Raw genomic sequence first — 42,293 nt, 5'->3', positions numbered from 1 at the left:
TTTCGAGGGCGTGCCCGCATGGGAAGAGCGGCATTGGGTCGGCAAGACGCTCACCTGTGGCGGCGCGGAGCTTGAGGTGTTCGCCGAAACCGCGCGATGCGAGGCGACGAGCGTCGACCCGGCGACGGCGCAGCGCGGTATTTCGATCCCGGCGGCGCTGCAAAGCACATGGGGCCACAAGAACCTCGGGCTTTACGCGAAGGTTACGCGCGGCGGCACGGTCTGCATTGGCGACACCCTCACGCTCGTTTGAAGTACACCGCGTTCGCCATGCGCGCCGCCCTTGCACCGGGCAAAGAAAGCGCGACATACGTTTTTCGCTAGATAAGACAGCGTGTGCGGGTTTATGAACTCGCCGTAGTTATTCTAAAACAAGAAGGCGCACGACAATGCCGGACTATCGCTCCCGTACCTCGACCCATGGCCGCAACATGGCGGGCGCTCGCGGTCTCTGGCGGGCAACCGGCATGAAGGACGGCGATTTCGGCAAGCCGATCATCGCCATCGCCAACTCGTTCACACAGTTCGTGCCCGGCCACGTGCATCTGAAAGACCTCGGCCAGCTTGTCGCGCGCGAGATCGAGAAGGCGGGCGGCGTCGCCAAGGAATTCGATACCATCGCCATCGACGACGGCATCGCGATGGGCCATAGCGGCATGCTCTATTCGCTGCCCTCGCGCGAGATCATCGCCGACTCGGTGGAGTATATGGTCAACGCTCACACCGCCGATGCGCTCGTCTGCATCTCGAATTGCGACAAGATCACGCCCGGCATGCTGATGGCGAGCCTACGCCTCAACATCCCGACGATCTTCGTTTCCGGCGGCCCGATGGAAGCCGGCAAGGTCACGGTCGGCGGCAAGACGCACGCGGTGGACCTCATCGACGCCATGATCAAGGGCGCGGACCCGAGCGTGTCGGACGAAGTCGCCGAAGCCTACGAGCGCGACTCGTGCCCGACCTGCGGCTCGTGCTCGGGCATGTTCACGGCCAATTCCATGAATTGCCTGACCGAAGCGCTCGGCCTTTCGCTGCCCGGCAACGGCACGATGCTCGCCACCCATGCGGACCGCAAGGAACTGTTCCTCGAAGCGGGGCGGCGCATCGTGGACATCACCAAGCGCTATTATGAAGGCGACGACGCGAGCGTGCTCCCGCGTTCCATCGCCAATTTCGAGGCGTTCGAGAACGCGATGACGCTCGACATCGCCATGGGCGGCTCGACCAACACCGTGCTGCATCTGCTCGCCGCCGCGCAGGAAGCCGAAGTGCCCTTCACCATGACCGACATCGACCGGCTGTCGCGCCGCGTGCCGTGCCTCTCCAAGGTCGCGCCGAACATCGCCGATGTGCATGTGGAAGACGTGCACCGCGCGGGCGGCATCATGGGCATCCTCGGTGAACTCGACCGCGGCGGGCTTGTCAATCGCGGCTGCGGCACGGTGCACGCGCCGACGATTGCGGACGCGCTCGACAAGTGGGACATCGCGCGCACCAACGATCCCGCCGTTCAGGAGTTCTTCAAAGCGGCGCCTGGTGGCGTGCGCACGACTGAAGCCTTCAGCCAGGCCGCACGTTGGGACGAACTTGACGCCGACCGCGCGAATGGCGTCGTCCATTCAGTGGAGAACGCGTTCTCGAAAGACGGCGGCCTCGCCGTGCTGTTCGGCAACATCGCGCTCGACGGCTGCATCGTGAAAACGGCGGGCGTCGACGCATCGAACCTCACCTTTACCGGCCCGGCGGTGATTTGCGAGAGCCAGGAAGAGGCGGTCGAGAAGATCCTCGGCGGCGCGGTGAAGGAAGGCGACGTGGTGCTCATCCGCTACGAAGGGCCGAAGGGCGGCCCCGGCATGCAGGAAATGCTCTACCCGACGAGCTATCTCAAGAGCATGGGCCTCGGCAAGAAATGCGCGCTCATCACGGACGGGCGTTTTTCGGGCGGCACGTCCGGCCTCTCCATCGGCCATGCGTCGCCCGAAGCGGCGGAAGGCGGCGCGATTGGCCTTGTCGAGCAGGGCGACATCATCGTCATCGACATTCCGAACCGCGTGATTCGCGTCGATCTGTCCGACGAGGTTCTGGCGAAGCGCCGCGCGGCGATGGAAGCGAAGGGCGCGGTGGCATGGAAGCCCGTCAGCCGCGTTCGCCATGTGAGCCAGGCGCTTCGGGCGTATGCGGCGCTGACGACGAGCGCGGCGCGCGGTGCGGTACGCGATGTATCGCAGGTTGAGCGCAGGCGCTGACGCGGGCGCGCTCAGCGCCTTTCCGTCTGGGGAACCAGTGTGAAGCCGTAGCAAAAGGTGCTCGGGGCCAACGTTCAACCGAAGGTCTTGCTGCTCAATCGGCTTCGGCCGGTGTGACGGTCATTCCACGCTGCCCCGTTTCCCGCTTAACCGGCGGAAGGCATACGCTTGGACGGTTCCGAAAACACGCCGGGCGCGGCGAGCCGAATAGAAAAAGCCCCTGCGCGCTACGCCGGGGCTTTTTGATTTCGGGTTCTACCTGACCGCAGCGAGCGCTAAGGCTGCGGGCCAAAAGCTTCACCGCAAAACTCGCCGACACCCCGAAATGTGCCGCTGCCTCCCGCCGGGAGTTGCCCTCCGAAACGAACCGGACCACACGCTCCCGCAAATCACACGAATAGCTCTTCCCCATGATCCACCTCCGATCATGGTGAAGAGCTATTCTGACGCTCTAAGTGAGCATCGCGCGTGGGTCGAAAGCCTATTCGTCTGTTTTCGGATCGATGGTTGCCGCCACGGCAGGTGCCGCGTTGGACAGCGCAGCGGTTCCGCTCCGGCCCGTGTAAGTCTTCACCGGGGCCGCTTCGCCGATCGGACGGCGGCGGCGGCGGCGCGGCAAGGGATCGCCTTCGGGCGCGCCGTTGTAAGCCTCGCCATTCGCAACGCCGTTTACCGGTTGCGGCGCACCTTCGTCTCCGCCGCTCGACTGCGGAGGAAGCACAACCGGCTGCTGCAGGAACTGCGGAAAAGCGTTCTGCGGTATATAAGGCTGCGGCTGCTGATGCTGATTGTAAGCGGGAACGCGCTCCGGACGTTCTGCCCGTTCGACGCGTTCAGGGCGCTCCATTCGCTCGGGACGTGGCGCGCGCTCCGGTCTCTCAACGCGTTCGGGACGCTCGTTGCGCTCCGGGCGCTCGGCGCGTTCGTTACGCTCTAGCGGCTGAAAGCGCTGCTGCTGAGGAGCGAAATCTTCCCCATCGTCATCGTCATCGGAGTCGAAATCACGGGAGTAAGCATCCTGCGCGCCGAATCGTCCGGGGCCGCCATTGACAGGCTGCTCGCCGCCAGGGTTCTGAGCCTGCGCAGCAAGGATGATGCGGTTGTAATGCTCTGCATGCTGAAGATAGTTCTCGGCCGCGACGGAATCGCCTGAGGCCATCGCATCACGAGCAAGAGACGTGTACTTCTCGGCGATATGCATCGCCGTGCCACGGATCTTGACGTCGGGACCACTCGATTCGTAGTTCCGGCTTATGGAATTCTGTGGCTTGCGGCCGCCGCGATTACGGCCTCTGCGGCTTTGCTGTCCTTGCCTCATGGGTCCTGTCTTGTCGAAGGTCACAAAAGCTCACCTCATGCAGACACGGCACGTTGGGTGCCGGTCAATGCCTGCAACAGTAAAAATTCTCAGTCCAGCCTGCCTGTCAGTTCAAAGCAACGCTAACTTGAGAAGCAGATGTTTATAGGCTCCGCACAGTAAGAAACGTGACCCACTGATCCCGCCGATGCTCAAATTCAGCACCCGGTCTTAGCATCAGTTTTTTGGTAGCCTACGTTCCTATGCCTCGTCGTCTTGCAACCGCTGCGGGGTTTGACGAAGCCGCCTCTGCATTGACCCTATCCCGATCCAACCGGATTTCCAACCTTTTTTTTGCCGGGTCCCGCGTCACCGCCCGACTGTCTCACTCCTGCAACGGCCCGCTCAATGCCCGCCAGATCCAGGAATATTTCCGTTTGGAATCCGGCATCAAGCTCCGTCAGCATGTCTCGAACCAATCGGGCCTGAAGATGTCCCGTCTCGAAAATCAGAAGCCCTGGCACACGCAAAAGGCGCGAAGCTTGCGGCACTATATCCCGGTACGCCTTAAGCCCGTCTTTTCCCCCGTCCAGCGCAAGCCTTGGGTCGAAATCCCGCACCTCGGCGCACAACCCCGCTATGTCGGCGGTTTCAATGTAAGGAGGATTACACGCAATGATGTCGAAAGTTGCATCGGCGAGCGCTGCGCCCCAGTCTCCACACAAGAAAAACGCTCGAGACGCGAGGCCAAGCCGCGCGAAATTCGCTCTTGCCGTTCGCAGCGCGCCTTCGCTTCGGTCGACGCCAACGCCCGTCGCGTTCGGCAACTCGGACAGCAGCGCGGCAAGGATGCACCCCGTTCCGGTTCCCAGGTCGAGGATGCGAAGCGGCGCATTCGCGAGATCATGCTTTCGGCACCACGCCAACGCCACATCGACGAGAACCTCCGTGTCCGGACGAGGATCGAGGGTGTGCGGCGACAGTCCAAACGGCATGCCCCAGAACTCGCGCGCCCCCACGATGCGCGAAACCGGCTCGCCCGCAAAGCGCCGCTGCGCCACCTCGATGGCGCGGTCCAGCACTTCCGGCGGAAGCGCAGCATCGCGCTTGGTGACAGCCTCTTCCGGCGAAAAACCGGCTGCATACGCCGAGAGAAGCCGCGCATCGAGCGCCGCCGACTCGATGCCAGCCTGCCGGAATCGCTCGGCGAGATAGCGCACCAATTCCGCGAATGTCGTCATTCGTGCTCCGTGGCGCCTACTGCTTCAGGCATGGACCGAGGTTTCCGCCGCAAGCTGACCAGCCTGACGCTCCGTGATCAGCGCATCGATGATCGTATCGAGCCCTTCGCCTTCCATGATCTGCGGCAGGTTGTACAGCGTCACATTGACGCGATGATCGGTCACGCGCCCTTGCGGGAAATTGTAGGTGCGGATGCGTTGCGAGCGGTCGCCGGAGCCGATCTGATCCTTGCGTTCCGCCGCGCGGGCCTCGTCGATGCGCGTGCGCTCCATGTCAAACAGTCGCGCGCGGAGCACCTGCATGGCGCGTGCGCGGTTCTGATGCTGCGACTTCTCGCTCGACGTCACGATGATGCCGGTCGGGATATGGGTGATGCGAACCGCCGAGTCGGTCGTGTTCACGTGCTGCCCGCCCGCACCGCTCGCCCGCATGGTGTCGATGCGGATGTCCTGTTCGCGGATCTCGACGTCGACTTCCTCGGCTTCCGGCAGCACGGCCACCGTCGCCGCCGAGGTATGGATGCGGCCCTGGTTCTCCGTTTCCGGCACGCGCTGTACGCGATGCACGCCCGACTCGAACTTCATCCGCGCGAACACGCCCTTGCCGCTGATGCTCGCCACGATTTCCCTGAAGCCGCCCGCATCCGCGTCGCTGACCGAAAGCACGTTCACTTTCCAGCCCTTGAGGTCCGCATAGCGCTGGTACATGCGGAAAAGGTCCGCCGCGAACAGCGCAGCTTCCTCGCCGCCAGTGCCCGCGCGAACTTCGAGGATGGCGCTTTTTTCGTCCGCCGCGTCCTTCGGCAGCAGCATGATCTGAAGCTCGTGCTCCAGCTGCTCGACGCGCGGCTCGGCCGCCTCCAGTTCCTCGCGCGCAAGCTCGACCATGTCCGGCTCGGCCGCCGGGTCTTCGATCATCTGGCGGAGGCTGTCGCGCTCTTCCTCAGCAGCTTCGAGCGTCTTGATTGCCGCGACCAGCGGATCGAGGTCCGAAAATTCCTTCGAGAGTTTCTTGAACGTCTCCTGATCGCAGCCTTCCGAAAGCTGCGCCTGGATCGTTTCCCAGCGGCCAACGAGCCGCTTCAGTTTGTCTTTCGGTATGGATACCATGGATCGATCCCTGTTCATCGCGTCCGGAACCACGACCGGCGCGACGAAATTTATTTTTGGCCTGATCGGCTGGTGCTCACTGCACTGGGTGCGCAAGCAACCCATCCACTAGATATCAATGTTTTCCTTCCGCGCAAACTCGGTCAACTCGCGCCGGATGGTCGAGCAGTTTCCGTCGACGAGGCCGTTCAGCATTTCTCCGAGCTTTTTCGTGTCGAGGGACAGCACCATCGCCTTGATAGGGCCAACCGATGCCGGCGCCATGGAAATCGAGCGGAAGCCCAGCCCGAGCAGCGCCATTGCATCGACGGGCCGCCCGGCCATCTCGCCGCACAGCGCGAAGTCGGTCTTGTGCGCAATGGCCTTTGCCGCGATTTCGCGCAGCACCTTGAGCGCGGACGAGTGCAGCGGATCGAACCTGCGGGCCACGCGGTCGTTTTCGCGGTCCGCCGCGAACAGGAATTGGAGCAGATCATTGCTGCCGACCGAAATGAAATCCACCAGCGGAAGGATCTGGTCGAGCTGGTAAAGGATGGCCGGAATTTCGACCATCACGCCGACGCGCATCTCCGATGGCAGTTCGTGGCTGTGCTTCTTTGCGTGCTCGACTTCCTTGTCGATGAGCGCCTTTGCGCCGAGAAGCTCGGAAACGTCGGCGATGAAGGGCAGCATGAGCGAAAGCTCGCGCCCCGCCGCCGCGCGCATCAGCGCACGGGCCTGCGTGCGGAACAGCGCGGGCCTGTCGAGTGACATGCGGATCGCGCGCCAGCCCAGCGCCGGGTTTTCTTCCTTCACGCGCCGCAGATACGGCAACACCTTGTCGCCGCCCACGTCGAGCGACCGGAAGATGACGCGGCGCCCGCCCGCCATATCGAGGATGCGGTTATAGGTTTTGCGTTGCTCTTCCATCTTCGGGAAGCGCGACGCGACCATGAATTGAAGCTCGGTCCGGTACAGGCCGATGCCATCCGCGCCGCTCTGGTAGAGATGCGGCAGATCGACCGTGAGCCCGGCATTCATGTTGAGCAGAACGCGCTCGCCGTCTTTCGTGATCGCCTGCACGTGGCGGAGCTTTGAGAAGCGGGCCTGCCGCCGCGCGCGAAAACGCGCCTTGTCGGCATAGGCGCGGATGAGTTCGAGCGACGGGCGAACGTGGAATTGCCCGGTTGCAGCGTCGAGAATCGCCGGGTCGCCATGGTCGGCGATCGACAGCACGTCCGGCACCTGCACGAGTACCGCGAGATTGAATGACCGCGCCACGATGGAAACGTGCGATGTCGCGCCGCCCTCCTCGATAACGAGGCCGCGCAGCTTGCGCGGGTCGTAGCTCAGAAGCTCGGCCGCGCCCATGTTCCGGGCGACGAGAATGGCGTCGTTCGGCAGGCGCTCGACATGCGTCTCCTGGCCTTGCAGCGTGCGCAGAAGCCGGGTCGACAAATCGTCGATGTCATGGCTACGCTCGCGCCAGAAGTCGTCGCCGACCTTCATGAGCTGCGTGCGCATGTTTTGCTGAACGCGTTCGACCGCCGCCTCGGCCGTGAGACCGGCCATCACCGCGTCGCGCATGCGCCGGGCCCAGCCCTTGTCGTTCGCCAGCATCTGCACGGCTTCGAGAACGGCCTGATGCTCGCTGTCCTGCGGCGAGTCCTCGTGTTCGAGATGACGCTTGATGTCGTCCTTGAGGCGTTCGAGCGCGTCTTCGAGGCGCTTCAACTCCGCCGGGATGTTGTCCGCGAAGAATTTCAGCACTACGGGGCGTGGCTCGTGCAGCGCGATGTGTCCGAGCGCCAGTCCGTCAGCGAGCGGCGTGCCCTTGATCGTGACCGATGTTTCGCGCCGCCCCGGCGAGTGGGATACCGCGCCCGCGAAAGCGCCCGATCCGATGAGTTCCGCTAGCACCATGGCCGTCGTTTCAAGCGCCTCCACCTCTTCCGTCGTATAGCGTCGCTCGATCTTGTTCTGCACGGTGAGCACGCCAATTGTGCGTCGCTCGCGCACGATCGGCACGCCGAGGAAGGAGTGGTAGTTCTCTTCGCCTGTCTCAGGCTTGTAGGAGAACGAAGGATGCTTCTGAGCATCAGGCAAATTGATGGGTTGTCCCCAGTCGGCGATGAGACCGACGAGACCCTCGCCCTTCTTCATGCGGAGCGCGTGGACAGCCTCTTTCTTCAGGCCTTCGGTGGCGAAAAGTTCGAGCGATTCATCCGGCAGGCGGACATAGATCGAGCTCACCTCGGCAATCATGTTCGAGGCTATGACTTTTACAATGCTGTCCAGCTTGGCTTGCGGCTCTGACGCACTCGCCATGATTGCCCGCAAGCTTCGGATCAGCACCCATGGGGGACGTTGAGTCCAGGGCATCTGCCTGGTTCCAATAACCTGTTAGGTTGCGAGGGTTAGGCGCCCCGGCCACGCGAGCGCCCAGCTTGTCGTTTCAGGTTCGGTCGAGGCCGAACAAGCTATGCAGCGTGTTCACCGCCTCTTCAGTATGCGCCGCGCCGATGAGCACGCTGATCTTGATCTCGGACGTCGATATCGCCTGGATGTTAATGCCCTTGCCGGCGAGGGCCTGAAACATCTCGGCGGCCACACCGGCATGGCTGCGCATGCCGACGCCGATGACCGACACCTTCACCATATCCGTGTCGCCGCGAAGGTCGCGATAGCGGATGGTGTCCTGATTATCGCGCAGCACCTGAAGCGCGCGCGGAAGCTCCGCTGCGGCCACGGTAAAGGTGAGGTCAGTCTTGCGACCATCCTCGGAAATGTTCTGCACGATCATGTCCACGTTAATGTTCGCTTCCGACAGCGGCACGAAAATGCTCGCGGCGACGCCCGGCTTATCCTCGATGCTCAGCACCGTGACCTTTGCCTCGTCTTTCGCGTATGCAATGCCGCTGACAACGTGATGTTCCAACATTTCCGTTTCGTCGCAAACGAGCGTCCCGCACATTTCGGATATTCCGGAGCGAGCGGGTTCGCATGTTTCAGGGTTATCGAAGCTAGAACGAACTTGTACACGCACGCCTTGAGCCATTGCAAGCTCGACAGAGCGCGTCTGAAGTACTTTCGCCCCCAAAGACGCCATTTCCAGCATCTCTTCATACGAAATGCGCGGAAGTCTTCGGGCCTCCGGCACAAGCCGAGGGTCCGTTGTATACACGCCATCGACGTCGGTGTAGATGTCGCACCGCTCGGCCTTGAGGGCGGCAGCCAGTGCGACGGCGCTCGTGTCGGAACCGCCGCGTCCGAGTGTGGTTATACGTCCTGAAGGGGCGATGCCCTGGAAACCTGCCACGACGGCAACTTCGCCGCCTTCGACGCTCGCGAGCAGGTCGGCGGTTTCGACGCGATCGATGCGGGCGACGCTATGCGAGCCGTCCGTGACGAGCGGGATTTGCCACCCCTGCCAGGATCGCGCCTTGACCCCGATGGACTGGAGAATGATCGCCATCAGGCCAGCAGTGACCTGTTCACCCGACGACACAACGGCGTCATACTCGCGCAGGTCGTAAAGCTCGTGCGCTTCCTTGCACCACCCGACGAGCTGGTTCGTGTGGCCTGCCATGGCGGAAACCACGACGGCGACGCGATTGCCGGCCTCGACCTCACGCTTGACGTGGAGCGCGGAATTTCTGATGCGGGCGATGTCTGCGACGGAAGTTCCGCCAAATTTCATGACGAGCAGCATGGGACTGGCTATATGGTGCGAGAGTGAAAATAGCGGCGCGAGCGTACGTAGATTTCGCGCAGCAGGAGATCAGGAACGCCATTGATGGGGATTGAGGCAGAAACACGGCAAAGTCCGTCTCTGGACGCGACAGAGTTGCGGCATTTCGAGAGTCTCGCGAAAGAGTGGTGGGACGAGCGAGGCAAATTCAGCGGTTTGCATGCCTTCAATCCTGCGCGGCTCGCATTTATTGTGGCGGAAGTCAAGCGCTGGCGAAAAGGCCAGTTCAACGAATTCCGCCCGCTTCAGGGTCTTGATGTTGTCGATATCGGCTGCGGCGGCGGCATCCTTTCGGAACCGCTGGCGAGGCTGGGCGGTACTGTAACAGGAATCGATCCGGTAGAGGAGTCCATCGGCGTCGCCCGCGCGCATGCGGCGAAGCTAGGCGTTCCCGTCACCTATCGCAACGTCACCGCCGAGGATCTGGCGCGCGAGGGGCTGACGTTCGATGTCGTGGTCGCCTCGGAGGTGATCGAGCACGTCGCCGACCCGCAGTCCTTCCTGAAGACGTGCCGCAGCCTCGCGAAGCCCGGCGGGCTGATCGTGCTGTCCACGCTGAACCGCACGTCAAAATCCTACGGGCTCGCGGTGTTCGCCGCCGAACGCATCCTCGGCCTCGTTCCGCCCGGCACGCACGACTGGAAGAAGTTCATCAAGCCGGACGAACTTGCGGGCGCGCTGTCGGATGCGGGCTTCGCCGCCACGCGCCGCGCGGGCATGATCTACAAGCCGCTCTCCGGCTCGTGGACGCTGTCCGACACGGATCTATCGATGAACTACCTCATGTCCGGCGAGGCCGTGTGACGCTTCCCTGCCGCATCCGCGCGCCCGGTCCCGGCGACGAGGTCGGCTGGCGCAGGCTGTGGCAGGGCTATCTCGCGTTCTATGGCGTTGCGGCTCCGCGCGAAGTGACCGATGAGCTTTGGCGGCGCATTCTGGAGCCGCGCGAGCCGGTGCATGCGCTCGTCGCGGAAACGCGACTCGGCTTCTTCAGCGCGGGTCAACTTGTCGGCTTCGCGAATTACGTGCTGCATGCGCACACGCTCGGACCGCAGCCCATTTGCTATATGGAGGACTTGTTCGTTGCGGACGACGCGCGCGGAGAAGGCGTCGGCCGCGCCCTCATCGAAGCGCTGATCCACAAAGGGCGCGTCGAGGGGTGGCCGCGCGTCTCCTGGCACACGCACGAGGCGAACGAGCCGGCGCGCGCGCTCTACGACAAGATTGTGCCGCGCGACCCGTTCATCCGCTACAAGGTGAAGCTCAAGTAAATCCGCGCACAGAGACCATCGCTATTCGGACCACAAAGCAGAAACCGATTTCTGCTAAAGCTATATCCAATTGACCGATGGAGACGAGCTTGATCCGGGTCCGGTTCTTCAGGGTAGTACTGGCGCTTCCGGCGGTGCTATTTCTCGGCGCTCTCCTGATGTCATACGCGTCGGTGATCGACGTTCTTACGCTCTTCTTCCTGCTGTGGATGGCGGCACTCATCCACGTTGTCTTCCTCTTCGCCTTCCGCTGCCCGCGCTGCGGCGCCTCGGCCTATGCGATGCATGCCGAGCACGGCATTAGGGCGGCGTTGCCCGTGCCGAACCGCGTCTGCGTGAATTGCGGATACGATTTCATTAAGGGTGAGATCGCCGCCGCCGACGCGCCGGTTGCCGAACCCGCACTGACGCTGGCGAAAAGCTCGTCCGAGGCCGATTGGCGGGAACTCAAGATACCGGCTGAGCCTTCAGCGGAAGCGCGCACCAATTTGGCTCATGGCCGTTCACGCCGAGAAGCCGCATGAGGTCGACCATCGCGATCGTCGTCGTCATGGTATTGACGAGCGGATGAGCGCTGACCGTTTTCGACACGCGCATGCGTTCATCGAAAATCGGCCTGACGCGCCGCTCCGTATCGTTCACCAGCGCGAAAGGCGTGACGCTGCCGGGCAGCACCTTCAGCGCTGCACCCATCGTCTCAGGTGACGCAAAGGAGAAGCGCCCGTCCGCGCCGAGCTGCTTCGCGAGCGCTTTAAGATCGAGCGGAGGCGTAAGCAGGTGCATCGTGACGAGGTAAAGCTGCTTTGCCTTGTCCTCGACCACGATATTCTTGACCGGGAATTCCCAGAGCGACACGTCGCGGCTCGCAAGCCCTTGCGCCGTGTGCACTTCCTCGTGCTCCACCGTCTCGTAAGCAATGCCGAGCGATGCGAGAAGCCCGAAGAAGGCGCGCCAGTCGTTCATGGTGATGCGTGTCAGCCCACCGCCTTAAGCGTCGCGCCCTTCGGCATCTGCACCACGCTCACCTCGAAATCGCGCGCGTGATCCAGAGCCGGGATGCGGGCGCGCACGCGGTCCACTTCCTCCGGATCGATGTCGGCGACGATAACGCCCGGATCGGTGTCGCCCTCGGCGATGATTTCACCCCATGGCGAGATGATGAGGCTGTGGCCGAAGGTCGTGCGGCCGTTTGCGTGGCGGCCGCCCTGCGCGGCGGCGAACACGAAGCAGCCGTTTTCGATGGCCCGCGCGCGAAGCAGCGTATGCCAGTGTTTTTCGCCTGTGACCTTCGTGAAGGCTGACGGCGCGGTGAGGAACTTCGCGCCCGCCATGGCCAGCGCCTTGAACTGCTCGGGGAAGCGGATGTCGTAGCAAGTGGCGACGCCGAGCAATCCCCACGGAAGCTGCGCGACGTAGGCCTGCGTGCCGGGAATGAACGTGGCGGATTCGCGGTAGGATTCGCCGCTCGGCAGATCGACGTCGAACATGTGGATCTTGTCGTAGCGCAGCACGATGTCGCCGTTCGGCGTGAACAGGAACGCGCGGTTCGCCGCCTTGTTCTCGTCGATCTTCACCGCGATGGAGCCGATATGCAGCCACACGCGCAGCGTCTTGGCGAGGTGGGCGAAATGCGCCACGCCTTCCGTTTCGGCTTCGGGAACGATCTTTTCGAGAAGGTGAGGCGCGTCCACCTCCATCAGGAGCGTGTTTTCCGGCGTCTGGATGTAATGCGCGCCCTTGCGAGCCGCATCGCGTATCAGCGCTTCCGCCTCCAGAAGATTATCTCGAACGTCTTTCCCCGCCCGCATCTGGACGAGGCCCACTCGAAACGGATCTCTTTCGGCCATGCTCTTGCCTGCTCCTTAAAAAGTTTGTCTCATTTTGCTCAGCTTTGCAGCAGAGGATCAAGTTCGCCTTTCGCATCCAAGGCATGAAGGTCGTCACATCCGCCAATATGTCGCGATCCGATGAAGATCTGGGGAACGGAAGTGCGTCCGCCCACGAGCTCCGACATTTCGGCCCGCTTCGCCCGATCCGACACATCGATTTCGTCGAAGGCCACGCCCTTGCGTCCCAGAAGGGCTTTCGCACGGCGGCAATAGGGGCAGGACGGCGTGGTGTAGATGGTCACTGGCTGCATTTTGTATTTCCTGGCTTTTAGAACCGCAAGCAGATGGTGTGCGAAGCGCCGCTGGTCCAGAGCCGGGAGCGTCAGCTAAAGCACATCGCCGCCTTCGTCAAGGAAAGTGGCGGCACCGTGCCAGACAAGCGCGACGGCGAGTATATCCACAGCGCGCGCGCCCGCCGCGAGTAGCGCCGCCGCGCAGGCGTTCGCGGTTGCTCCGGTGGTGATGACGTCATCGACGAGCAACACGCGCTTTCCGGCTACGGCGCGCCGGCCGCTGGCGCCGACACTGAACGCTTCCGCGACGTTCGTCCGGCGCGCGTCGTGCTGAAGGCCGACCTGCGCCTTCGTTCGCTTCGTCCGTTTCAGCGCCATGACCGAAGCCGGAACCCCCGATGCGCGGGAAAGCCCCTTCGCCAGCAGCGCCGACTGATTGAAGCGGCGTTGCAGAAGCCGGAACCGGTGCAGCGGCACGGGCGCGATCAAATCCGCGTCGGCCAGCAGATCGCGCCCTGCTTCGCGCGTCAGCCGGAGAAACAGGGGCAGCGGCTCGTGACGATCCTCGAATTTGAACCGCACGATAAGTTTACGGATCACGCCGCCGTAAACGCAGGCCGCTCGCGCGCGGTCGAACACGGGCGGATCGGTGAAAGCCTGCGCCGAGAGATGCGGGCCGCTGCCGTCATAGCCGGGGAGCGGAATGCCGAGCCTGTCGCAATACGGCGCTGTGATCGGAACGAGGCCGCCCCAGCATTTCGCGCAAAGGAGGTTGTGCCGCGTCACCGGCGTGGCGCATGATACACAGACGGCGGGGAGGATGAGGTCCGCCGAGTAGCGCAGGCTTTCGGCGGCGAAGCGGGCAACGGGCTGGAACATCTGCAACGCGAGGAAGAATGAATTTGTCTAAAATTGACAGTAATCCGGGACGAACGCGTTGACCAGCCCCGGAATTTTCGACCGGACTCAAATGCGCCGCGCGCTTGCCCGCGCGAGCAGGACGCTGCCGGCGACGGACTTTCTGATCCGGCACGCAGCGGAGGAAATCGCGGATCGCCTCGGCGGCATTCGGCGGGATTTCGCGCGCGTTGCGGATGTCGGCGCGCATCACGGCGTCATGGCCCGCACGCTGTCCGCGCGGTTCCCCGGCCTCGCGCCCGTTTCGCTTGCGCCCGCGCTGCCGCTCGCCGAAGCCTGCCCGAAGCCCGCCGTCGTTGCGGATGTTGAGGCGCTGCCGCTGAAGGAGGGCGCGTTCGACCTCATCACCTCGGCGCTGTCGCTTCACCTCGCGAACGATTTGCCCGGCGCGCTCATCCAGATCCGCCGCGCGCTTCGCCCGGACGGCTTGTTCCTCGCGGCGCTGCTGGGCGGCGACACGCTGATCGAACTGCGTCAGGCGTTCATGCAGGCGGAAACCGAGACAGCGGGCGGCGTGTCGCCCCGCGTGTTCCCGACCGCCGATCTGCGCGACATGGGCGGGCTTCTCCAGCGCGCGGGCTTCGCGCTGCCGGTTGCCGATGCGGAGCAACTGACGGTGACCTATGCGGATGCGCTTGCGCTCATGCGCGACCTGAAGGCGATGGGCGCGGCGAACCCGCTCGCGGCCCGGTCCCGGCGGTTCTTGCGGCGCGATACGCTGCTTCGCGCGGCGGCGATCTACGCCGAGCGCTTCTCCGGCGACAACGGCCGCGTGCGCGCGACGTTCGAGATCATCTATCTCTGCGGGTGGTCGCCACATGAAAGCCAGCAACAGCCGGCAAAGCCCGGCTCCGCGACGGCACGCCTCGCCGACGCGCTCAAGGCGAAGGATTAGCTGGCAGCATCATCAAAATGGCTGCACCATTTTTAAGATGGCTTCAGCCAGCCGTGTATAGACCTTGTCGGCCTCCTCAATGTTGACCTTTATTCCGTATTCTTTGCCATTTTGCGTGCGCTTCCATCGCGCACCCGACCATTCGCCATCTTTGGCAGTCAACTCAAATATGGGCTTTGAAAGCTTTTGGGATACCGGGATTAGGCCACTGAAATTTTGCACTCCTGCGAGATGGTATGGCTCATCGTAAGAGACGGCATCGCGGAATGTTTGCTCATCAATGAGCATGTCAATGCTTCCCAATGTGGGAACAAGCTTCGACCCGACGATATCTTTTATTTTTTCTAGCCATGCGACATATGCCTTTGACATGCTTTTTTGTTCGGACTCTTCCGCCCCGTCGACAGTATATATGCGATAATTTTGAGATATGTATCCAAGCATTTTAGGGTTATTAATTGGCAAGGACTCTGGTTCGGCATCCTTAAACGTTTTTATTTCATTAACCCATCTTGGGAATACATTGGAGAGGGAATCTATCGCTTGATAGCAATAAAAGTCTGGCGATATTGGGATAATAAAATTGTCAGAACTCATAAGTATACAGTGATTTGTGGCTGATACACTTGGACTCATATCAACTAAAACAATATCGATTTTGTTCTCGATGGCGACTTTCCTGATTAGCTTATTGAAAGCGCTTACAAATTGCCTTAGCACGGGGATGGTTGCACTACTTGTAAGGGCGGTGGCAATCTGAGTGTCTATTTCCGAAAACCTGATATTACCGGCTAGAATAAATAGATTAGGGTTCTGAGTAGAAGCGACTGGTGTCTTTCCGGTCGTCCCTGGAGACGTGGATATGTCTTGCATTGCGAAAGTGGGAGCAAGACTACTAAAAATGTCACTATTTTGTTTACTATCATAAAATGCAAAAAGCGAATTATAGTCATCTAGGCCTAGGGTGAGACCAGTTAGATTGCATTGTGGATCAGCATCGACGACAAGAACCCTTTTGCCAAGACGGCCTAACTTCCAACCGAGATGAAAGGTTGTAGTGGTTTTGCTAACGCCCCCCTTATGGTTAAAGAGCGAAATCACCTTAGCCATTCTATCTGCTCCGCTTTGGTCGGACGCGTGACCCGCACTGTAGTAGCCGTCCGACGATGTTTGATATTCAGTTATTTCAGACAAAGGAGTTTTCTATTTTTTCGAAGCTGTATAGCCCGTTAGCCGCGGTGTCACGGTCGACTTCGTATCCGCCGCCGTCTTGACCGGCTCTGCCGCGACCGACTTCGGCAATTCGATGCCGAACCAGTTCCCCTTCGGCAGCAGCCGCTCCTTCAGGAACGCGAACACCGTCGGCGGGGCCATGATGTCCTCGAACTCCTGCGACGGAGGCGCGCTCGCCACGACGGCGCCGAAAGCGACGCCCATCAACGCCGACGCGCGCCACGATTTGCGATCCACGACCTTCAGCGCCGTTCCGAAGGATTTCTTGAGCTGCGCGCCCTCGATATCGACGGAATAGATTTCGTCGAGCGCGAGATGAATGACGAAGCCGATCAGCACGAAAAGGCCGGTCAGCCAGGCGAGCGCGGCCGGTTCGCCGAAAATGCGGGCGAAGATGACGGCGGTCAGCACCATGAAGAAGCCGCCCGCGAGCAGAGAATGGAAGATGCCGCGATGGCGCGTGCGCGTGTGGAAGATCCAGTGCACGACGTAGCGCACGAAGGCATAAACGGCGAGCCAGACGATCCAGAGTTCGGCGATCGAGTATCGTTTTTCGAGCGAAAACAGCGCGATGAACGCCGCGATCACGCCGAGCGCCGAGAACAGGATGCGCGAGGGGATCGCCTTTTCGAGGTCGATGTCGGGGAGGATGCCGCCGATGGTGCCCGCGAGCGTCAGCGTGAGCAGGTAGCTGTTCGGCGCGGCGTTGCCCGCGAGCGCGCCCGTGGCGCAAAGCCCGGTGCCGACCGCCGCCACGGCGAGATGCGTGTTGAAGTTCGCCATTTGTGCCCTCCGTTTGCAGAAGATTAACTGATTCGGAGTGCGCGGGCGTGGTGCGACGGCGTTTGTCCCGTCAGATCGGCGTGAAGACGCTTTGCGCCCTGAAAAGGCGACGCTTGCGCTCAGTCGCAAAGAAGGGTAAAGAAACTTGTCTGATCTTTTTTTGAATAGGTTTTTTGATGCGCCATTTTCTGACGACCCTCATTGCCCTCTCGGTCTCATCTGCTGCCTTCGCCGGAGATACCCACGTGCGAGGTTACACTCGCGATGACGGTACCTACGTCGAGCCGCACTACCAGACGAGGCCGAACAATAATCTCAATGATAATTTCAGCACCAAAGGGAATGTTAACCCGTACACCGGGCGCGAAGGTTGGATCGACCCGAACCGTAACTCCTACGGTTCGGGCTCGTCCAACGACCATCGCTCCGGTTATTCGAACGGCTGGGGCCGCTAAAGCCCAAGCTCCTCGCGCAGGATTTCGAGTTCGAGCCAGCGGTTTTCCGCCTCGGTCAACTCGGCCTGCGCCTTCGCGAGCGCGGCGGTCGCTTGATCGAACGCCTTGCGATCTTTCGCATAGAGGTTTGGGTCGGTGAGCTTCGCCTGAAGCGTGCCGATCTGCTTTTCGAGCGCCGTCATCTTCGCGGGCAGCGTTTCGAGCGCATGCTTCTCGTTGAAGCTGAGCTTGCGCTTCGGCTTTGGCTGATCGCCGCCAGCTGCCGCCGCCTTGAGCTTCGGCTCCTGCGTGGACTTCGTCTTCGTCGGCTCGGAGCCGAAACCGCGCCCGCCGCGCTGCGCGAGCGTGTCGGAATAGCCGCCCGCATATTCGATCCACTGGCCGTTACCGTCCGGGCAGATCATCGATGTCGCGACGCGGTCGAGGAAGTCGCGGTCATGGCTGACGAGGATGATGGTGCCGCCGTAATCGTTCAGCAGTTCTTCGAGCACGTCGAGCGTTTCGAGGTCTAGGTCGTTGGTCGGCTCGTCGAGCACCAGCAGGTTCGACGGCTTCGCGAAGGCGCGGGCGAGCATGAGCCGCGCGCGTTCGCCACCGGAAAGCACCTTCAGCGGCGAGCGCACTTGTTCCGGCAGGAAAAGGAAGTCCTGCATGTAGGACGCGACGTGGCGCGCCGCGCCGTTCACGACGACGAGGTCGCCATGCCCGCCCGTCAGCGCATCGGCGACGGTCATGTCGGGCTTGAGGCTGTCGCGGTTCTGCTCCAGCGCGGCGATTTCGAGATTGGTGCCGAGGCGCACATTGCCTTCGTCGGGTTCAAGCGCGCCAATGAGCATCTTGAGCAGCGTCGTCTTGCCCGCGCCGTTCGGCCCCGCGAGGCCGATGCGCGCGCCGCGCATGACGCGCGTTGAGAACTTCTCGACCACGGGCTTGCCGCCGCCATAGGACTTAGAAATGCCCTCGGCCTCGATCACCAGCTTGCCGGATTGCGCGCCCTCGGCCGCTTCCAGCCTCGCGGCGCCGGGCGCGCGTCGTGCCGTGCGCAGCTCGTCGCGCAGGCTATGCAGCGCACCGAGGCGACGGACGTTGCGCTTGCGCCGCGCGGTGACACCGTAGCGCAGCCAATCGGCCTCACGCTCGATCTTGCGCGCGAGCTTGTGCCGGTCGAGTTCCTCCTGCGCCAGAAACTCGTCGCGCCAGTCCTCGAACTTGCCGAAGCCGAATTCGAGCGTTCGCGTCGTGCCGCGATCCACCCACACGGTCGAGCGCGACAGGTTGGTGAGGAAGCGCCGGTCGTGGCTGATGATGACGAGCGCCGATTTCATCGCGGCGAGGCGCTTTTCGAGCCACTCGATCACCTGAATGTCGAGGTGGTTTGTCGGCTCGTCCAGCAGCAGAACGTCCGGGTTCGCGGCGAGGATGCGGACGAGCGCCGCGCGGCGCGCTTCGCCGCCCGAAAGCGTGGTGGGCGCTTCCTCGCCGGTGAGGTCGAGCTCTCCGAGGAGCAGCCGCGCCTGATAATGATCGTCCGTCGGGCCGAGGCCGCTTTCCACATACGACAGCACCGTGGCGTGGTCGCCGAAATCGGGCTCCTGCGGCAGATAGCGCATGATCGCGCCGGGCTGTGCGAAGCGGCTGCCGCTGTCCGGCTCGATCAACCCCGCCGCGATTTTCATGAGCGTGGATTTGCCGGTGCCGTTGCGCCCCACGATCGCGATGCGGTCGCCTTCGGACACGACAAGGCTCGCGCCGTCGAAAAGCGACGTGCCGCCGAAGGTCAGCGCGATATTCTGTAGCGTGAGAAGCGGTGCGGCCATGTGCGGGGCGTTGGTTCCATCTGGTTGGGATGCCCGCAGATTTGGACAGGAACGCCGCGCGATGCAATCTTTTCCGGTGGCGAGCGGTTGGAAGCTTCAGATTTCGCTCGCTTGGCTTGGGCGCATGCCGAAACCTGGCTGAAACGGAACGGCCGGACCAATGGCCCGACCGCTGAACAATCAAAAGGGGCGACGCTTAAAGCCCCACTTCCTTCACACCTTCCGGTTCGCCGACAACCGTCACAATGAGGTTCTTCGGTTCGAGCAACCGCTTGGCGACGCGCTTCACATCGGCGACGGTCACAGCTTCGATCTCGCCGTTGCGGCGTTCGATGTAGTCGGCGCCAAGGCCATCAAGCTGGATGGCGAGAAGCTGCGCCGCGATCTTCCCGCTGGTGTCGAAGCGCAGCGCGTAGGAGCCTATGAGATAGTCTTTCGCCTGCTGAAGCTCGGTCTCGGTCAGGCCTTCCTTCGACACGCGCTCAAGCTCTGCGCGGATCAGGTCGAGGGACTGCGCCACGCTCTTGTTTTCCGTCGCGACGCCGCCGGCAAAGATGCCCGCATGGTCCAGCGGATATAGATAGGTGTAGACGCCATAGGCGAGGCCGCGCTTCTCGCGCACTTCCTGCATCAGCTTCGACGAGAAGCCGCCGCCGCCGACAACGTAGTTCAGGATGAACGCCGGGATGAAGTCGGGATCCTTGCGCTTCAGGCCCTGGAAGCCGAACTGCACGACGGACTGCGGGTTGGGCATCGCGACAACGCGCTGTTTGGAGACATTCGCGAGCGTCACCTCCGGCACCTGCTTGAGATCGCCCTTCTCGGGCAAGTCGCCAAACACGGTGTCGAGCAGATCGCCGAGCTGCTTGGCGTCGATATCGCCGACCACGGCAACCTTGAGGTTATCGCGGGCGAAGATGCGCTTGCGGTAGGCTTTCAGATCGTCGGGCGTAATGGACTCTATGCTTTCCACCGTGCCGTTCGATGAGCGGCCGTAGGGATGGGCGCCGAACGCGAGCTTGTACCATTCGATGGAGCTGACCTTGTCCGGGTCTTTCTCCTCAAGCCGCAAATTCGCGAGAAGCTGCTCGCGGATGCGGTTCGCGTCGTCCGCGTCGAAATGCGGATCGTTAAGCGATGCGCGCAGAAGTTTGATCGCGTCCTCGCGATTTTGCGTCAGCGTCTGGAACGAGCCGGAAAAGTTGTCGTAGTTCGCACTGAACGACATCTTGGCGGCCAGTTCTTCGAGGCGCTTCTGGAATCCCGAGGAATCGAGATCGCCAGCGCCTTCATCGAGCATGCCCGAAACGAAGGTCGCCACGCCGGACTTGCCGTCGGGGTCCTGCGTGGAGCCGCCCTTGAAGGCAAACTGGAGGCTGAGTATCGGGCGGCTGTGATCTTCCACGAGCCACGCCTCGATACCCTTTTTGCTGACGACTTTCTGAATCTGCATGGCGCTCGCTGGCAGGACGGCTCCGAAAAGGAGCGAAACAAACAAAGCTGAGGCAGCAAGCGACTTCATAAGTCGGCTGCCGGAAATCTTGAATATCATGTGGGTCTTCCGCTCCTCAATGCAACGTGCCGCCAGCGGAAGCCGGACGGGGATCGACCTTCGCCACCTGCGAAGGTTCGGGGATGAGATAGCCTGTCACGGAGCGCTTCCGCTTCAGGTACTTCGCCGCGACGGCCTGAACGTCCTCGCGCTTGACCGCCTTCAGCCGTTCGGACCGGGCCTCGACATCGTCGACCGTGCGGCCCGTGGCAAGGCTCCAGCCATAGGTATGCGCAAGGCTCTGCTGGCTGTCGGAGGAATAGACAAGGTTCGCGATTTCGCTCGTCTTGGCGCGCTCAAGCTCTTCGTCCGTGACGCCGTTTCGTATCACTTCATCGATCACTTCATCGATTGAGGCCTCGATGTCTTCCAGCTTGTTGTCTCCCGCAGCCACCGCGTAGAAGCCGAAGCGGCCATTGTCGAGGGCAAGCCCGCTGTACCATGCGCTTGCGGCGGATGCCTTTTTCTCCTCGCGCACGAGCTTGTTGTAGATGCGGCTCGTGTTGCTCGCGCCGACGATGCGCCCGAGCAATTGCATCGCCTCGGCTTCGCCGTTGGTGGCGGTGTTGAAGCTCGGCGCGGTGTAGTAGCGCTCAAGCGTCGCCTTGCCGACGCGGCCGTCGCGCAGAAGGACGCGCTTCTCGGCGACCGGCTCCGGCTCGGATGGGCGTTTGCGCGGAGCGCCGACAGCCGAGTTCGCGGGGATCTTGCCGTAGGTTTCCTTCGCGAGCCTGACAACTTCTTCCGGCTCCACATCGCCGGTTACGACGAGAACCGCGTTATTTGGCGCATACCACTTCTTGTAGTGGGCGATGGCGTCCTCGCGGGTGAGGCCCTTCATCTCAGTTTCCCAGCCGATGATCGGCGTGTGGTAAGGGTGCGCCGTGTAGAGCGAAGCCATCATCTGCTCCTGCAGGAGCGAAGACGGGTCGTTGTCAACTCGGCTGCGGCGCTCTTCAAGGATGACCTTGCGCTCGGTGAGAACATCGTTCTCCGCGAGCTTGAGGTTTGCCATGCGGTCGGCTTCCATCTCCATCACCTTCGGAAGTTTGTCCTTGGCGACGCGCTGGAAATAGGCCGTGATGTCCTGCGCGGTGAATGCGTTGTCCTGTCCGCCGAGGCGCGCAACGATTTTCGAGTACTCGCCCGCCGGAATCTTGTCCGTACCCTTGAACATCAGATGTTCGAGGAAGTGCGCGATGCCCGACTTGCCGAGCGGTTCGTCAGCCGCGCCGACCTTGTACCACACCATGTGCGTGACGACCGGCGCACGGCGATCCGGGACGACCACGATTTCGAGGCCGTTATCCAGCGTGCCGTGATAGGCAAGACGCGCGGGAGACGAGGTTTGCGCGGCGGCGAGGGTATCGAGGGGGGACAGCGCTAAAGCCATGAGCAGGGCACCAAGGAGTTTGATTTTGGTCAGTTTGCCCGATCTAGATGGCGTTGAACAGGGGTGGGTTCCATATGATGAAGCTTGAAACATCGGCAATCCGGCATCCTTCTGCAAAGAGTCGCTGAAGATATAGCTCTTTCCCTCCATGGCGCCAGTAGTGGTGCGGCGATTTCATGACATTGCGAGATAAAAGTCGTCCTCCGGCTCGGAAATAGGACGATCGGTAGGATATTACATTTTTGTCATGTGCCGAGGTTGTGTAGAGGAAGCGCCCAAGACATCGACCGATCGGGCAAGAATCTGCGGTCCAATCGCCCAATACATCCCGCTCATTCACATCGCCCTCGCAATCGTGACCGCCTCTGGCGGTGTCATCGCAATAGCAGTCGGGGCTTTCGCGTGCATCTCTCCGAACTCGGTGAACAGGAGGTTTTTGTTTTACAATTCATATGCCGGGTACGAACGCATGCATTGACCCTGCCCTCGATGCATTGAGAGAAACGCACCGTTTTCGGTAGGCAAAAACCCACACGAACAAGCTTATCCTCGGCCGCTTGCACGGGAGCTTCCACAAGCAGGAGCGAAGCCAAAGATATGACCGCTAGATTGATCATGACAATCAGTCCTCTGATTACGGTGTAAATATTATCGAAGGTATCAGGTAACTTTCATCGGTCTATTTTACTGCGCCATTTGGGCGAGGTAACATTCAATTAATCCGCGCTCGCCTAGCCTGCCTCCAAACGTTCCAACAACGAAGAGGCAATGTCATGAAGTCTTTAGCGCTTGCGGTCGCCGCTGTGTTCCTTCTAACCACAGCTGCTTCTTTCAATGCCGATGCGGCGAGCCGTAATCAGGGCCAGTACAGTCAGTCAGGCAAGAGCCACCTGAACAAGTCGAAAAACAAGGCTAGCCAGATGGGCAAGTCGAGCGACCGCCGCGCCAAGGCCCGCACAACCGGCCAGCGCAGCGGTCAATATGGCAGCCGCGGCTGATCCACCCCAGGCAACAGAGCTTCGGCGGCCATCCCAGCCGAAGCTCCCCTTCACCTCAACCAAGCGGGGAAGTTCATGAAAATCATCGTCTTTGCAGCCATTCCTCTTTTCACCATCCTCGCCGCGTCAGGGTCGGCAACGGCTCAAACGGGTCAGGGCATTGACAACGCTCACGCCCAGCGGCAGCTATCGCGCGCGATGCAGAACCGGGCGAATCCCGTTCGCGACCGCTCGCAGGCGGCGAAGCGTGCGACCCAGAAGCGCCAGCAAGCCCGTCTCAAAGCCCGCTCACAGCAGATGAGACGGGAACCGGCCAGCGGCACCCGGTACTAGGCGCGCCTACTCTTGGACCCTGAAGCGTCAGCGCACCATCGCGCGCTGGCGCTAGATCCCCTTCCTAACCAGCGGCGCCCCGCCCAACTTCGTCGCCCTCGCCACGACGTCGAAAATGAAACTCAGCGCGTCCTCGATGTCCCGGTCGAAATCCCTCGGATACATTTCCGCAAGCGTGCGCGCCAAAGCCCATTTCATTGCCGCGAAGTGCTCGGGCTGAACACCCGCACAGGCGTGGCGCAAGCCGAGATATTCGATCTCGGGAAGCGAGGCGCGCCCGGCTTCTGCGTCAACAGGCCAGAGCTGGCTTGAGCGCGTCAAGGCGATGGTGCTGCGTAACATCAAGGTGAATTGCATCTGCTGCGCCGCGAAGTCGCCTTTGAATAGCGACGCCGCTTCGGGGACCGCTTCAAAAAACCGCTCATACATGAGAGACACGATTTCCGGCAGGTCGCTTTCGATATTCGAGAAAAATTCTCGCAAGGCGGCTAACTGGTTAGGCACTATCAACGAAAACACCCCACACTCGACACAGCATCTTACATCCGGCGTAAGAATAGGGAAAACACCGCGAACACGCAATTTGCCCATGAGGGAGAAATGAACGGCGCGCGAAAGCAAAGCCTCAGCCTTGGCTCAATCTCGCGCTGGCTTCGCGCCTGCCGATGAGGGGCAGTAAGTCCTTCAGCTCCGGCCCGCGTTCCAGCCCCGTCAGCGCCAACCGCAAGGGATGAAACAGCGCGCGCCCCTTAGCGCCCGTCGCCTGCTTCACAGCCTCGGTCCAGATTTTCCAGGTGCCCTGGTCCCACGGCTCCGGCGGCAGAAGCGCGAGCGCCTTCTCGACGAGCGCCGCGTCCTCGATCACCGGCGTGATGGGCCCTTTCGCCACGCGCCACCACAGATCGACATCGGCGAACACTTCGAGATTGGCGCGCACCGCAAGCCAGAACGCCTCGCCGCCATCGATGCCGCGAGCCGCCAGCCGCTCCGCCACCGCTTCATACGGCGTCGCGTGCAGAAGCTTCGTGTTGAGGCCCGCGAGTTCGGCGGGATCGAAGCGGGCGGGCGCGCGCGAGATCTTCGCGAGATCGAACAGCGATGCCAGCGCCGCAAGGCTCTCCTGCGGGTGCAACGCCTCCGAAGTGCCGATGAGCGCCGCATGCGTCATCACCGCGAGCGGCTCGAAACCGTCGTCGCGGAGCCCGGCGATGGACAGCGAGCCGATGCGCTTCGACAGCGCCTCACCCTGCGCGCCGATGAGCAGATTGTTATGCGCGAAACGCGGGACGGCAGCGCCCAGCGCCTCGAAAAGCTGAATTTGAACGGCGGTGTTGGTGACGTGGTCCTCGCCGCGAATGATGTGCGTGACGCCGGTGTCGGCATCGTCGGCGACGCTCGTGAAGGTGTAGAGCGGCGTGCCGTCCTCACGGATGAGCACGGGATCGGAGATGGTGCCCGCGTCGATTTCCTGCGGCCCGCGAATGAGGTCGTCCCACGCGGTCGGCCGCTGGTCGAGCTTGAAGCGCCAATGCGGCTTGCGTCCGGCGGCCTCCAGTTCGGCGCGCTCGGCGTCGGTCAGGTTCAGCGCCGCGCGGTCGTAGACCGGAGGCTTGCCGCGCGCCATTTGCAGCTTGCGCCTCCGCTCAAGCTCCGCCGCCGTTTCATAAGCCGGATAGAGCCGCCCCGCCTGCTTCAGCTTTTCCGCCGTTTCGGCATAGAAGGCGAAGCGCTCCGACTGGCGAAATTCCTCGTCCCACGTCAGCCCGAGCCAGTGCAGATCCTCGCGGATGCCGTCGACGTATTCTTCCTTAGAGCGCTCAAGGTCCGTGTCGTCGAAGCGGAGCACGAAGACGCCGCCCTCGCGCCGCGCGAACAGCCAGTTGAACACGGCGGAGCGGATGTTGCCGATGTGAAGCCGGCCCGTGGGGCTCGGCGCGAAGCGGACTTTGACCTGTGTCACGGAAGTTGCTCGCGGAAGCGATTGACGATCGGATAACGGCGGTCGCGCCCGAAATTACGCTCGGTGATCTTCACGCCGGGGGCCGCCTGCCGCCGCTTATACTCCGAAAGATAGAGCAGGCGCTCCACCTTTTTCACGGTTTCAGGTGCATGGCCGCGCGCGACGACGGCGGATAACGGCTCTTCGCGGTCCACGAGGCATTCGAGGATGTCGTCGAGCGCGTCATAAGGCGGCAGCGAATCCTGATCCGTCTGGTTCTCGCGAAGCTCGGCGGTCGGCGCTTTGGTGATGATGTTTTCCGGGATGACGACGCCGCCCGGCCCGAGGCAGCCCTTCGGCACGCGCTCGTTGCGGAACCGCGACAGCGCGAAGACCTGCGTCTTGTAAAGATCCTTGATCGGGTTGAAGCCGCCGTTCATGTCGCCATAAAGCGTTGCGTAGCCCGCCGACACCTCGGACTTGTTGCCCGTGGTCACGACCATGCCGCCGAACTTGTTCGACACGGCCATTAGCGTCGTGCCGCGAATGCGCGATTGCAGGTTTTCCTCCGCGAGGCCGGGCGCGGCACCCTTGAACAGTGGCGCGAGCATGCCGCCGAACACCTCGACCGCCGTGTGGATCGGCACGATGTCGTAGCGCACGTCGAGCGCTTCCGCGCAAGCTGCCGCGTCGTCGAGCGAGGCGCCAGACGTGTAGCGGTAGGGTAGCATGATGCAATGCACGCGTGCCGCACCCAGTGCATCGGTCGCCATTGCGGCGCAAATCGCGCTGTCGATGCCGCCGGAAAGGCCCAGCACCACGCCGGGGAAGCGGTTTTTCTCGACATAGTCGCGCAGTCCGATCACGCAGGCGAGATAGGCCGCCTCGCGACCTTCCTCGACGCGCGCGCTCGGACCCTCGACACACGCCCAGCCGCCCGCGTCGCGCCGCCATTCGGTGAGCGCGAGCGCCGTCTCCCACGCCGGAAGCTGCGCCGCGAGCGCGCCGTCGCGGTTGAGCGCGAAGGATGCGCCGTCGAACACAAGTTCGTCCTGTCCGCCGAACTGATTGATATAGAGCAACGGCAGACCGGCTTCGGCCACCCGCGCGCGAGCCACGTCGAGCCGCTGCGCGCGCTTCTTCAGCGTGAAGGGCGATCCGTTCGGCGAAATCAGAAGCTCCGCGCCGCGCGCCGCAAGCGATCCCACGATGGCGGGCGTCCAGATATCCTCGCAGATCGGCAGCCCGAGGCGAAGCCCGGCGAAATCCACTGGTTCGGGCAACGGCCCCGGCGCGAACACGCGCTTCTCGTCGAACACGCTGTAGTTCGGCAGGTCCACCTTGTAGCGCAGCGCCTCGATGCGCCCGCCCGCGAGCAGCGCGACCGCGTTATAAGCCTTGCCATCTTCGCCCCACGGCGTGCCGATGAGCAGCGCCGGGCCGCCGTCCGCCGTCGTGGCCGCAAGCGCGCGCGTCGCCTCCATGCAAGCTGCCACGAAGGCGGGCTTCAGGATGAGGTCTTCCGGCGGATAGCCCGCGATGAAAAGCTCCGAAAAAACCACCAGATCGGCCGCCACAGCGCGCGCATCATCCCGCGCCGCGCGGGCCAGTGCGACATTTCCGGCGAGGTCGCCCACAACGGGGTTGAGCTGAGCACAGGCGATGCGGAAGGATGCAGTCATGGCGCGAAGGTCTCCGATTCCCGCCGACGAAGAGAACGGCGAGACGTGTGCAGGGTGCACCACAAATTACGTCACGTTGCACGATTTTACGTCGGATTACGTCAGACGTGCACACTAATTCAAGACCCGAATGCCGTCACGGGGTCTCGATCCGGCAGATCGCCGTCGGCAAGGGCGAGGAGGCGCTTCAGCACGCGACCACAGGATTTCGCCAGTGGTGGCCGTCGAGCGGTTGCCTAAACAGGCGCGATTTGTTATTTGATTTAAGGATGCGCCCGCCCTTCGCGGAGCGGAGCACCATGCCGGCTTAGCACAGTGGTAGTGCAGCGGTTTTGTAAACCGAAGGTCGGGGGTTCAAATCCCTCAGCCGGCACCATAACCTAAGATTGCAAAAATTGGCTTCAGCGGGTTCGCTGAACTCGCGCAAGGCGAATAGTCCCGCTTGGCATCAGGTCTGTCCAGACCGAGGCTGCGAGCCTTTATCAAGTTTCAAGATACTTCGACGGGCTCTTGGCGCCTTGTCAGAGACGCGTTCCGCAAGGCCGGAAAAGCGGCGCTGATCGCAACCGTAGCAGCGATGCAGGCGGCTCCGCCCGCCACGAGGGCGAGATTTACCGACGAAGCCCCGGCGACCATACCCGTTTGCAGTCCGCCAAACGCCGGCCCGGCATTGGACTGGAAAAGCCACAAGGCGAACACCCTGCCCCGAAACGGATCCGGTACGCTGCACTGGAGCAATGCTACTCTCAGGATTTGGGCGATGGAGCTGAAAAAGCCGAGGAGCCCAAAGAGAAACGATGTCGATTCAATAGTTTGCCCGGATGAAACGCACGCCGCGCAAAGCCCCCAACAAATCGTAGCCCAGAAGAGCATCCGCCCCGGCTGCGCGACATGCCTCGTCCATCCCGATGTCAGCGCGGCGATCAGGCCCCCGATCGCGGGCGCCGTGTAAAGCAGGCTCGCGCCTGCTGCTCCGGCGGCGAAGGTATCGATTGCGATCTTTGGAATGAGCACCTGCGGAGCAACAAAAAGCGTTGTAGCCAGCTCGGTCGCCAGCAGCGCAACGACGAGGGGATTCGATTTGAGGTAAGCGACGGCTCCGGCCAGACCGGGAGAGGAACGGTCGCCTTCATGGCCGCGCTCTGGCGGCAGGGATGGCAGGCACGAGAGAAGCACCGGCGTTATCGCCGCGCCGACCACGACGAAGGCGTAACAGAACGCGAATCCAGGCCCCGCTATGAAGAGTGCTGCGATGGGAGGGCCGATAATCGCGCCCGTCTGAAGTCCGATAGCGGTGAGCGCCCCGGCGGCGGCCAGGTGCTCGCGCGGGAGAAGCGAGGGAGCCGCCGCCATGAGGGCCGGAGAGCTGAAGCCGCCTGCGATGCCACCCAGGCTGACCGCCAGATAGATGACCCACAGGTGCGGATGCTCAAGGCACGCGTTCCCAAGCAATATGAGCATCGTGATGAGAAATGCGCTTCTGCTCCAAACCATCTGGGGCTTGCGGTCGTAGCGGTCGGCCATCGGCGCACCGACAAGTAGCCCGAGCGCGGTTCCGCCTGCGGCCGCGAACGCGACTGCGCCGACGTGAAACGACGATTGAGTGAGCGCGAAAACCTGAAGGCTCACGGCGACGGCGAGCACGCCATAGACGAGCAGCGAAGCCGTCCGCGCAATAAACAGCAGACGGAACGGCGCGCTCTGGCGAAGGGGAGCGATGTCCACCAGCAGGCGCGAGAGGCGTACCCGCAAGAGCGCCATGGATCGGCCTATCCTATTTGATCGAAAAACGCACAGGCGCGGTGATGGTCAGCGGCGCGCCGGGCGGCGGGGCGGGCAGCGGCGAAGCGCGCCTCACCAGATCGAGCGCTTCCGCGTCGAGATCCCGATGGCCTGAAGGTTTCCGCAACGAAGCCGAAAGTACTTTTCCGGAACGATCGAGACTGAAAGTCACCACGGCGGTGCCGGTTTCGCCTCTGGAGCGCGCATCGGCCGGGTAGCGCTTGTTGCGGCCGAGATGCGTCATCAACCGGCTTTCCCAAGTGGCGATGGCGACGGCCGAGGATTGGCCCGCCCCTGACTGTCGCGCAGCGCTCCGGTCGGACTTCTGAACCTCCGCCGCAGACTCGATGGCGGCGACCGACGCAGGCGCGGGCTTATTCGGCTTTTTCACCGGTTCGGGCTTGGGCGTTTCAATTGGAAGCGGAACCTCTACGGTTTCCATCTGCGGTAAAGGCGGTTTGATTTCGTCCGGCTGCTCGTCGGGCTTTTCCTCGACGGGTTTTTCAGCCTCATCCGGCAGGGGATCGGGCGTTTCCGAGGGCTTCTCTACCGGCTCGATGGAGTTGCTCTGAACCTCCTGCGCGGCAAACATCGCGTTGCCGATTTCGGTCATGTCCGTGCGAGCGGCTTGGTCAACATCGATCGACAGGTCGATCATGAGCGCGGGGGGCGCGCCCGCGTTTGCCTGAATTTCGGGGGTCTGCGCGAAACCGACGCCCACGAGAGCCGCGACGCCGGCAACCGTCGCGCTGGCGGAACCCCACAGCGCGATTGTCGCCGCGCCATTGCCTCTTCGGTCAAGCAATCTGTCCGCGAGCCGGATCAACGCCTCGTCGATGCCGCGAGGGGGAGGCGCGGTCATGGGGCGGTCTGGGCGGCGGAAGGCGACGGCGCACCTGCGGTTTCGAGCCCCACAAGCGCGACCTTCAGATAGCCCGCATCGCGCAGCACATTCATAACCGCCATGAACTCGCCATAGGGCACGCCCTTGTCCGCGCGGAGATAAATGCGTGTCTCGCGGTTGCCGGACGCGGCCGCGTCGATAGCGCCCGCCAGCGCATCGCGAGAAATCGCCTCATTGCCGAGCGCGAGCGAGTAATCGCCCTTTAGCGTGAGATAAAGCGGTTTCTCAGGCTTTTGCGCGGGCTTCGCCGTGGATGCGGGCAAGTCCACGTTTATGTCCACCGTCGCGAGCGGCGCGGCCACCATGAAGATGATGAGCAGCACCAGCATCACGTCGATCATCGGCGTGACGTTGATTTCGCTCGCCTCCGGCAGATCGTCGCCGCCGCCATGGTTATCCAATAATCCCCCGGCCATGGCTTTATTCCGCAGCCTGCCCGAAGCGCACCACGCGGCTCGACGGAACCTTGCGATAGTCGAGATCGCGGCTGACGAGGCACAGCACGCCCGCAGCCACGTCGCCGAGCAACGCGCGGTAGGCCTGAATCCGCCGAACGAAAGCGTTGTAGACGATGACGGCGGGGATCGCCGCGACAAGCCCGATGGCCGTAGCAAGTAGCGCTTCGGCGATGCCCGGTGCGACGACGGCTAGGTTTGTCGTCTGTGCCTTCGAGATGCCGACGAAGCTGTTCATGATGCCCCATACCGTGCCGAACAGGCCGACGAAGGGCGCGATAGAGCCGATTGTCGCGAGCACGCCTGTTCCTTGCGAGATGCGCCGCCCTGCCGCCGCCTCGATGCGTGAAAGCATCAGTTGCACCCGCTGTTTCAGCCCCTCGCCGCCCGCGTGATCGACGGCCGCATCTGAAAGGGCGGCTTCGCGCGCCGCTGCGGCGAGCATTTCCCGCGCCGGGCCGCCGTTGCCATCGGTGGCTGAAAGCGCTTCGCCCATAGTCCGAGCCTCGCGAACGGCGTCGAGCGTGCGTCGCGCGCTCCCTCGCGCGCCGGCAAGTTCGATCGTCTTTGCGAGAAGGATCGTCCACGTCGCCAGCGAAGCGAGTGCGAGACCGATCATGACCGCCTTCACGAGGCTGTCCGCCGCCATGAACATGCCCCAGGGGGAAAGGTCGCGCGGGAGATCGGTGCGAGCCGTTTTCGCGGGCGCGGGCAGTTCGCCGGGTGCCGGCGCGCTTTCCTGCTGTGAGGCCGCCGCTTCCGGGGCCGACACAGGCAGCGGCGAGCCGTGCCCTTCACTCGGATGGGCGGAACCGTTAGCGAGTGGCGCAACCGGCGATGACGATAAGTCCTGCGCCAGCGCGGTCGCGCCGGGATCGAAGGCGAGCGCCGCGAGCAGGAGGAAGGTAGCGGCAAGCCGGATGAATTTCGCGAGCCAAACGCAATCAGTCATGTGAATGCCGGTCTTTCGATGGTTACGATACAAACGCTTCGGCGCTTCTGCCCCGAACCTTGGTTCAAAAATCGTGACGGCCACCGATGTTCGCCATTTACGACAAAATAAAGGAACAAGGGCGCGCGCGGTCTCTCCTCTGGCTGGATACGCAGCAATGCGTTACGTCCGAACAAATACAATATCGCCATTATAGCGGGCAAGCAGTCGGCTTCTTAATGAATTTCGTTCACTAGAATTTGGTATTGAAACACAATATTGATGCCCATCATGCGAGATCTATAATTATTCTAATTATATACAGCTGTATTGAAACGTCTGGCGCTCTGGTTTTTGGGCGCGCCACGCGATGCGCTGCGCCAGGGCGACGGCCTTTTTGAGATCGAGCGCTCCATCAAACAGCGCCGAGCCGAAAGGCACGACGCTGTTAGCAGGTAGGGAGCAGACGACACGCCTCACCGTCAGACCCGGCCGAAATTTCCTACCTCTGCATCAGAAGTCGATCTTCGTGCTGACCAGGAATGTGCGACCGGTTTCATAGAGGGGTCGTACCACGCCGGTGCCGTATTCCAGACCGTAGGTGCCGCGGGCGGCATAAGTCGCGTCGAAGATATTTTTCACCTCGCCGCGCAGCGTCAATGACGAGAGCGACGGTGGGCGGTACTCGACAAAGGCGTTGGCGACTTCGTAGCCTTCGATCTTGCCGATTCCAGTGGCAGGATCTTCGAGTTCGTCGTAGTCGAAGACAATCTCGACATCGGCCCCGACCGTCAGATTCCACTGCGTGAAGGTGTGTGCCACCTCGAACGCCAGCACGTCGCCGAGCGGGGCGGTGAGATACTGGCCGAGATAGGTGTCAGCCGGCTGCCCATCGATTTCCGCGTCCGTGCGCGCGAAACGCACCCGCGCGAAGCCGTCGCCCCAGTTATAGGTGCCGCCGATGTGGAAGCCCCGCGTTTGCACGTCGAAAGCACGCAGTGCCATGTTGGCAGCCCATAGAGGCACACGCGCATTGTCGATTTCGGTCTGAAACACGCCAGCTTCGAACCGGAAAGCCTCATAAGGAACTACAAAGCCCGCAGTGTAGTTGTCTGACGTGACCGACTTCGGGCCAGCGCCATAATCCCAGGCAGCGTTCTGGACATAGTTCTCGGCAAGCGGCACCCCGGCCCAGACGTGCGAGTAGCCGGCTTTGGCAATAAGGAAGCTGGTCAACTCGTATTCGCCCGAGACATTGCCGCTGAGGCCCTGGTCGCTGGAACTGAAGCCGTTGACGCCCTCAAAATCCTGATGGTCGCCACGCACGCCGAAAGACAGCTTTGTGCGCTCGAAAGGCGTCAGCCTTGCCTGGGCATAGGCGCCGATATTATCGGCCTTTTCCGATGTCGAAGGCGTATTGCCGATATACTTCGCGCGGTCGCGATAGAAATCGACGCCCGTCACGATGTTGCCGATGGATAAAGCGAACTTGTTCTCCAGCTTTCCGTTGAGGCTGTCGGTGATGCCTTCGCTGGTGTAATCATAGGTGGAGGTTCTGACCAGATACTGATCGATCGCCACTTTCGATCGGTTGTACGCTAGCACGAATTTTGGATCCCACCAGCCCTCTGGGGACACGTCGGTATAAGTGAAGACTGTATTCTGCCGATCAAGCGTGTAGGGTCTTACGACTGGCCACCTCGACTCGTCGGCAACCATTCGTTCGACATTTGCCCGGAATGGGCGCATGGCGTCGTCGCGCAACTGCTCGTGGCTGATCTCGAAGCGGTGGCCGTCAGTGCTCTGATAGGCAAACTTGCCGAGCCCGCTCACAAAGTCCGTCTCTGTGCCGAGCACTTCCTGACCGTTGCCGGCAGTGAACTCACTTCCTTTGGCGAAGTTGAAGGAGCCGAGCGCCTCGAAACCATTCTGACGACCGTAGACAGCGAGATTGTTGGTCGAAGTATTGCCGTTGAAGTTGTAAGTTGTCTTCAGGAACCCGCCGAGGCCATCCTTGGCAAGGAGATCGGCCACGTCCTTGGTCTCGTAAGCGATCGCGCCGCCGAGCGCGCCGGGGCCCGCATCGGCGGGAGCGACACCCGCATCGACGCGCACAGCCTTCAGGAGGTTCGGATCGATAATCGTCGTCGCATTGTGATGGAAGACCTTGTTGTTCTGGCGCGAGCCGTCGATCGAAACTGCGAGATTGGTCTCCTCGACGCCCTGCACGTAGACCTTCTGGGACATTGGCAGCGAGGAGCCGACGGTAATGCGCGGCTCTCCGCGGAACACGCTTCTGATGTCGTTCGCGTTGCGACGTTCGAGATCCGCGCTCGTAACGTTGACCTCACTGACGCCGCCTCGCCCGATCCCTTCTCCTGCGCCCCTGACGTCTATCGTATCGAGAGCGATACCTTCGCCGGGCGCGACACCGCCGTCGCCTCCGCCCGCGTCACCGCCCTGCGCTTCGATCGCGACCGTGCGCGTCCCCGTAAAGCGATAGTTGAGCCCCGAACCGGCGAGGATCGCTCTGAGCGCCGTCTCGGCTGAATACTGGCCGCTTACTGCCTGCGAGGTTCCGCCGATCGCCCCCGCACCCGGACGCACCACCTGGATTCCGGTCGCCGCCGTAAAATCGGCAAGCGCGGAAAGGCGCCGCTTGGCCGGAATATTGAAGTCGTAGGTCGTATTCGCCTGCGCCCACGCCTCTGGCATATCGGCAACGACAAGCGACAACGCGCACATCGATACACCGCAGCTCAGCGCTGCGGCTCGAACGTATTTCTGCATAGTTTAATGCCCCACACCCACACTCGGGGCACGCGTCCGGCGGCCCCACCCATATGTTCAACGGGCAGGAGGGGCAAACCCCGCAAAAAAAATGAAATCCTCAGCGATAGATCAGCGTGGCGAAACCTGGCACGGATAATATCCTGAGTTTTAGTGCGCTTTGCAGGGCCTCTAGCACGGCGCCTGGGTCATCGGCGCGGAAAGTGCCGGAGAGCGTGAGGTGCTTTAGCGCCGGATCGGCGAACACCACGCGGCCCGGTGCCATTTTGCTCAGTTCTTCGACGACGTGCGAGAGTGGGACTCGGTCAAGGATGATCAATCCCCGACGCCAGGCCAACGCCTGATCGGGATCGACTGCGACAGGCGAGCCTAGACTGCCGTCCTGAAGCGCGACGCTCTGCCATGCCGTCAGCCGGACCGGCCCGCCGCGCGTAACTTCGACATCGGACACTGCGACTTCGCCGCGTTCGACGGTGACGACACCGGCCTCGCGATCGATCCCGAAGGCGGTGCCGAGCACCCGCGAATCGACGCGCCCGGCATGGACGGCGAAAGGACGCGTTTTGTCCGGTACCACATCGAACCAGACCCGGCCGCGTAGCAGGGTGATCTCGCGGAGTTCCTCGCCCATAAGGCTGTTTAGCGCCGTATCACCGTCAAGAAAGGCCGTCGTGCCGTCGGCGAGTCGCACTTCACGCCGTTCGCCGGGACGCGTCGCGACATCGGCGAAAGCACGGTCGAGCATGCCGACATCGCGCCAAACCGCAACGCCACATGCCAGCGCCACGGTGACGATGCCGGCAGCGGCGAACCGGAAGCCTCCGGTCAGCCATCCGCGCGGTTGCAGCGCGGGACGGTCGGTGACACGATGCCAGCCGTTTGCAGCAAGCTGCGCTGCGGGGCGGTCGAGCGCACCCCACAGTTCGGAGACCTCGCGCATCGCATCATGATGGGCAGGATCGGCCATAAGCCAAACCCGGTAGGTGCGTCGCGTCTCTTCAGAGGCGAGTGGGTTATTGAGGCGCACGAACCATTCGGTTGCCTCGCGCGAAGCCTGCTCGCGGTCCTCGCTGTGGTCGGATGCGGATTCCATCTCATTCTCGCAAAGCGTCCACTTTAAGCACGCGCCACTTTATATATATCCGAATAGTGTTCGGGCAGTCGATGCCAGGTGGAAGGGTTGGCGCGTTCTGCGGCACGCACTCTCATTCTTGTAGACAAAATCGAGCCGAAGAAAGCATAGCCAACGAGAGCCGGGAGCGCTCGCACTAAGTTCTCAAAAAACGCCTGCTTCGCCTCAAATTTTCTCGCGCCGTCGTTTCCAATTGCGACAGAATTCGAGGGCGGAGATCATTTCCTTCTCGACGGTGGAGACCGAAATGCCCAAGGTGCGGGCAATCTGTGGATAAGTCATCCCGTCGATCTTGCTAAGAAGCAAGATGCGCTGGGTACGACGAGGCAGTGTCTTGAGCGCGCGCATCAGCGCGTCGAACTCCATCCGGCTCGCAACTGCGTCCTCCGGACAAACCTCACCGGCCTGCACCTGCTCGCTCGACACGCTCTCGGCATAGGACGCGCGTACCTTTTCAGCCCGCATGGCATCGAGCGCAAGATTGCGTGCCGTCGTGACCACCAGACCGACATCACGTTCCCGTACATCGCGATTCATGAGCTTGAGAAAGGTGTCGTGAACAACATCCTCCGCCGTGTGTGCATTGCCCGTGATACGCCGGACCAGCCGCTGTAGCCGGCCTTGCTCAGCCCCGAAGATGTTGACCAGTTCCGTAGCAGACGGCATGGCCCCTTCATCGTTCCCCATCAGCCGCTCCGGATACACAGCATCCACAAGAATAGTATGACACGCCTTTATTTATAGTAGTTCTAAATCGGCGTTTTCATGCCCGATCGATTAACAGCACTCTTTCCAATATCTGTCAACGCCACCTTGGCCATTGTTTATTCGAATAATTCTGCGCATGCTTTCGCTCGACCCGTTTGCAACACCGACAACCTAGAAGAAGGCTGTGAAGCCTTGATAGCACCGGTCTTTTGAGTAAGAAGTGTAGACGGTCATCGGCACAACCGGAGTGAAAACACAATGCGGCTGGAGCAGATATCATGTATTCTATAATTATTATAAGTCTATTGTAATTTTTACTTTGGCACGTCTGGCGCTTTGGTTTTGTGCATGTTAAAGCGATCCGCCCCTTGGCAGATCGTATAGAAAAGGACGCGAGACGTGCTGGTCAGAACTCTTCGTCATGCCGCGCTGGTGCTGGCATTCGCATTGCTGGTTTCGATCTCGTCGGCGGGTGCGCGGGCCGAATTCGTCATTGAGCACGCGCAAGGCCGCACCGTGCTGCCGAAGAAGCCCGAGAAGGTGCTCGTTCTCGACATCAACACGCTCGATATCGCTGAAGCGCTCGGGGCGCAGCCCGCCGGTGTGCTGGGGTCGAACCTTCCGCCATGGCTCAAGAAATATGCCGATCCGCGATACGCCCGAATGGGCACTTTGTTTGAGCCGGATCTCGAAGCCATCAACGCCGCAGGTGCAGACCTCGCGATTGTCGGCGTGCGCTCACGCGGCAAGCTGAAAGACGTGGCCGCGCTCGTGCCCGCCGTCGATCTCTCATTCGATCAGGATAAAATCGTGGAGAGCGTGAAGGCCAACATCACGAAGGTCGGCACGATTTTCGGCAAGGAGGCGGAAGCGGCTCGCCTCGTGGCCGACCTTGACGCGAGGGTGGCGAAGCTCAGGGACAGCGCATCCGGTGCGGGAACGGCGCTTATCCTCGTTGTGAATGGCGGCAAGGTCGGTGCGTACGGGCCCACGTCGCGCATCGGCTGGCTGCACCGCGAACTCGGCTTCAAGACGGTCGAAAGCAAGATCGACGACCGCTTCCATGGCGGCGACGTGGTGTCGTTCGAGTACATCCTCGAAAAAAACCCCGACTGGATCTTCGTTATCGATCGCGACGCGGCTGTCGGGGCCGCCAAAACGGGCGGTGCGGCAGCGGCCGTGCTCGACAATGAACTCGTCCGCCAGACGAGTGCCGCGAAGCTCGGCCGGATCGTGTACCTTGACCCTGCTGCCGCCTATATCGCGCCGGGAGGATATACCGCGCTGACGATCCTGACCGGGCAGATCCAGGCCACGCTGGACCGGAAATAACGCGGCATGCGCACCCTCCTTTTTGCTGTCCTCGTGATGCTGGTGCTCGCCTGCGTGAGCCTCCTCGTCGGGGTGACGCATATGCCCGTATGGGCCATGCTTGCGGGGTCTGATGACGGACATGCCGCGCGCATTCTAGCGATCAGTCGAATTCCGCGCACGTTGGCGCTCGTGCTGGCAGGCGCGTCCATGGCCATCGCGGGCCTCATCATGCAGATGATGATCCGCAACCGTTTCGCCGAGCCGACGACATCCGGCACGGTGGAAGCGGCGAGCCTCGGCTTGCTGATCGTCACGATCATGGCGCCCGAACTACCGGTGATGGGGAAAATGCTGGTCGCGGCGGCTTTCGCGCTCGCGGGGACGTTGCTGTTCGTGAGGCTCTTGCGTCTCGTACCGCTGCGCGATCCGCTGATGGTGCCGCTTCTCGGCATCATGCTGGGGGGCGTGATCCACGCGGTCGCGACCTTCATCGCCTACCGCTTCGATCTGCTGCAATCCCTGCTGGCCTGGACCATGGGCGATTTCTCGGGCGTGTTGCGCGGGCGATATGAATTGCTGTGGGTCGGTGGGCTGCTTGCCGCCGTCGCATGGATCGCCGCCGACCGGTTCACCGTGGCGGGGCTCGGGCGCGACTTCACCACCAATCTCGGCCTCAACTACAAGCGCGTTCTCGCGCTCGGCCTCGTGATCGTCTCGATGGTCACTTCGGCGGTCGTTGTAACGGTTGGCATGATCCCGTTCCTCGGTCTCATCGTGCCGAACGTCGTAAGCCTCACCGTCGGCGACAACATGCGCCGTGCGGTGCCGTGGGTGGCCGTGCTGGGCGCGATCTTCGTCCTCTCGTGCGACATCCTCGGGCGCATCATCCGGGAGCCTTATGAAATCCCGCTTGGGACCGTCGTCGGTGTCGTCGGCAGTGCGATGTTCCTTTGGCTCGTCTTGCGAAAGCGCGCGCATGCTGCCTGACCGGAACGCGCGGCCGCGCGCCGTCCTTTTGCTACTCGCCGCGCTGGCGGTTGGTGCCTGCTTCGCGTTCATGACGCTGGGCGCAAAAGGCAACTGGGACTTCGTGCTGAAGTTTCGCGGCCTGAAGCTCGCGGGGCTGGTGCTCGTCGCATGGGCGATCGCGCTTTCGACCATCCTGTTCCAGACCGTTACCAACAACCGGATCCTCACGCCCGCCCTCATGGGCTTCGACGCGCTCTACATCCTGATTCAGACGACGCTTGTGGTGCTGCTCGGCACGGCGGTCGTCGCCATGCTCGACCATAATTCCGTGTTCGCGCTGAACGCGGTCGCGATGGCGCTCTTTTCCGGGCTGCTGTTTCGCTGGCTGTTCGCGGGGGAGGAGCGCAGCCTGCATCTTCTGGTGCTCGCAGGGATCATCTTCGGCGTCTTTTTCAAGAGCCTCTCGTCGCTCATGCAGCGGCTGCTCGACCCAAACGAATTTATGGTTCTACAGGACAGCTTTTTTGCGAGTTTCAATCGCATTGATGCGACGCTGCTCGGCGTTTCGGCGGCGATTATCGCCGTTGTCTCGGCCTTCGTCATTCCCATGCTGCCGCGCCTCGACGTGCTCGCGCTCGGCCGCCCCATGGCGATCAGCCTCGGGCTAAACTATCGCCGCGAGGTTTCGCTCGTCCTCATCGCGGTGGCGCTGCTCGTTTCGGCGTCCACGGCGCTCGTCGGACCCGTCACCTTCTTCGGGCTGCTTGTCGCGAGCCTCGCGCATGCGTTGATCGGAAACGCGCGCCACGCGGTTCTCATTCCGGCCGCCGTGCTTCTGAGCGTGATTTTCCTCGTCGGCGGGCAGACGATTCTCGAACGCGTCTTCGGTTTCGACACGGCGCTGTCAGTCATCATCGAATTTGTCGGAGGCATCGCGTTCATCATTCTCATCGTGAGAAAGGCCATCAGATGATCCTCGCAAACGAAGTCACGAAGCGCTACGGCGATGCGGTGGTGGTCGATGGCCTCAGCGTGACAATCCCGAAGGGTGGCATCACATCGATTATCGGGCCGAACGGAGCGGGAAAATCCACCCTGCTTTCGATGCTCGCCCGGCTTCTCAAGATGGACGGCGGCAGCGTCACCGTCGGGGGCCTTGATGTGACCGCCACGGCGTCGGATGTGATCGCGCGGCGGCTTGCCATCCTCCGGCAGGACAATCACCTTTCCGCGCGGCTCACCGTCCGCGACCTCGTAACCTTCGGCCGCTTTCCCTATTCGAGAGGGCGTCCCACGCTGGACGACAAGGCGCATGTGGAACGTGCGCTCGCCTATCTCGACCTCGGCGCATTAGCCGACCGCTACCTCGACGAGCTTTCGGGTGGCCAGCGGCAGCGCGCGTTCGTCGCCATGGTGCTGTGTCAGGACACGGATTATGTGCTTCTGGACGAGCCGCTCAACAACCTGGACATGAAGCATGCGCAGTCGATGATGAAAACGCTGCGGCGGGCGACGCGCGACTTCGGCAAGACGGTCGTTCTCGTGCTTCACGACATCAATTTCGCATCGTGGTACTCGGATTTCGTCGTCGCGCTGAAGGACGGCAGGCTTGCCGCCGCTGGCACCGTGGACGAGGTGATCCGCGAAGACATGCTGCGCGACATCTACGGGATGGAAATCCAGGTCCATGCGGTGGCTGGACAGCGCATCGCCCTTTATTACGAGTAAGCCTCAGGAATTCATGCGCGCGGTGCGGCCGGGTGGAAAGCCGTAGATGCGCTTGAAGGCGCAGGTAAAGTTCGACGCGTTGGAATAGCCCGCGATATAAGCCGCTTCCGCGATGGTGATGCCTTCGCGGCAGAGCGCGGTCTTCGCGAGTTCGAGCTTCCTCTGGCGGATGAAGGCTTGCACCGTGATGCCGAAATGAGCCTTGAAGGCGCGCTGCACGGTGCTGGCGCTTGCCCCGGTTTCGCGGGCGATATGCTCGATCGTGAGATTTTCCGAGAGGTTGGCGATGATAAAGTCGCGCACACGGCGGCCCTGTCTCGCGGCGCTCAGCGACGGCAGAGGATCATCCGCGCTCCGTTCCGCCAACAGCGCATCGAACGCGAAACGCAGCATGTCGAGCGCGCGCGCGTGTCTGTTAAGGCGGCAAAGCTCGGGGCGCGAAACCGCCGGTTCCAGAAGCTCCCGCGCCGCCCAGACGAACTGGCGGCTTGGCGTCCAGGCAAAATGCGACAGATGTCGCGACAGGAAGTCATGCAACGGCGGCGAACCCTCCGTCTCTTCGAGATAGAGAGCGTCAACCCAGTCCGGCGGGCATGAGATCTGGATTTTCCTCATTCCCGGCAAACTGCCGAAGTGGCCGAGAATACTCGGCCGCGTGAGGTTTATCATCAGCGCGCGCACGGGTTCGGCGCCGCTGCCAGTCTGAAGGACGAAATCCCGGTCATCGATGCGGAAGCGCTGACTGCCCTCGAAAATCGCCATCAGCATCAGTTTTGGCGGGATTTCGGAGAGGGTCGGAGTCGCCCGTGGCGCGGGAGCGACCGGAACGAGCGGCTTTTCCAGAATACCAACCTTCGGAAAAAGCCGGGGGCGTTTTTCGATGTCGAGGCCCGCAGGCTCATCATCTCGCGCTTCGAGTGCATATTTGCGACAGTCGGCGTCGAACCCATCGCCGTGGCTCTTTTGCATATCCTTTTGACACTCTCCCAAATTTCCAATGCCAGCCCCTTAATATATTCAGAGAAATATCTGGGTGCAAGCTAAGGTTTACTGAGTATTTAAACCTTAGGTTGCGAAATTGGGGCAGCACAATGAACATCATAACTTTGCGTGTACGTCGGAATTATTATAACTGTAGACCGGACGAGGTAGGCAAGAGTTATTCTAGTTCCGGATTTCATGCAAAAGGCGGGCGCTTATTTCTAGGCGTGTTGGGCTGGGGCCTTGTGACAAGTGCAAGCCTTGTAGCCATGGACGCAGCCATTGTGTCCGCTAAAGCGCAAGGAACCGGCCAGATCGGCGAGATCGTCGTCGAAGGCAAGAAGAAGGTGAAAAAGCCAACGCAGAGGCAGCAGGCCGCGCAACCCGTCGAGCTGCCCCGGCAGGAGCCGCAGGCGCAGGAAGAGCGTGGCGACGGACCGGTGCAGGGATACGTCGCGCAGAAGAGCCTGACCGGCACCAAGACCAATACGCCGCTCACGAAAACGCCGCAGGCAATCTCCGTTGTGCCGCGTCAGCAGATCGAGGATCAGGCCGCAAAAACGGTGGCGGAAGCGCTCCGCTACACAGCAGGCGTATTTACGGAATATCGCGGCAGCTCGAATCTGCACGATGAAATGTTCATACGCGGCTTCAACTATGTACCGCGCTATCTGAACGGCCTGCTCTACGGCTCTGGCTCCTTCGGGCAAATGGACCCGTATTTCCTTGAAAGGGTGGAGGTCATCAAAGGGCCCGCCTCGGTGCTTTACGGGCAGGCGAACCCCGGCGGCATCGTGAACCTCGTCAGCAAGCTCCCGACCGGCGAGACGCACCGCGAAGTCTTCGTCGAGTTCGGCACCGAAAACCGCTTCGCGACCGGCTTCGATGTCGGCGGCGTGGTGAGCCCGGAAATCTCCTATCGTGTCGTCGGCGTCGGCCTCGATACGGATGGGGAGGTGAACTACACCGAGAAGAAGCGCGTCGGCGTCATGCCCTCGGTGATGTGGAAACCCACCGAAAACACAAAGCTCGTCGTGGATGGCATGTACACCTACGAGCCAAACGCGGGCTTCCGGAACTTCCTCGAAGCGAAAGGCACGATGTACCCGACGTCGTATGGCTACGTGCCGCACGACTTTTACATGGGCGAGCCCGGCTACGACAAATACGAGCGCACGCAATACTATATCGGCTATCAGTTCGAGCATCGCTTCGACCCGACCTTCACTGTGCGCCAGAGCGCGCGCATTTCGCGGATCGAGACCATGTTCAACACAATGGTCGAATCGGGCGTCGTGGACGATAATACCTTTTCCCGAAAGGCTGGCGCTGGCCCCGAAGAGTTGACGCAGTTCACGGTCGACAATCAGGTGCAGGCCGATTTCAAGACCGCCTTTGTGAAGCACAAGGTGCTGGGCGGCGTGGATTATCGCTGGTCGCGGCGCGACTACCAGTGGGGCTATGCGGCGACTCTCAGCTATATCGACTGGGACAATCCCGTTTATGGCCAGCCGGTCGATACCGCCATCATCAACAACACCGACAACAAGACGATCACCGATCAGGTTGGCCTCTACCTTCAGG

At 61.9% G+C, this 42,293-nt stretch carries 39 protein-coding genes and 1 tRNA gene; 15 read left to right on the top strand and 25 right to left on the bottom strand.

Annotation, left to right across the window (positions count from 1 at the left end):
- Together T281_RS04630 and ilvD are read left to right on the top strand one after the other, a co-directional pair.
- Window positions 1-253 (top strand): MOSC domain-containing protein (locus T281_RS04630; protein ID WP_037234952.1); only part of this gene is annotated, 253 nt, incomplete at its 5' end.
- 136 nt (window positions 254-389) lie between these two features.
- Complete coding sequence (ilvD, locus tag T281_RS04625; protein WP_037234949.1) at window positions 390-2,246, top strand: dihydroxy-acid dehydratase; 1,857 nt, start codon at window positions 390-392, stop codon at window positions 2,244-2,246.
- A gap of 481 nt (window positions 2,247-2,727) precedes the next feature.
- Here the strand turns inward: ilvD and T281_RS17440 are convergent, their stop codons facing one another.
- The 5 genes from T281_RS17440 to T281_RS04600 form a co-directional block, all read right to left on the bottom strand.
- On the bottom strand, window positions 2,728-3,564 hold the full coding sequence (locus T281_RS17440; RefSeq protein WP_081796596.1) for a DUF4167 domain-containing protein: 837 nt from the start codon (window positions 3,562-3,564) through the stop codon (window positions 2,728-2,730).
- A gap of 299 nt (window positions 3,565-3,863) precedes the next feature.
- Complete coding sequence (prmC, locus tag T281_RS04615; RefSeq protein ID WP_081796595.1) at window positions 3,864-4,784, bottom strand: peptide chain release factor N(5)-glutamine methyltransferase; 921 nt, start codon at window positions 4,782-4,784, stop codon at window positions 3,864-3,866.
- Window positions 4,785-4,808: 24 nt separating this feature from the next.
- Entirely contained in the window at window positions 4,809-5,894 is a 1,086-nt protein-coding gene (prfA, locus tag T281_RS04610) for a peptide chain release factor 1 (protein ID WP_037234945.1), read from the bottom strand.
- A 108-nt stretch (window positions 5,895-6,002) separates the two neighbouring features.
- On the bottom strand, window positions 6,003-8,255 hold the full coding sequence (gene ptsP / locus T281_RS04605) for a phosphoenolpyruvate--protein phosphotransferase (RefSeq protein ID WP_037234941.1): 2,253 nt from the start codon (window positions 8,253-8,255) through the stop codon (window positions 6,003-6,005).
- A gap of 73 nt (window positions 8,256-8,328) precedes the next feature.
- The gene (locus T281_RS04600) at window positions 8,329-9,585 is read right to left on the bottom strand and encodes an aspartate kinase (RefSeq protein WP_037234940.1); all 1,257 of its coding nucleotides are present in this window, start codon (window positions 9,583-9,585) and stop codon (window positions 8,329-8,331) included.
- Between the two features lie 84 nt (window positions 9,586-9,669).
- On the opposite strand from T281_RS04600, the gene ubiG reads away from it, so the two are divergent.
- The 3 genes from ubiG to T281_RS04585 all read left to right on the top strand — a co-directional run bounded on the left by ubiG (window position 9,670) and on the right by T281_RS04585 (window position 11,419).
- On the top strand, window positions 9,670-10,428 hold the full coding sequence (gene ubiG, locus T281_RS04595; protein WP_037234939.1) for a bifunctional 2-polyprenyl-6-hydroxyphenol methylase/3-demethylubiquinol 3-O-methyltransferase UbiG: 759 nt from the start codon (window positions 9,670-9,672) through the stop codon (window positions 10,426-10,428).
- Complete coding sequence (locus tag T281_RS04590) at window positions 10,425-10,895, top strand: GNAT family N-acetyltransferase (protein WP_052037034.1); 471 nt, start codon at window positions 10,425-10,427, stop codon at window positions 10,893-10,895. The genes ubiG and T281_RS04590 overlap by 4 nt, the downstream gene beginning before the upstream one ends.
- An 89-nt stretch (window positions 10,896-10,984) precedes the next feature.
- Window positions 10,985-11,419: a hypothetical protein gene (locus tag T281_RS04585; protein WP_155955102.1), complete on the top strand. Its 435-nt coding sequence runs from the start codon at window positions 10,985-10,987 to the stop codon at window positions 11,417-11,419.
- On the opposite strand, the gene T281_RS04580 is transcribed toward T281_RS04585, so the two are convergent.
- The 4 genes from T281_RS04580 to T281_RS04565 all read right to left on the bottom strand — a co-directional run bounded on the left by T281_RS04580 (window position 11,343) and on the right by T281_RS04565 (window position 13,896).
- Entirely contained in the window at window positions 11,343-11,858 is a 516-nt protein-coding gene (locus T281_RS04580) for a prolyl-tRNA synthetase associated domain-containing protein (protein WP_037234932.1), read from the bottom strand. The two genes, T281_RS04585 and T281_RS04580, sit on opposite strands and share 77 nt — an antisense overlap.
- 11 nt (window positions 11,859-11,869) lie before the next feature.
- On the bottom strand, window positions 11,870-12,742 hold the full coding sequence (locus T281_RS04575; RefSeq protein ID WP_037234929.1) for a carbon-nitrogen hydrolase family protein: 873 nt from the start codon (window positions 12,740-12,742) through the stop codon (window positions 11,870-11,872).
- Between the two features lie 38 nt (window positions 12,743-12,780).
- Window positions 12,781-13,035 (bottom strand): glutaredoxin 3, encoded by a 255-nt coding sequence (gene grxC / locus T281_RS04570; RefSeq protein WP_037234926.1) that lies wholly within the window; start codon window positions 13,033-13,035, stop codon window positions 12,781-12,783.
- A 75-nt stretch (window positions 13,036-13,110) separates the two neighbouring features.
- Window positions 13,111-13,896, bottom strand: coding sequence for a ComF family protein (locus tag T281_RS04565; RefSeq protein WP_052037033.1), 786 nt, complete (start codon window positions 13,894-13,896; stop codon window positions 13,111-13,113).
- A gap of 58 nt (window positions 13,897-13,954) precedes the next feature.
- Here T281_RS04565 and T281_RS04560 point away from each other — a divergent pair, with 58 nt between their 5' ends.
- Entirely contained in the window at window positions 13,955-14,830 is an 876-nt protein-coding gene (locus tag T281_RS04560) for a methyltransferase domain-containing protein (protein ID WP_037234923.1), read from the top strand.
- Between the two features lie 12 nt (window positions 14,831-14,842).
- On the opposite strand, the gene T281_RS04555 is transcribed toward T281_RS04560, so the two are convergent.
- Together T281_RS04555 and T281_RS04550 are read right to left on the bottom strand one after the other, a co-directional pair.
- On the bottom strand, window positions 14,843-15,940 hold the full coding sequence (locus T281_RS04555; protein WP_037234978.1) for a ParA family protein: 1,098 nt from the start codon (window positions 15,938-15,940) through the stop codon (window positions 14,843-14,845).
- A 93-nt stretch (window positions 15,941-16,033) separates the two neighbouring features.
- On the bottom strand, window positions 16,034-16,846 hold the full coding sequence (locus T281_RS04550) for a metal-dependent hydrolase (RefSeq protein ID WP_052037031.1): 813 nt from the start codon (window positions 16,844-16,846) through the stop codon (window positions 16,034-16,036).
- Between the two features lie 245 nt (window positions 16,847-17,091).
- On the opposite strand from T281_RS04550, the gene T281_RS18170 reads away from it, so the two are divergent.
- Window positions 17,092-17,301 (top strand): hypothetical protein, encoded by a 210-nt coding sequence (locus T281_RS18170; RefSeq protein ID WP_199502245.1) that lies wholly within the window; start codon window positions 17,092-17,094, stop codon window positions 17,299-17,301.
- Here the strand turns inward: T281_RS18170 and T281_RS04545 are convergent.
- The 3 genes from T281_RS04545 to T281_RS04535 all read right to left on the bottom strand — a co-directional run bounded on the left by T281_RS04545 (window position 17,298) and on the right by T281_RS04535 (window position 22,063).
- Complete coding sequence (locus T281_RS04545) at window positions 17,298-19,118, bottom strand: ABC-F family ATP-binding cassette domain-containing protein (protein WP_037234921.1); 1,821 nt, start codon at window positions 19,116-19,118, stop codon at window positions 17,298-17,300. The two genes, T281_RS18170 and T281_RS04545, sit on opposite strands and share 4 nt — an antisense overlap.
- Before the next feature lie 196 nt (window positions 19,119-19,314).
- On the bottom strand, window positions 19,315-20,571 hold the full coding sequence (locus tag T281_RS04540) for a M16 family metallopeptidase (RefSeq protein WP_245269151.1): 1,257 nt from the start codon (window positions 20,569-20,571) through the stop codon (window positions 19,315-19,317).
- A gap of 115 nt (window positions 20,572-20,686) precedes the next feature.
- A complete protein-coding gene (locus tag T281_RS04535; protein WP_338053295.1) occupies window positions 20,687-22,063 on the bottom strand; it encodes a M16 family metallopeptidase in 1,377 nt (458 codons plus the stop codon).
- Window positions 22,064-22,836: 773 nt separating this feature from the next.
- Here T281_RS04535 and T281_RS04530 point away from each other — a divergent pair.
- Window positions 22,837-23,061 carry a hypothetical protein gene (locus tag T281_RS04530; RefSeq protein WP_037234908.1) on the top strand — a complete coding sequence of 75 codons (225 nt, stop codon included), beginning with the start codon at window positions 22,837-22,839 and terminating at the stop codon, window positions 23,059-23,061.
- Window positions 23,062-23,136: 75 nt separating this feature from the next.
- A complete protein-coding gene (locus T281_RS04525) occupies window positions 23,137-23,394 on the top strand; it encodes a hypothetical protein (RefSeq protein ID WP_037234907.1) in 258 nt (85 codons plus the stop codon).
- Between the two features lie 51 nt (window positions 23,395-23,445).
- Here the strand turns inward: T281_RS04525 and T281_RS17435 are convergent, their stop codons facing one another.
- From T281_RS17435 to T281_RS04510, 3 genes are read right to left on the bottom strand one after another with little or no spacing between them, the layout of a single operon-like run.
- Entirely contained in the window at window positions 23,446-24,015 is a 570-nt protein-coding gene (locus tag T281_RS17435) for a globin domain-containing protein (RefSeq protein ID WP_155955101.1), read from the bottom strand.
- Between the two features lie 4 nt (window positions 24,016-24,019).
- Complete coding sequence (gene gltX / locus T281_RS04515; RefSeq protein WP_037234906.1) at window positions 24,020-25,354, bottom strand: glutamate--tRNA ligase; 1,335 nt, start codon at window positions 25,352-25,354, stop codon at window positions 24,020-24,022.
- Window positions 25,351-27,015 carry an NAD+ synthase gene (locus T281_RS04510; RefSeq protein ID WP_037234904.1) on the bottom strand — a complete coding sequence of 555 codons (1,665 nt, stop codon included), beginning with the start codon at window positions 27,013-27,015 and terminating at the stop codon, window positions 25,351-25,353. Before T281_RS04510 ends, gltX begins: the two co-directional genes overlap by 4 nt.
- Window positions 27,016-27,316: 301 nt before the next feature.
- Between T281_RS04510 and T281_RS04505 the strand changes: the two genes are divergently transcribed.
- Window positions 27,317-27,391, top strand: a tRNA-Thr gene (locus T281_RS04505).
- A 113-nt stretch (window positions 27,392-27,504) separates the two neighbouring features.
- Here T281_RS04505 and T281_RS04500 read toward each other — a convergent pair.
- The 7 genes from T281_RS04500 to T281_RS04470 all read right to left on the bottom strand — a co-directional run bounded on the left by T281_RS04500 (window position 27,505) and on the right by T281_RS04470 (window position 35,696).
- Window positions 27,505-28,776, bottom strand: coding sequence for an MFS transporter (locus T281_RS04500; protein ID WP_052037029.1), 1,272 nt, complete (start codon window positions 28,774-28,776; stop codon window positions 27,505-27,507).
- Window positions 28,777-28,789: 13 nt separating this feature from the next.
- Window positions 28,790-29,659: a TonB family protein gene (locus tag T281_RS04495; protein ID WP_052037028.1), complete on the bottom strand. Its 870-nt coding sequence runs from the start codon at window positions 29,657-29,659 to the stop codon at window positions 28,790-28,792.
- The gene (exbD, locus tag T281_RS04490; protein WP_037234901.1) at window positions 29,656-30,117 is read right to left on the bottom strand and encodes a TonB system transport protein ExbD; all 462 of its coding nucleotides are present in this window, start codon (window positions 30,115-30,117) and stop codon (window positions 29,656-29,658) included. The genes T281_RS04495 and exbD overlap by 4 nt, the downstream gene beginning before the upstream one ends.
- A 4-nt stretch (window positions 30,118-30,121) precedes the next feature.
- Entirely contained in the window at window positions 30,122-31,108 is a 987-nt protein-coding gene (gene exbB / locus T281_RS04485) for a tonB-system energizer ExbB (RefSeq protein WP_081796593.1), read from the bottom strand.
- A gap of 492 nt (window positions 31,109-31,600) precedes the next feature.
- Window positions 31,601-33,877, bottom strand: coding sequence for a TonB-dependent receptor (locus tag T281_RS04480; protein WP_037234898.1), 2,277 nt, complete (start codon window positions 33,875-33,877; stop codon window positions 31,601-31,603).
- A 100-nt stretch (window positions 33,878-33,977) separates the two neighbouring features.
- The gene (locus tag T281_RS04475; protein WP_037234897.1) at window positions 33,978-34,970 is read right to left on the bottom strand and encodes a FecR family protein; all 993 of its coding nucleotides are present in this window, start codon (window positions 34,968-34,970) and stop codon (window positions 33,978-33,980) included.
- Window positions 34,971-35,174: 204 nt separating this feature from the next.
- The gene (locus T281_RS04470; RefSeq protein WP_245269150.1) at window positions 35,175-35,696 is read right to left on the bottom strand and encodes an RNA polymerase sigma factor; all 522 of its coding nucleotides are present in this window, start codon (window positions 35,694-35,696) and stop codon (window positions 35,175-35,177) included.
- Window positions 35,697-36,116: 420 nt separating this feature from the next.
- Between T281_RS04470 and T281_RS04465 the strand changes: the two genes are divergently transcribed.
- The 4 genes from T281_RS04465 to T281_RS04450 are packed head-to-tail and all read left to right on the top strand — an operon-like array spanning window position 36,117 to window position 39,728.
- Window positions 36,117-37,049: a siderophore ABC transporter substrate-binding protein gene (locus T281_RS04465; protein ID WP_052037027.1), complete on the top strand. Its 933-nt coding sequence runs from the start codon at window positions 36,117-36,119 to the stop codon at window positions 37,047-37,049.
- A 6-nt stretch (window positions 37,050-37,055) separates the two neighbouring features.
- Window positions 37,056-38,018, top strand: a complete 963-nt coding sequence (locus tag T281_RS04460) for an ABC transporter permease (RefSeq protein ID WP_037234896.1) — start codon at window positions 37,056-37,058, stop codon at window positions 38,016-38,018.
- Window positions 38,008-38,973, top strand: a complete 966-nt coding sequence (locus T281_RS04455; protein ID WP_037234893.1) for an iron chelate uptake ABC transporter family permease subunit — start codon at window positions 38,008-38,010, stop codon at window positions 38,971-38,973. The genes T281_RS04460 and T281_RS04455 overlap by 11 nt, the downstream gene beginning before the upstream one ends.
- Window positions 38,970-39,728, top strand: coding sequence for an iron ABC transporter ATP-binding protein (locus T281_RS04450; protein WP_037234892.1), 759 nt, complete (start codon window positions 38,970-38,972; stop codon window positions 39,726-39,728). Before T281_RS04455 ends, T281_RS04450 begins: the two co-directional genes overlap by 4 nt.
- A 3-nt stretch (window positions 39,729-39,731) precedes the next feature.
- Here T281_RS04450 and T281_RS04445 read toward each other — a convergent pair whose 3' ends face one another.
- A complete protein-coding gene (locus T281_RS04445) occupies window positions 39,732-40,697 on the bottom strand; it encodes a helix-turn-helix domain-containing protein (RefSeq protein WP_052037026.1) in 966 nt (321 codons plus the stop codon).
- Between the two features lie 281 nt (window positions 40,698-40,978).
- Between T281_RS04445 and T281_RS04440 the strand changes: the two genes are divergently transcribed.
- Window positions 40,979-42,293, top strand: a 1,315-nt coding sequence (locus T281_RS04440) for a TonB-dependent siderophore receptor (RefSeq protein ID WP_162173112.1), incomplete at its 3' end; no start/stop codon positions are given.

Origin of the sequence: Rhodomicrobium udaipurense JA643 (genome assembly GCF_000636015.1) — a bacterium.
GTDB classification, from domain to species: domain Bacteria; phylum Pseudomonadota; class Alphaproteobacteria; order Rhizobiales; family Rhodomicrobiaceae; genus Rhodomicrobium; species Rhodomicrobium udaipurense.
Note: the sequence above shows the minus strand (reverse complement) of the source record. Positions and strands in the feature narration are given on the sequence as shown.

Excerpts from the sequence above, each read along its gene's own strand:
- ilvD (WP_037234949.1), top strand. The coding sequence starts at position 390 with ATGCCGGACTATCGCTCCCGTACCTCGACCCATGGCCGCAACATGGCG.
- T281_RS17440 (WP_081796596.1), bottom strand. The coding sequence starts at position 3,564 with ATGAGGCAAGGACAGCAAAGCCGCAGAGGCCGTAATCGCGGCGGCCGC.
- prmC (WP_081796595.1), bottom strand. The coding sequence starts at position 4,784 with ATGACGACATTCGCGGAATTGGTGCGCTATCTCGCCGAGCGATTCCGG.
- prfA (WP_037234945.1), bottom strand. The coding sequence starts at position 5,894 with ATGGTATCCATACCGAAAGACAAACTGAAGCGGCTCGTTGGCCGCTGG.
- ptsP (WP_037234941.1), bottom strand. The coding sequence starts at position 8,255 with ATGCCCTGGACTCAACGTCCCCCATGGGTGCTGATCCGAAGCTTGCGG.
- T281_RS04600 (WP_037234940.1), bottom strand. The coding sequence starts at position 9,585 with ATGCTGCTCGTCATGAAATTTGGCGGAACTTCCGTCGCAGACATCGCC.
- ubiG (WP_037234939.1), top strand. The coding sequence starts at position 9,670 with ATGGGGATTGAGGCAGAAACACGGCAAAGTCCGTCTCTGGACGCGACA.
- T281_RS04580 (WP_037234932.1), bottom strand. The coding sequence starts at position 11,858 with ATGAACGACTGGCGCGCCTTCTTCGGGCTTCTCGCATCGCTCGGCATT.
- T281_RS04575 (WP_037234929.1), bottom strand. The coding sequence starts at position 12,742 with ATGGCCGAAAGAGATCCGTTTCGAGTGGGCCTCGTCCAGATGCGGGCG.
- grxC (WP_037234926.1), bottom strand. The coding sequence starts at position 13,035 with ATGCAGCCAGTGACCATCTACACCACGCCGTCCTGCCCCTATTGCCGC.
- T281_RS04565 (WP_052037033.1), bottom strand. The coding sequence starts at position 13,896 with ATGTTCCAGCCCGTTGCCCGCTTCGCCGCCGAAAGCCTGCGCTACTCG.
- T281_RS04555 (WP_037234978.1), bottom strand. The coding sequence starts at position 15,940 with ATGGCTAAGGTGATTTCGCTCTTTAACCATAAGGGGGGCGTTAGCAAA.
- T281_RS04550 (WP_052037031.1), bottom strand. The coding sequence starts at position 16,846 with ATGGCGAACTTCAACACGCATCTCGCCGTGGCGGCGGTCGGCACCGGG.
- T281_RS04545 (WP_037234921.1), bottom strand. The coding sequence starts at position 19,118 with ATGGCCGCACCGCTTCTCACGCTACAGAATATCGCGCTGACCTTCGGC.
- T281_RS04540 (WP_245269151.1), bottom strand. The coding sequence starts at position 20,571 with ATGCAGATTCAGAAAGTCGTCAGCAAAAAGGGTATCGAGGCGTGGCTC.
- T281_RS04535 (WP_338053295.1), bottom strand. The coding sequence starts at position 22,063 with ATGGCTTTAGCGCTGTCCCCCCTCGATACCCTCGCCGCCGCGCAAACC.
- T281_RS04530 (WP_037234908.1), top strand. The coding sequence starts at position 22,837 with ATGAAGTCTTTAGCGCTTGCGGTCGCCGCTGTGTTCCTTCTAACCACA.
- T281_RS04525 (WP_037234907.1), top strand. The coding sequence starts at position 23,137 with ATGAAAATCATCGTCTTTGCAGCCATTCCTCTTTTCACCATCCTCGCC.
- T281_RS04510 (WP_037234904.1), bottom strand. The coding sequence starts at position 27,015 with ATGACTGCATCCTTCCGCATCGCCTGTGCTCAGCTCAACCCCGTTGTG.
- T281_RS04500 (WP_052037029.1), bottom strand. The coding sequence starts at position 28,776 with ATGGCGCTCTTGCGGGTACGCCTCTCGCGCCTGCTGGTGGACATCGCT.
- T281_RS04495 (WP_052037028.1), bottom strand. The coding sequence starts at position 29,659 with ATGACCGCGCCTCCCCCTCGCGGCATCGACGAGGCGTTGATCCGGCTC.
- exbD (WP_037234901.1), bottom strand. The coding sequence starts at position 30,117 with ATGGCCGGGGGATTATTGGATAACCATGGCGGCGGCGACGATCTGCCG.
- exbB (WP_081796593.1), bottom strand. The coding sequence starts at position 31,108 with ATGACTGATTGCGTTTGGCTCGCGAAATTCATCCGGCTTGCCGCTACC.
- T281_RS04480 (WP_037234898.1), bottom strand. The coding sequence starts at position 33,877 with ATGCAGAAATACGTTCGAGCCGCAGCGCTGAGCTGCGGTGTATCGATG.
- T281_RS04475 (WP_037234897.1), bottom strand. The coding sequence starts at position 34,970 with ATGGAATCCGCATCCGACCACAGCGAGGACCGCGAGCAGGCTTCGCGC.
- T281_RS04470 (WP_245269150.1), bottom strand. The coding sequence starts at position 35,696 with ATGGGGAACGATGAAGGGGCCATGCCGTCTGCTACGGAACTGGTCAAC.
- T281_RS04460 (WP_037234896.1), top strand. The coding sequence starts at position 37,056 with ATGCGCACCCTCCTTTTTGCTGTCCTCGTGATGCTGGTGCTCGCCTGC.
- T281_RS04455 (WP_037234893.1), top strand. The coding sequence starts at position 38,008 with ATGCTGCCTGACCGGAACGCGCGGCCGCGCGCCGTCCTTTTGCTACTC.
- T281_RS04450 (WP_037234892.1), top strand. The coding sequence starts at position 38,970 with ATGATCCTCGCAAACGAAGTCACGAAGCGCTACGGCGATGCGGTGGTG.
- T281_RS04445 (WP_052037026.1), bottom strand. The coding sequence starts at position 40,697 with ATGCAAAAGAGCCACGGCGATGGGTTCGACGCCGACTGTCGCAAATAT.